49 protein-coding genes, 1 pseudogene and 1 riboswitch (1 of these 51 cut by a window edge) are annotated in these 57,671 nt (G+C 71.0%); of the genes and pseudogenes, 34 read left to right on the forward strand and 16 right to left on the reverse strand.

From position 1 onward, the window contains the following. The first annotated feature begins 82 nt into the window (after positions 1–82). Both AQI94_RS16990 and AQI94_RS16995 read left to right on the forward strand, forming a co-directional pair. Entirely contained in the window at positions 83–307 is a 225-nt protein-coding gene (locus AQI94_RS16990) for a hypothetical protein (RefSeq protein ID WP_031040323.1), read from the forward strand. Next, positions 304–678: a hypothetical protein gene (locus tag AQI94_RS16995; RefSeq protein WP_031040326.1), complete on the forward strand. Its 375-nt coding sequence runs from the start codon at positions 304–306 to the stop codon at positions 676–678. Before AQI94_RS16990 ends, AQI94_RS16995 begins: the two co-directional genes overlap by 4 nt. Here AQI94_RS16995 and AQI94_RS17000 read toward each other — a convergent pair whose 3' ends face one another. Next, on the reverse strand, positions 679–1,365 hold the full coding sequence (locus tag AQI94_RS17000) for a class I SAM-dependent methyltransferase (protein ID WP_031040329.1): 687 nt from the start codon (positions 1,363–1,365) through the stop codon (positions 679–681). Positions 1,366–1,442: 77 nt separating this feature from the next. Next, positions 1,443–2,129 carry an esterase/lipase family protein gene (locus tag AQI94_RS17005; protein ID WP_031040332.1) on the reverse strand — a complete coding sequence of 229 codons (687 nt, stop codon included), beginning with the start codon at positions 2,127–2,129 and terminating at the stop codon, positions 1,443–1,445. Positions 2,130–2,247: 118 nt separating this feature from the next. Here AQI94_RS17005 and AQI94_RS17010 point away from each other — a divergent pair, with 118 nt between their 5' ends. After that, positions 2,248–4,458: a helix-turn-helix domain-containing protein gene (locus AQI94_RS17010; RefSeq protein ID WP_225890218.1), complete on the forward strand. Its 2,211-nt coding sequence runs from the start codon at positions 2,248–2,250 to the stop codon at positions 4,456–4,458. A gap of 7 nt (positions 4,459–4,465) precedes the next feature. Here AQI94_RS17010 and bioD read toward each other — a convergent pair whose 3' ends face one another. Genes bioD through bioB form a run of 3 tightly spaced genes read right to left on the reverse strand, consistent with a single transcriptional unit; the run spans position 4,466 to position 7,632 of the window. Next, a complete protein-coding gene (bioD, locus tag AQI94_RS17015; protein ID WP_062229794.1) occupies positions 4,466–5,182 on the reverse strand; it encodes a dethiobiotin synthase in 717 nt (238 codons plus the stop codon). A 1-nt stretch (position 5,183) separates the two neighbouring features. Beyond that, complete coding sequence (locus tag AQI94_RS17020) at positions 5,184–6,467, reverse strand: adenosylmethionine--8-amino-7-oxononanoate transaminase (RefSeq protein WP_031039792.1); 1,284 nt, start codon at positions 6,465–6,467, stop codon at positions 5,184–5,186. Beyond that, the gene (bioB, locus tag AQI94_RS17025; protein WP_031039793.1) at positions 6,460–7,632 is read right to left on the reverse strand and encodes a biotin synthase BioB; all 1,173 of its coding nucleotides are present in this window, start codon (positions 7,630–7,632) and stop codon (positions 6,460–6,462) included. The genes AQI94_RS17020 and bioB overlap by 8 nt, the downstream gene beginning before the upstream one ends. 149 nt (positions 7,633–7,781) lie before the next feature. Here bioB and AQI94_RS17030 point away from each other — a divergent pair, with 149 nt between their 5' ends. Next, a complete protein-coding gene (locus AQI94_RS17030) occupies positions 7,782–8,909 on the forward strand; it encodes an 8-amino-7-oxononanoate synthase (protein WP_031039794.1) in 1,128 nt (375 codons plus the stop codon). Between the two features lie 40 nt (positions 8,910–8,949). Here the strand turns inward: AQI94_RS17030 and AQI94_RS17035 are convergent, their stop codons facing one another. Next, positions 8,950–9,171 (reverse strand): DUF397 domain-containing protein, encoded by a 222-nt coding sequence (locus AQI94_RS17035; RefSeq protein ID WP_031039795.1) that lies wholly within the window; start codon positions 9,169–9,171, stop codon positions 8,950–8,952. 9 nt (positions 9,172–9,180) lie between these two features. Next, positions 9,181–10,041 carry a helix-turn-helix domain-containing protein gene (locus AQI94_RS17040; protein ID WP_031039796.1) on the reverse strand — a complete coding sequence of 287 codons (861 nt, stop codon included), beginning with the start codon at positions 10,039–10,041 and terminating at the stop codon, positions 9,181–9,183. A 213-nt stretch (positions 10,042–10,254) separates the two neighbouring features. Here AQI94_RS17040 and AQI94_RS17045 point away from each other — a divergent pair, with 213 nt between their 5' ends. After that, a complete protein-coding gene (locus tag AQI94_RS17045) occupies positions 10,255–10,713 on the forward strand; it encodes an ATP-binding protein (RefSeq protein ID WP_031039797.1) in 459 nt (152 codons plus the stop codon). Between the two features lie 397 nt (positions 10,714–11,110). On the opposite strand, the gene AQI94_RS17050 is transcribed toward AQI94_RS17045, so the two are convergent. The 4 genes and pseudogenes from AQI94_RS17050 to AQI94_RS42820 form a co-directional block, all read right to left on the reverse strand. Further along, positions 11,111–11,584, reverse strand: a complete 474-nt coding sequence (locus AQI94_RS17050; RefSeq protein WP_031039799.1) for a C40 family peptidase — start codon at positions 11,582–11,584, stop codon at positions 11,111–11,113. A 3-nt stretch (positions 11,585–11,587) separates the two neighbouring features. Next, a riboswitch (cyclic di-AMP (ydaO/yuaA leader) is annotated at positions 11,588–11,784 on the reverse strand. A gap of 352 nt (positions 11,785–12,136) precedes the next feature. Beyond that, the gene (locus AQI94_RS17055; protein WP_031039801.1) at positions 12,137–12,442 is read right to left on the reverse strand and encodes a hypothetical protein; all 306 of its coding nucleotides are present in this window, start codon (positions 12,440–12,442) and stop codon (positions 12,137–12,139) included. Positions 12,443–12,449: 7 nt separating this feature from the next. Next, on the reverse strand, positions 12,450–13,085 hold the full coding sequence (locus AQI94_RS17060; RefSeq protein WP_031039803.1) for an ATP-dependent Clp protease proteolytic subunit: 636 nt from the start codon (positions 13,083–13,085) through the stop codon (positions 12,450–12,452). 270 nt (positions 13,086–13,355) lie between these two features. Next, positions 13,356–13,641, reverse strand: a pseudogene (locus AQI94_RS42820) (transposase); the annotation flags it as partial. Between the two features lie 670 nt (positions 13,642–14,311). Between AQI94_RS42820 and argJ the strand changes: the two are divergent. From argJ to AQI94_RS17105, 9 genes are all read left to right on the forward strand, one after another. Then, positions 14,312–15,466, forward strand: a complete 1,155-nt coding sequence (gene argJ, locus AQI94_RS17065) for a bifunctional glutamate N-acetyltransferase/amino-acid acetyltransferase ArgJ (RefSeq protein WP_031039805.1) — start codon at positions 14,312–14,314, stop codon at positions 15,464–15,466. Between the two features lie 344 nt (positions 15,467–15,810). Then, the gene (locus AQI94_RS17070) at positions 15,811–17,430 is read left to right on the forward strand and encodes a helix-turn-helix transcriptional regulator (RefSeq protein ID WP_031039807.1); all 1,620 of its coding nucleotides are present in this window, start codon (positions 15,811–15,813) and stop codon (positions 17,428–17,430) included. A 544-nt stretch (positions 17,431–17,974) separates the two neighbouring features. Continuing rightward, positions 17,975–19,696, forward strand: a complete 1,722-nt coding sequence (locus AQI94_RS17075; protein WP_031039809.1) for a thiamine pyrophosphate-binding protein — start codon at positions 17,975–17,977, stop codon at positions 19,694–19,696. Beyond that, complete coding sequence (locus AQI94_RS17080; protein ID WP_031039811.1) at positions 19,693–21,228, forward strand: asparagine synthase-related protein; 1,536 nt, start codon at positions 19,693–19,695, stop codon at positions 21,226–21,228. Before AQI94_RS17075 ends, AQI94_RS17080 begins: the two co-directional genes overlap by 4 nt. After that, a complete protein-coding gene (gene speB, locus AQI94_RS17085; RefSeq protein WP_199814298.1) occupies positions 21,225–22,232 on the forward strand; it encodes an agmatinase in 1,008 nt (335 codons plus the stop codon). Before AQI94_RS17080 ends, speB begins: the two co-directional genes overlap by 4 nt. Then, on the forward strand, positions 22,232–23,221 hold the full coding sequence (gene cs1 / locus AQI94_RS17090) for a clavaminate synthase Cs1 (RefSeq protein WP_031039815.1): 990 nt from the start codon (positions 22,232–22,234) through the stop codon (positions 23,219–23,221). The genes speB and cs1 overlap by 1 nt, the downstream gene beginning before the upstream one ends. A gap of 142 nt (positions 23,222–23,363) precedes the next feature. Beyond that, positions 23,364–24,485: a GNAT family N-acetyltransferase gene (locus tag AQI94_RS17095; protein ID WP_051831946.1), complete on the forward strand. Its 1,122-nt coding sequence runs from the start codon at positions 23,364–23,366 to the stop codon at positions 24,483–24,485. After that, on the forward strand, positions 24,482–25,753 hold the full coding sequence (locus tag AQI94_RS17100) for an ATP-grasp domain-containing protein (protein ID WP_078902638.1): 1,272 nt from the start codon (positions 24,482–24,484) through the stop codon (positions 25,751–25,753). Before AQI94_RS17095 ends, AQI94_RS17100 begins: the two co-directional genes overlap by 4 nt. Further along, on the forward strand, positions 25,747–27,018 hold the full coding sequence (locus AQI94_RS17105; protein WP_051831948.1) for an MFS transporter: 1,272 nt from the start codon (positions 25,747–25,749) through the stop codon (positions 27,016–27,018). The genes AQI94_RS17100 and AQI94_RS17105 overlap by 7 nt, the downstream gene beginning before the upstream one ends. A 58-nt stretch (positions 27,019–27,076) precedes the next feature. Here the strand turns inward: AQI94_RS17105 and AQI94_RS17110 are convergent, their stop codons facing one another. Both AQI94_RS17110 and AQI94_RS17115 read right to left on the reverse strand, forming a co-directional pair. Further along, positions 27,077–28,027 carry an EamA family transporter gene (locus AQI94_RS17110; protein ID WP_051831949.1) on the reverse strand — a complete coding sequence of 317 codons (951 nt, stop codon included), beginning with the start codon at positions 28,025–28,027 and terminating at the stop codon, positions 27,077–27,079. Continuing rightward, on the reverse strand, positions 28,024–28,779 hold the full coding sequence (locus AQI94_RS17115) for a methyltransferase (protein ID WP_078902639.1): 756 nt from the start codon (positions 28,777–28,779) through the stop codon (positions 28,024–28,026). Before AQI94_RS17115 ends, AQI94_RS17110 begins: the two co-directional genes overlap by 4 nt. Positions 28,780–29,217: 438 nt before the next feature. Here AQI94_RS17115 and AQI94_RS17120 point away from each other — a divergent pair, with 438 nt between their 5' ends. From AQI94_RS17120 to AQI94_RS46235, 17 genes are all read left to right on the forward strand, one after another. Then, positions 29,218–30,714 (forward strand): class I adenylate-forming enzyme family protein, encoded by a 1,497-nt coding sequence (locus tag AQI94_RS17120; RefSeq protein ID WP_158806181.1) that lies wholly within the window; start codon positions 29,218–29,220, stop codon positions 30,712–30,714. Beyond that, positions 30,711–31,880, forward strand: a complete 1,170-nt coding sequence (locus tag AQI94_RS17125) for an acyl-CoA dehydrogenase family protein (RefSeq protein ID WP_051831951.1) — start codon at positions 30,711–30,713, stop codon at positions 31,878–31,880. Before AQI94_RS17120 ends, AQI94_RS17125 begins: the two co-directional genes overlap by 4 nt. Position 31,881: 1 nt before the next feature. Further along, entirely contained in the window at positions 31,882–32,523 is a 642-nt protein-coding gene (locus AQI94_RS17130; RefSeq protein WP_031039835.1) for an FMN-binding negative transcriptional regulator, read from the forward strand. A gap of 5 nt (positions 32,524–32,528) precedes the next feature. Then, positions 32,529–35,642, forward strand: coding sequence for an AMP-binding protein (locus AQI94_RS17135; protein ID WP_031039838.1), 3,114 nt, complete (start codon positions 32,529–32,531; stop codon positions 35,640–35,642). Beyond that, positions 35,635–36,813 (forward strand): alanine racemase, encoded by a 1,179-nt coding sequence (locus tag AQI94_RS17140; protein ID WP_062229795.1) that lies wholly within the window; start codon positions 35,635–35,637, stop codon positions 36,811–36,813. The genes AQI94_RS17135 and AQI94_RS17140 overlap by 8 nt, the downstream gene beginning before the upstream one ends. Before the next feature lies 1 nt (position 36,814). Continuing rightward, positions 36,815–40,717, forward strand: coding sequence for a non-ribosomal peptide synthetase (locus AQI94_RS17145; RefSeq protein WP_062229796.1), 3,903 nt, complete (start codon positions 36,815–36,817; stop codon positions 40,715–40,717). Continuing rightward, positions 40,704–40,961: an acyl carrier protein gene (locus AQI94_RS17150; RefSeq protein ID WP_078902946.1), complete on the forward strand. Its 258-nt coding sequence runs from the start codon at positions 40,704–40,706 to the stop codon at positions 40,959–40,961. Before AQI94_RS17145 ends, AQI94_RS17150 begins: the two co-directional genes overlap by 14 nt. Positions 40,962–41,012: 51 nt before the next feature. Beyond that, complete coding sequence (locus AQI94_RS17155) at positions 41,013–41,837, forward strand: TauD/TfdA family dioxygenase (protein ID WP_037945203.1); 825 nt, start codon at positions 41,013–41,015, stop codon at positions 41,835–41,837. A 274-nt stretch (positions 41,838–42,111) separates the two neighbouring features. Then, positions 42,112–42,624: a peroxiredoxin-like family protein gene (locus AQI94_RS17160; protein WP_031058293.1), complete on the forward strand. Its 513-nt coding sequence runs from the start codon at positions 42,112–42,114 to the stop codon at positions 42,622–42,624. After that, positions 42,621–42,977 carry a rhodanese-like domain-containing protein gene (locus AQI94_RS44610; protein ID WP_031058290.1) on the forward strand — a complete coding sequence of 119 codons (357 nt, stop codon included), beginning with the start codon at positions 42,621–42,623 and terminating at the stop codon, positions 42,975–42,977. Before AQI94_RS17160 ends, AQI94_RS44610 begins: the two co-directional genes overlap by 4 nt. A gap of 75 nt (positions 42,978–43,052) precedes the next feature. After that, positions 43,053–43,832, forward strand: a complete 780-nt coding sequence (locus AQI94_RS17170; protein ID WP_051832878.1) for an enoyl-CoA hydratase/isomerase family protein — start codon at positions 43,053–43,055, stop codon at positions 43,830–43,832. A 2-nt stretch (positions 43,833–43,834) separates the two neighbouring features. Then, positions 43,835–45,271 carry an asparagine synthase C-terminal domain-containing protein gene (locus AQI94_RS17175; RefSeq protein WP_031058282.1) on the forward strand — a complete coding sequence of 479 codons (1,437 nt, stop codon included), beginning with the start codon at positions 43,835–43,837 and terminating at the stop codon, positions 45,269–45,271. A 52-nt stretch (positions 45,272–45,323) separates the two neighbouring features. Further along, complete coding sequence (locus AQI94_RS17180; RefSeq protein WP_158806441.1) at positions 45,324–45,947, forward strand: GNAT family N-acetyltransferase; 624 nt, start codon at positions 45,324–45,326, stop codon at positions 45,945–45,947. A 2-nt stretch (positions 45,948–45,949) separates the two neighbouring features. Beyond that, on the forward strand, positions 45,950–47,350 hold the full coding sequence (gene argH, locus AQI94_RS17185) for an argininosuccinate lyase (RefSeq protein ID WP_051832876.1): 1,401 nt from the start codon (positions 45,950–45,952) through the stop codon (positions 47,348–47,350). 10 nt (positions 47,351–47,360) lie between these two features. Further along, complete coding sequence (locus AQI94_RS17190) at positions 47,361–48,554, forward strand: argininosuccinate synthase (RefSeq protein ID WP_031058274.1); 1,194 nt, start codon at positions 47,361–47,363, stop codon at positions 48,552–48,554. A gap of 4 nt (positions 48,555–48,558) precedes the next feature. After that, the gene (locus tag AQI94_RS17195) at positions 48,559–49,737 is read left to right on the forward strand and encodes an MFS transporter (RefSeq protein WP_158806439.1); all 1,179 of its coding nucleotides are present in this window, start codon (positions 48,559–48,561) and stop codon (positions 49,735–49,737) included. Positions 49,738–49,962: 225 nt separating this feature from the next. After that, positions 49,963–50,088, forward strand: coding sequence for a hypothetical protein (locus AQI94_RS46235; RefSeq protein ID WP_263973303.1), 126 nt, complete (start codon positions 49,963–49,965; stop codon positions 50,086–50,088). A gap of 52 nt (positions 50,089–50,140) precedes the next feature. On the opposite strand, the gene AQI94_RS17200 is transcribed toward AQI94_RS46235, so the two are convergent. From AQI94_RS17200 to AQI94_RS17210, 3 genes are all read right to left on the reverse strand, one after another. Next, a complete protein-coding gene (locus tag AQI94_RS17200) occupies positions 50,141–51,478 on the reverse strand; it encodes a cation:proton antiporter (RefSeq protein WP_051832874.1) in 1,338 nt (445 codons plus the stop codon). A 184-nt stretch (positions 51,479–51,662) separates the two neighbouring features. Then, positions 51,663–53,072, reverse strand: a complete 1,410-nt coding sequence (locus AQI94_RS17205) for an NAD(P)/FAD-dependent oxidoreductase (protein ID WP_063760213.1) — start codon at positions 53,070–53,072, stop codon at positions 51,663–51,665. A 2-nt stretch (positions 53,073–53,074) separates the two neighbouring features. Next, a complete protein-coding gene (locus AQI94_RS17210) occupies positions 53,075–54,379 on the reverse strand; it encodes a beta-ketoacyl-[acyl-carrier-protein] synthase family protein (RefSeq protein ID WP_078902942.1) in 1,305 nt (434 codons plus the stop codon). Positions 54,380–54,841: 462 nt separating this feature from the next. Between AQI94_RS17210 and AQI94_RS17215 the strand changes: the two genes are divergently transcribed. From AQI94_RS17215 to AQI94_RS17225, 3 genes are all read left to right on the forward strand, one after another. Next, entirely contained in the window at positions 54,842–56,257 is a 1,416-nt protein-coding gene (locus tag AQI94_RS17215) for an asparagine synthase-related protein (protein WP_031058261.1), read from the forward strand. A 55-nt stretch (positions 56,258–56,312) separates the two neighbouring features. Continuing rightward, the gene (gene catA / locus AQI94_RS17220; protein ID WP_031058259.1) at positions 56,313–57,176 is read left to right on the forward strand and encodes a catechol 1,2-dioxygenase; all 864 of its coding nucleotides are present in this window, start codon (positions 56,313–56,315) and stop codon (positions 57,174–57,176) included. A gap of 82 nt (positions 57,177–57,258) precedes the next feature. Further along, positions 57,259–57,671, forward strand: the beginning of a protein-coding gene (locus AQI94_RS17225) for an FAD-dependent monooxygenase (RefSeq protein ID WP_225890207.1). The gene runs 787 nt beyond the window's last position; 413 of the gene's 1,200 nt are visible here — the first part of the coding sequence; its start codon is at positions 57,259–57,261; its stop codon lies beyond the right edge, outside the window.

Raw genomic sequence — 57,671 nt, forward strand, 5'->3', positions numbered from 1 at the left:
CCCGATGTCGATGTAAGGGGCACATTTCACCCGCCCCCGGCGCCCCTTGCCGTTGCTAGCACTTCGGCGCTAGCTTCGAGGTATGGCGAAGACTCAGTTGAACGTGCGGGTGGACGAGGGCACCGCCCGCGCCGCCCGTGAACGTGCCCTCGCCCGCGGCGTGAGCGTCAACCGCTACATCGAGGAACTGGTCAGGAAAGACACCGGCGAGGCGGGCCAGGCCTTCGTGGAGGCCGCGGCCGACTTCATGAAGCAGTACGAGTCCGTGTTCGCGGAGGAGTTCGGCAAGGACCACGAGACTCGTTGAGCGATCTGCACATCGACCTCGCCTGGCTCCTGATGCTCGCGGAGCAGAAGACCCCGGGCGATCCCCAGGTCGCCGACTGGGGCGCGCTGGTCGCCGCCGTGGCACGCCACCAGGCGGAGATCTTCGACATCCCGGTCTACGACAGTCCGCACCTGCGCGCCGCCGCGCTTCTGCAACTCCTCATCCATGTGCCGGCGTTGGAGCGCACCAATGTGCTGTTCGCCTGCGCGGTGGGGTACGCCTATCTCGTCGCGAGCGGGCTCAGGGTCGTCACCTCGCCCGAACTCGTCCGGGATCTCGCCAAGGTGGCCAAGAAGGGCGACGCCTCGGTGCACGACATCGCCCGCGAGCTGCGGAGATGGACTCTCTGATCAGCCCTCCCGCGGCGGCCGCCAGGCGGTGCCCAGCACACAGAAGGACGTGGGAAGTGTCGGCCCCTTCTCCGGCATCGACACCCGCCGGTAGGGGCCGAGTTCGAACCCGGCCGCCCGCAGGGCCGCGACCGGGTCACGGCCCAGATGGCAGCCGCCGTTCAGCGGCGGCCACAGCGTGCGGTCCAGGGCGCGCTGGGTGAAACGCATCGCCGGGCCGCCGCCCCTGCCGTGCTCGAAGAACCGCACGACCCCGCCGGGCCGCAGCACCCGCCGCACCTCGCCGAGCGCGCGCGGCACCTCGCGCACGCTGCACAGCACCAGTGAGATCACCACGGCGTCGAAGGCCTCGCTCTTGACGGGCAGCGCCTCCGCCGCTCCGGGGACCACGTCGACCGGCACCTCCGAGCGCAGCGCGGACTCCACCGCCAACTGCCGCAACCGGCGCTCCGGTTCGATCGCCACGACCTCGGAGACCGTGCGGGGATAGTGCGAGAAGTTCAGGCCGTTGCCCGCGCCGATCTCGATCACCCGCCCGGACAGCCCGGCGAGCAGCCGCTCCCGCACACCGGCCATGCCCATCCGGGTCTCGGCGGCGACGCTGAGCCGGGCGTAGTACCGGGCGAACAGCGGATGGTGGACGGGGTCCCGGCACACCTTGCCGGAACCGGCGGACCGCAGCGCCATGGCAGCCTCCCTCACCGGACAGGACTGGCCTCACAGCGATTGTCCCCCGCGGGACCCCGTCGTACCCCTGCGGGGACTCACCCGACGAAGTCGCGCACCTGCTCGTAGACGCCGTGGTCGTTGTTCATGTCGGTGTGCGAGACGCAGCCGACCTCGACGTTCGTGGCCCCGCCGAGGATCGCCGTGGTGTCGGGGGTGAGGGCCTCGTCGCAGTTGGACCAGTAACTGGCGTACGCGACGCCGCCCGGCGTCTCGTCACCGGAGTTGAGGGCCGTGAGGAAGGAGCTGCCGGTGTACATCTCCGCGCACGAGGTGTACAGCCACGAGCACCAGGACGCCGTGGTCGTGCCGTGGTTGACGCCGGCGGCCGAGACGAAGTCGTCCACGTACGCGGTGCCGCCGAGGTTCTTCAGGTAGTAGCGGGCGCTCAGCGCGCCCATCGAGTGGGTGACCAGGTCGACCTTCGAGGCGCCGGTCGCCCTGAGCACCCGCTGGACCTCGCTGGCCAGCTGCTGGGCGGTGGTCACGTTCGACTGCGACCAGCTGTACGACCAGGCGTCGAGCTCGGACGCGCTGTAACCGTCCGCCTTGAAGTCGGCGATCCAGTCGTCCCAGCTGCTCGCGTCACTGCTGAGCCCGTGCACGAAGACGACGGGGTTGTGGGTCGCCGCGTGTGCGGGGACCGCGGCGAGGGGGAGTGCCAGAAGGAGAGAAGTGACCACGGCCGTGCCGGCCGCGGCGATGCGACGCCCGAAGCGCTGCATGATGCCTCCTGAAACGGGTGGGGTTGTCAGGAGTGTCAGCGGGGGTCTACGCGCGCCGCATCGGTGAAGTCGCCGGTCTTTACGGGTCAATTAACTCGCCAGTAACGTGAGTTGTGTGGTGACTCCGGTGAACCCTCCGCATCAGACCCGCACTTCGCCACCGCAGCCCGTGATATCGGCCCTCCCCGAGGGCGTCAGGGTGCGGCTGCTGCATTCCGTTTACGGCGATCGGCGCGCCGCCGCCGAACTCGTGACGCGGCTGACCGGCCGTCAGTCGACCGGCCTGGACCCGCTCCCCACCGACCCCGCCGACCTGGCGCCCGCCCTGCTGCGCGCGCTACGCGCGCAGATCCGGGCCCTGCCCGACGACACCCGTCTCCTCCTGCTCCTCGCGGCGGCCGACCAGTATCCGGTCGCCACCCACGCCTTCCTGCGAGCCGTCACCGCCGCCCGCCTCGACACCCGCCCGCTGGAGACCGCGGAGGCGGCCGGCGTGGCCCACTCGGGGGCGGACGGAGTCGTCTTCCGGGACGCCTGGACGAGGATCGCCGCGTACGAGTCCGGCTCCCCGGCCGACCGCCGTGACGTGCACCGGCTGCTGGCCCGCGTGCTGCACGGCGCCGGCGAGACACCCCGCCGGTCCTGGCACCGCGGCGCGGGTGCCCTCGGTCCCAGCGGACGGCTCGCGGCGGAGCTGCGCGGCTCCGCGGACAAGGCCCGCGCCGGCGGTCGGCCGGATCTGGCGCGCGCCCTCCTGGAGCGGGCCGCCGCCCTCGGCACGGACCCCGCGCAACGCTCGCGCCTGCTGACACGTGCCGCCCTGGACGCCTGGAACGCGGGCGACGGCGACCGGGCGCGCACGCTCGCCGCCGGCGGCACCGCCGACGAGGCCCTCGGCGGCCTGTTCGCGCTGCGCGCGGGGAACGCGACGGAGGCGTTCGACGGTCTGCTGACGGCGCTGATCCACCGGCCGAGACCCGCCCACCCGCCGAGAGGGAACGGTTCTTCAGGCGGTGAGGAGCCGGACGATCCCGCCCGCCACCTCCTCGCCCGTGCCACCGAGGCCGCCATCTACACCGGTGACCTGCGCCGCTGCCGGGAGGCCGCCCGCCTCGCCGACCGGCTCGGGATCGCACCGCCCGGCACGCTCGGCGGACTCGCGGCCGCCTTCGAGGGGCGCTACGAGGACGCCCGCGACCTCCTGCGCGCGGCGGCCGGGCGCTGCGGCCCCGGCGGCGACCCCACCCTCCTGGTCCACGCGGGCATCGCCGCTCTGATGCTCGGCGACCACACCGGCGCCGCCACCGCGACCCTCCGGGCCGCGGCCTCGGCCCGGGCCCGGGGCACGAGGGCCGTCATGGCACAGGCCATGGAGTTCCGTGCCTACGCCGACTTCTGGACCGGCCGCCCGCGGGCCGGACAGGCGGCGGCGACGGAGGCCCTGCACCAGGCGTACGCCACCGGACAGGACAACGGCGCCTGTCACCTCCAGGCCGCCCTCGCCATGTTCGCGGCGATCACCGGAGACGCCGACGTCTGCCGCGAACGCGCCGCCGCCGCCCGCTCCTACGCCCTCGCCCGGGGCCTCGGCCTGCCCGCCGCCCTCGCCCAGTGGGCGCTCGCCTTCCTCGACCTCACCGACGGCCGCTTCGCCGGAGCGGCGGCCCGGCTGCGCGCCCTCGCCGGGTTCGGCCCCGGCCACGGCCACCGGGCCATCCGGCACCTGGCCACCCCGCACTACGTCGAGGCCGCCGCCCGCACCGACGACACCCGGATCGCCCGAGCCGCCCACGCCGACTACCACCGCTGGGCGACGGCCGTACGCAGCCCCGACGACCTCGCCCTGAGCGCCCGCTGCCGTGCCCTGCTGACCCCCGGTGAGGAGGCGGTCGAGCACTACCGCACCGCCCTCGACCACCACGCCCAGGGCACCCGGGACTTCGAACGCGCCCGCACCGAGCTGCTGTTCGGCAGTGCTCTGCGCCGGCTGCGCCGCCGCCCGGAGGCGCGCGACCGGCTCCGCAGCGCCCTGGAGGCCTTCGAGCACTTCGGAGCGCCCCACTGCGCGGCGCGGGCCCGCGCCGAGCTCCGCGCGCTAGGCGCCCCCGCGGCGCCGACGCACGCCGTGAACCCGGCCGCACGTCTCACCGCCCAGCAGTTGCTGGTCGCCCGCATGGTCGCCGAGGGCGCCACCAACCGCGAGATCGCCGCCCGTCTGGCGCTCAGCCCGCGCACCATCGACCACCATCTGCGGGGCGTCTTCACCCGGTTGGGCATCCGCTCCCGCATCGAACTGGTGCGTCTCATCGCGGAGAGCGAGGTCCCCTGAAGACGTCTCAGGGCGCCTCGCGCACCCCGAACGCCTCCGCGTCCCACGTCCCGTCCAGCCGTGGTGCCAGCCAAGCCGGCGCCGCGGCCCGGAAGTCGGCGGGGTCCAGCCGACCGGCACCGGCCGGGAGGGCGCCGAGCAGCGGGGCTCCGGACACCTCCGGCAGATCCCCGAGATTGCAACGCGAGGCGAGATCCGGGGAGTCGGGCCAGCTGCCGATCACCACACCCGCCAACTCCAGTTCACGGCGCCGGAGTTCACGGGCCGTCAGCTCCGTGGTGTTGAGCGTGCCCAGGCCCGCCGCCGCCACGACCAGGACCGGCGCCCGCAGCAGCAGTGCCGCGTCGGCCAGGGTCCCGCCCTCGTCGTCGAAGCGGACGAGCAGCCCGCCCGCCCCCTCCACCAGCACCAGATCGTGCTCGACGGCCAGCTTGGCGGCGGCCTCGGCGACCTCCGCCGGGTGCACCGGCCGGAGAGCCGCCCGCCGCGCGGCCGTCGCCGGGGCCAACGGCTCGGGAAAGCGGGCGAGTTCGGCCTTCGTCACGGCGCCCGCGAGCCGCGCCACCTCGTCGGCGTCCCCGGGCTCGTCCGGCCGTACGCCGGTCTGCGCGGCCTTCAGGACGGCGACCGTCCGTCCGGCGGCGAGCGCGGCGGCGGCGACGGCGGCCGTGGTGACGGTCTTGCCGACCTCCGTGCCCGTCCCCGTGATCACCAGTACCGGCATGTCATCCCTCCCGGGCGGCGGCGCACACCGCGCGCGCGATCCGTGCCACGTCCCCGTCACCCGTGACGTAGGGCGGCATCGTGTAGACGAGGTCGCGGAACGGCCGCAGCCACACGCCCTCGCGCACTGCGGCCTCCGTCGCCGCCTTCATGTCGACGTCGTGGTCCAGCTGCACGACCCCGATGGCGCCGAGGACCCGTACGTCCTTCACACCCGGCAGCTCACGGGCCGGCGCCAGCCCCTCCCGCAGCCCCGCCTCGATGCGCTTGACCTCGGCGAGCCAGTCCTGCCCGAGCAGCAGCCCGATCGACGCACAGGCCACCGACGCGGCCAGCGGGTTGCCCATGAAGGTGGGGCCGTGGGCCAGCACCGGGACCTCGCCCCGCGAGATGCCGTCGGCCACACGCGGCGTGCACAAGGTCGCCGCCATCGTCAGGTAGCCGCCGGTCAGCGCCTTGCCGACGCACATCACGTCCGGCGTCACCGCCGCGTGCTCGGCGGCGAACAGGGCGCCCGTGCGGCCGAACCCGGTCGCGATCTCGTCGAACACCAGCAGCACGTCATGCGCGTCGCAGGCCTCGCGCAGCACCCGCAGATACGCGGGGGAGTGGAACCGCATCCCGCCCGCACCCTGCACCACCGGCTCCACGATCACCGCGGCCAGTTCGTCCGCATGCTGCTCGACCGCCGCGCGCAGCTGTTCGGCGTACGACTCCTCGTACCCGGCCGGGGGCGCGTCCACGAAGACCTGGCGGGGCAGGACCCCGGACCACAGCCCGTGCATCCCGCCCTCGGGGTCGCACACCGACATCGGCTGCCAGGTGTCACCGTGGTAGCCGCCACGCCAGGTCAGCAGCCGCTGCTTGCCCGGACGGCCCAGCGAGCGCCAGTACTGCAGGCACATCTTCACCGCGACCTCGACCGACACCGACCCCGAGTCGGCCAGGAAGACATGCTCCAGGCCGTCAGGAGACATGTCGACAAGGAGCTTCGCGAGCCGGACCGCGGGCTCGTGGGTGAGCCCGCCGAACATCACATGGCTCATCCGCCCGAGCTGCTCCCGCGCGGCCTCGTTCAGCACCGGGTGGTTGTATCCGTGGATCGCCGACCACCAGGAGGACATGCCGTCCACGAGTTCACCGGAGGGGGTGCGCAGCCGCACCCCGCTCGCCGACTCCACGACGAGCGGGTCGACCCGGCCGGGCATCGGACCGTACGGATGCCACACATGCCGCCGGTCGAGCGCCAGCAGCTCCGGTACGGGCAGGCCGGGCAGATCAGGCATTGGGCGCGAGATCCGTTCCGGCGCCTCGACGGCGTACGGCGACGAGATCGGTCCGCGCCTCGTTGGCGGGGGCGGCCGGGGCCGCCGTACCGCAGACGCCGCCGCCCTCGTGGGACCCGCAGCCAGCGGACTCGTGCGAGCCGCAGCCGCCCCCGGCCGTCGCCCGGTGCTCCGGCAGGGTCACCTCGCCCGCGCCCTCCACCTCGAAGCCGGCGTCGGCGATCATCTCCAGGTCGGCCTTGCCGGCCTGGCCCTCGGTGGTGAGGTAGTCGCCGAGGAAGATCGAGTTGGCGAGGTTCAGGGCGAGGGGCTGCATCGTGCGCAGATGTACCTCGCGGCCGCCGGCGATACGCACCTCGACGTCCGGGCAGACGAAGCGGACCATCGCGAGGATGCGCAGGCAGCGCTGCGGGGTGAGGTTCCACTCCTTGGCCAGCGGGGTGCCCTCGACCGGGATCAGGAAGTTCACCGGAACCGAGTCGGGGTCCAGCTCGCGCAGCGAGTAGACGACGTCGACCAGGTCCTCGTCGCTCTCGCCCATGCCGGCGATCAGACCCGAGCAGGCGGACAGACCGGCCGCGTGCGCCTTGGTCACGGTGTCGACCCGGTCGGCGTAGGTGTGGGTGGTCGTGATGTCGCCGTAGGTCGACTCGGACGTGTTGAGGTTGTGGTTGTAGGCGTCCGCACCCGCCTCGCGCAGCCGCTCGGCCTGGCCGTCGGAGAGCAGACCGAGACAGGCGCACACCTCGACGCCCTCGTTCTGCTCCTTGATCGCCTTGATGGTGCCGGCGACCCGGTCCACGTCACGGTCGGTCGGACCGCGCCCGGACGCCACCAGACAGACCCGCTTGGCGCCGCCCGCGAGGCCGGCCGCCGCGGCCTGGGACGCCTCGTCCGGCTTGAGCCAGGTGTACTTCAGGATGCCGGTCGAGGAGCCCAGCCGCTGGGAGCAGTAGGAGCAGTCCTCGGGGCACAGCCCGGACTTCAGGTTGACGAGATAGTTGAGTTTCACCCGCCGTCCGAACCAGTGCCGGCGCACCTTTCCGGCCGCGGCCACCACGTCGAGCAGGTCGTCGTCGGAGGTGGCCAGCACGGCCAGCGCCTCCTCGCGGGTCGGCAGCTCGCGCCGAAGCCCCTTGTCCACCAGCGTGTTCAGCAGGTCCATGAGAGCCGATCCTGTCCTACGGACCCGCTTCCGGCCAAGGTAGGGATCGAACAACTCACCCGCTTTGACGTGTGGGTATTGCCACACCGTGGGTAGCGTTTGCTGCCGCTAGGGTCTGTCCGTTGTCTACAAAAGCCCCGGAGGACCCCATGGCGTTCGGCTGGATCGACGAGCAGGCGGCGGCGCGCCGGCGGGCCGGACTCGTACGGACCCTGCGGCCACGCCCGGCCGACTCGCCGCTGCTCGATCTCGCGAGCAACGACTACCTGGGCCTGGCCCGTCATCCCGAGGTCGTGGCGGGCGCCGTAGCCGCCGCGCGGACCTGGGGCGGCGGCGCCACCGGGTCCCGGCTCGTCACCGGCACCACCGAGCTGCACAGCGAACTCGAACGCGAACTGGCCGACTTCTGCGGCTTCGAGGCCGCGCTGGTCTTCTCCTCCGGTTACGCGGCCAACCTCGCCGCCGTCACCGCCCTCGCGCCGCACGGCTCGCTGATCGTCTCCGACGCGGGCAACCACGCCTCCCTCATCGACGGCTGCCGGCTGGCCCGCGGCACCACCCAGGTGGTGGCGCACGCCGACCCGGACGCGGTGCGCAAGGCGCTCGGCACCCACGAAGGACCCGCCCTCGCGGTGTCCGACACGGTCTTCTCGGTCGACGGCGACGCGGCTCCCCTGGCCGGCCTAGCCGAGGCATGCCGGGAGCACGGCGCGGGCCTGGTCGTCGACGACGCCCACGGCGTGGGTGTGCTCGGCGCCGGCGGCCGCGGGGCCCCGCACGCGGCGGGACTCGCGGGCGCCGACGACGTGGTCGTCACGGTCACGCTGTCCAAGTCGCTCGGCAGCCAGGGCGGCGCCGTCCTCGGCCCCGCACGGGTCGTCGAACACCTGGTCAACGCGGCACGGACGTTCATCTTCGACACCGGTCTGGCCCCCGCCGCGGCGGGGGCCGCCCTCGCGGCCCTGCGGCTGCTCGGCCGTGAGCCCGAGCGGGCCACGCGTGCGCGCGAGGTGGCGACCGCACTGCACGCACGCCTGACCGCCGCGGGTCTGGAAGCGGTACGTCCGGACGCCGCGGTGGTCTCCGTGCGCGCGCCCTCTCCGGAGGAGGCCGTTCAGTGGGCGGCCGACTGCCGTGCCGCCGGGCTCTTGGTGGGCTGTTTCCGGCCCCCTTCCGTGCCCGACGGCATCTCACGGCTCAGGCTGACCGCCCGCGCGGACCTCTCCGAGGAGCAGATCGAACGCGCTGTACGAGTGATCGGCGGAACACGACCATGAGTCGGCGTGACACGGCCGTGCGCCGAACGGACGGAAACGGTCAGAACGCGCGGACGAAGCCCGCCCAGCTCTCGGGGGAGAAGAGCAGCGCGGGTCCGTCCGGGTCCTTGGAGTCGCGTACGGCGAGCAGCCCGGCACACGGCCCGGCCGACGGCCTCGCTGTCTCGACGCAGTTGTTCGCCCCGGTGCTGTAGCTGCTGCGCAGCCAGCGCACTTCGGGCAATCGGGTACTGGAGATTACGTTCCGAGGCAATGCGGACATGGTGCCTCCTTACGCGCCGTCACCCATCCCGGCGAGGTAATCCAACGAGTCCTCGGGCGAAAGGGCGTGGATCCGAAGGGTGTTGAAGGCCTCGGTGTAGGCCTGGAGGTCTTCTTTCCGTTCGAGGTAGAGGCTACTCGTCAAGTGGTCGAGAACAACCACATCCAGATCAGAAGTGCGCGAAAATGAGAAGATTACGAAAGGCCCAGTGATACCCACATGCGCCCCGGCAGTGAACGGCAGTACCTGCAGCCGCACTTGAGGAAGCCGCGCAGCCTCCAGGAGCCGCTCGCGCTGACGGGCCATCACCTCGGGACCGCCGACCTCCCGCCGCAGCACCGCCTCGTCCAGGACCGCGCTCAACTCCAGGGGCGGCTGCGCCCGAAGGATGTCCTGCCGGGCCAGCCGGACCTCGACCAGCGCGTCGAGACGTTCGTCGTCGAGACCGTCCACCGCGGCCCGGGTCACCGCGCGGGCGTACTCGGGCGTCTGGAGCAGTCCCGGTACGACCGAGGTCTCCAGCGTGCGCATCGCGCTCGCCTGGGACTCCAGACTGATGAAGTCCCGGTACGTCGGCGGCAGGACGCCCCGGTACGCGTGCCACCAATGGTGCCGGCCGCCGCCCTCGTCGGAGCCCGCCAATACCAGCAGCAGCTCCCGCAGATTCGCGTCCCCCACGCGGTAGGCGTCGAGAAGTAACCGCACATCGGCCGGTTTCACCCCGCTGGCACCGGTCTCGATGCGGCTCACCTTCGACTGGTGCCAGCCCACGAGCCGGGCCGCCTCACCGCTGGTGAGCCCCGCACCGGCGCGCAACGCACGCAGTTCGGCGCCCAGTTTCCGCCGGCGCACCGCGGGGCCGTGCTGCATGCGCTCCTCCTTACTCCTTATGAGCCGCCCAAATACGGTCTCGCGTCGCAGAGTTCACCGCTTCGAGCGACAGATATATGCACATCTTGGTGGATCGGCACCCGTCACAGCCTCCGTGATGGCACTCTGGCGATGAACCACCAGTCCGGGACCGTACTCGAACCATCCGCACCGTGTCGGACTCCGGTCCCGTGGGAAAGGGACGACGTCGCCATGGCAGACCACCTGGAAGCATCCGTCACTCTGCCGAGCGAACCCGCCTCGGTCTCCGCGGCCCGCACCTATGTCCTGAGCACACTGGCGGAGTGGGGGCTGCCGTCCACCACGGACGCCGCCGAAACCGTCCGCCTCATCGTCTCCGAACTCGCCACCAACGCCGTACAGCACACCTTCGGGCAGTCACCCACCTTCACGGTGGACATCGAGCTGGACCGTGACGAACAGCTGCGCATCGGGGTCACCGACAGCCACCCCCGCTTCCCCAAGCGGCTGCCCGCCGCGGTCCAGCAGGACAACGGACGGGGAATGGTGATCATCCGCTGGCTCGCCGCAGAGAGTGGCGGCAGGCTGAGAGTCAGGCCCACCCGGGAGGGCGGCAAGACCGTCTCCATCGAACTCCCGTGGACGGTACCGGCGGAGCCGGTCACCGCCGTGGGGCAGCAGGAGCCGTAGAAACGTCAGTTCGACAGTGCGGGAGTCCCAGGGGCAGTGCGGGCGCGGTGACGGCTCCGGGGCGATGCGCCGGGTGCGCAGGCGTCGGGCTCTGCGGTGCTCGGAGAGCCGCGCTCGCCGGAAGCAGCCCCAAGGGCCCGGACACACCGTCAGGACCGTCAGGATCGCCTCGCCCGCGGTCACTCCAGCGGCGCGGGGCCGAGCGGTGCTGGGCGGCGGGTGCGGTCGGCGCGCACCGGCGGGGTCTCGTTGCGGGCGGTGCAAGGGCGGTGCAGGGCCGGTGCACGGGCGATGGTCGGCCATGGGGGCACGGGGGACCGCCTGAGCCCGTGTCACGCGTCCGGGGAGACCCGAGGGGGCGGCGGGAGGTCAGGTCGCCGCCGCCCCCTCGGGGGCGTCACTTGACCCGGCCGTACCAGACGCTCTTCGTCCAGATCCTCTGCAGCCTGACCACGTCCCCGGTCTTGGGGGCGTGCCAGATCTTTCCCTTCCCGGCGTAGATACCGACGTGGTAGACGTTCGAACCCGAGTGGAAGAACACCAGGTCGCCGGCCTTGCGGCTGCCAGCGCCGATGTGGCGGGTCTTGTTGTACTGCTGGGCCGCCGTGCGCGGGAGCTTCTTGCCCGCCTTCTTGAACGAGTACAGCGTGAGCCCTGAGCAGTCGAAGCGGCGGGGCCCGGTGGCGCCGTACTTGTACGGCAAGCCCTTCTTCGATGCCGCTACCTTGAGCGCCTTCGTCGCCGGCGTCGCGGCGGCGGCGTCGGCTGCGACACCCGGGACCACGACGGAGCCGCCCACGGCGGCGATGGCGAAGGCCGAGGCCGTACCGGCCCGGACCATCAGCGACGGGACACGATTGAGCGCAGTCATGCGCAACCCTTCGTCAGCCGCCTGTGAAGGATGACCTGTCGGATTCGGGCTGGCGAAGTTGCCCGGCCGCTGACGCGGCTTCACCCCAAGGGCTGCTCGATGCGGTCATGGCGTGACCGTTCCGGCGACCCGTCGTTGCTTGGGTCCTCCACTCCTGCCGATCCACTCCTGTCGACCGGTCATCCGGGCGGCGGCAGGACTCGGCGTCCGCCCGGATCGCCCCGCCGCTGCGGCGGGGGCTTGTCGTCAGACAGGGATCTTGGCGCACGGATGTCCCAAAAACCCAATGGAACCGGGGGTTTGTGTTGTTACTCACCACTCACCCGTTCGGGTGGACACCTGACCTAACAAAGCGGCGTCGAGGGGTCCACGTGCCGCGCGACCAGCACAGAAACTCCTCATTCCCTCCCTGAACCACGCGCGTTGCGCAACCTCGGCGGTCCCGAAAATGGAGCCGCATCTCCTGCAAATGGCGGTACGTCTTTTGGTCCGTTTCAACCGCGCTCCGGACGCCCCGTCAGACCGTGGGCGTCCGGAAGCGGTGCCGATGCGTCAATTGCCGGACTCGGGCGGCACGGTGACCCTGGCCGTACGCCGCTCGCCGTCCAGGACCCGCAGGGCCCGCGCCAGTGTCGTGGCGTGCAGTTCCCGCTCGCCCCGGCCGTGCATCAGCACCAGCGCGTCGCGCAGCTCGGCCGCCCGGCTCACCAGCGCCTGGGCCGCGCGCAGTCCGCCGTAGGTGTCCTCGCGCCGGGCCGGGTTGATACGGCCCAGCAGGTCGACCACGTCGAGATAACGGTCGATCAGCTCGCCCTCGGCGCGCGTGAGCGCGGGCAGCGGGGGAAGGTCCGGCACCATCGAGGGCTCACCTCGCGTCCGGTGCGGTGCGGGAGGACTTGCGGCTCGGGACGATCGCGTCCGCGAGGCCGTAGTCCAGGGCGCCCTGGGCGTCCAGGATCTTGTCCCGCTCGATGTCCGCGCTCACCTGCTCGGTGCTGCGCCCGGTGTGCCGGACGAGCAACTCCTCCAGGCGGGCCCGCACCCGGAGCAGCTCGTCGGCCTGGATGGCCAGGTCACTGGCCTGCCCCTGCACCGGCTCGCTCAGCGCGGGCTGGTGGATCACCACCCGTGCGCCCGGCAGTACGGACCGCTTGCCCGGGGTGCCCGCCGCCAGCAGCACCGCCGCGGAGGAGCCGGCCTGGCCGAGGCAGGTCGTCTCCACGTCGCAGCTGACGTACCGCATCGTGTCGTAGATCGCCGACATCGCGCTGAACGAGCCGCCGGGGGAGTTGATGTACAGCGCGATGTCCCGGTCCGGGTCCTGGTACTCGAGGTACATGAACTGCGCCATCAGATCGTTCGCCGAGATGTCGTCGATCTGCGTCCCGAGGAAGACGATCCGCTCCTCCAGCAGCTTCGAGTACGGATCCATCGACTTCTGCCCGAAGCTCGTGCGCTCATGGAACTCGGGCAGGACGTAACGGGCGGTCGGTCGGGCCATGGGTGCCCCTCCTTTGACGTCTGTAAGAAATGTACAGGATGTACGTGACGTTGGGGCAGGGGGTTCCTCGATGTCGCCGGCCGGCCCTGATCTGCGAGATTGTCGCGGCTCGCCGCGGTATGAGCGTCCGTCAATGGGTGCGGGAGGCGTGCGGCGGCTTGTGTCCGCTTCATGACCGTCTTCACCGACACTTGCCGCCAGGCCGGCGTCCGCCGGTCCGTGAGCATGATCGGCTCCAGCGCTGACAACGCGCTTGCCGAGTCCTTCCATCAACAGGCCCGCCTCCCGCGGCCGGTCCAGGATCAGGTCCAGCACGCGCCGCAGCGCCCGGTCGCCACCAGGCGGTCCCGGAAGTCGCTCAGCACGGAACAGTCGAACCCGGGACCGGTCAACTCCAGCCCCAGGAGAACTTCCAGTCGATGCGCCCGCGCAGGGCAGTGGTCGCCTGGCGGTCCGACAGGCGGCCCTCCACGAACTGCAGCACCGACGCGAGCGCCAACTGGTGGGGCGGCCGGGCAGGTTGGCAACGCTGCGGAAACAGATCCATGAAGTCCTGGACGCAGCGACACCTCGATCACCTCACACTCGTGCCGCCACGCCGTTGCGGCCATCATCCCGCCGCCGCAAGGTCACTTGGCGACCACAGCCGAATGCGCCAACGGTGTCCTCCGGCGGGATGGTGCCGCTCGTAGGGACGGCAGAAGGAGGTCCCGTCGCTTTCGGTGGGCCTCACCTTTGCGGCGGGGGTGACTTCACGCTCGTCGGCCATGGCCAAGCCGTGCATCGTTCCCCTTGTTGTCTGTGGGGAGGCGACAGGCTCGCGGTGCGAAGTCGCGGGCGTCCCTGCGTCAGGGGCTGCGGGCGCGCTGGGGCTGAGGTGTCCGCGATGGGCGTGCCCTCGGGGGTGCGGGTTCAAGCGGCTCGCCATCGCCGGGCTTGCGCACGTCGTAGGGCTTTTTGGAAGGCCGGAAGAGTGAGCGGGCTGGGGGATGGGGAGGTGAAGGGGGGTCGGGCAGCTGCAAGTCTATGCGTTCGCGGGCGTTGTTGATCAATGTCCTCTACGGAAAGATTGTAAGAATCCCCTCTTGAAATCGGGCATATATGTACACTCCGACCATGATTACTGTCGCTCTGACTGCATGATGTGTACGGTGGTTGGAATCTTCATGCAGCGCGCCCCGGGTCGTTGGTGACTGGGGCTCTCGTCACTCGGGAGGGATGCCGATATGGGGCCTGAGGCACCGCAGGGCTTTCGTAGTCTGGCCATGAACATGGGGCTCAAGGACGTGGACGACGACTTCGCCGTTGTCGTCTCCGAGGTGCCCGCACGGTCGGCTGCCGTTTTCACGCGATCGCGTTTCGCGGGCCCGAGCGTGGTTCTCAGTCGCAAGGACGCACCCCTGCAGCGCAGCCGGGGCATGGTCGTGCTCTCCCGGAACGCCAATGTGGCGACGGGCAGTGCCGGAGCCGCGCACGCCGACGAGGTGCGCACCAGGGTTGCCGCGGCCGTGGGGATCGCTCCCGAAGAGCTGGTCATCGGCTCCACCGGCGTGATCGGTCAGCCCTATCCCATGGAGAGCATCCGCGCGGGACTGTCCACCCTGACGTGGCCGTTCCCCGATGCGGACTACGCCGCCGCCGCCAAGGCGATCATGACGACCGACACCCGACCGAAGTGCAAGACGGTCTCCTGCGGCGATGCGGTACTCACCGGGATCGCCAAGGGCGTCGGCATGATCGAGCCCAACATGGCCACCCTGCTCACGTTCTTCTTCACCGATGCGGACATTCCGGCCGGCGAACTCGACGCCCTGTTCCGGCGGGTGATGGACAAGACGTTCAACGCCCTGAGCATCGACACGGACACCTCGACCAGCGACACCGCGGCCATCTTCGCCAATGGTCTGGCCGGCCCGGTGGATCTGGCCGAGTTCGAGCAGGCGTTGCACGAGTGCGCCCTCCACCTCGTCCGCGACATCGCCTCGGACGGTGAAGGTGCGTCCAAGCTCATCGAGGTCCAGGTCACCGGAGCTCGCGATGACGCCCAGGCCAAGCGCGTCGCCAAGAGCGTGGTCAACTCGCCCTTGGTCAAGGCGGCTGTGCACGGCGCGGACCCGAACTGGGGCCGGGTCGCGATGGCGATCGGCAAGCTCGATGACGAGTCCGACATCGAGCCGGCACGGGTGCGCATCCAGTTCGGTGATCTGGCCATGTACCCGGAGGAGCCGAGTAGCGGCCTCCTGGCGGAAGCCGCCCGCTATCTGAGCGCGGCCGAGGTGGTCATCCGGTGTGATCTCGGCATCGCCGACGGGGCGTTCACCGTCTACGGCTGTGACCTCACCGAGGGCTACGTGAAGATCAATTCCGAGTACACGAGCTGAGCGCGGCGCACAGGCCGTGAGAACTACCGACCTCCGAACGGAGGCGGTGTGGCCCGCGGTTGCGGGTTGACGCATCTGATGGCCGGACCGCTGGTCGTCCGCGGGTGGATCCCGGCGGCAGCGGCAACCGGTACGAGTTCAGGGGGAAGCTTTATGAAGAACCAAGGTCAAGAGCAAGGGTGTTGTCGCCTGCCGTGGGGCAGGGCTGCCATCGCACGGTATGCGAAGCGCGACAGCATAGTGCTCCCTCGCACGGGTCGGACTGCTGCTCCAGTCTCCCGGGCGGGGGACAGGGGCTGTGCGGCCGCACCGGCCCGCGATGCCGGCCGGACGGCAGTTCGGGCATGACGATCAGCGGGGACGAGGAGGGAGTGGCGGACTCGGCGGAAAGCCTGCGGCTGCGAGCCGAGGACCTCTTCAGGGCAGGCCGTGCGGACGAGGCGCAGGTGCTGTTGATCAGGGCTCTCGCCGAGGCTGACAAAGAAGCCGGAACTTCCAGGGCGGCACTCCTGGAGCGCATGGGACGCTATCTCGATGCCGCCAGCACCAGTTGGACCCACGACTACTTCGAGCAGGCGCTGGCCGAACTGCACGAGGACGAGCCGTTCCACAGCAGGATCAAGGTGTTGTGCTCGGCGGGCTTCGCCTATGTGCAGCGGGGGCGCCCGGATGACGGAATGCGTCTGCTCAACGAAGCGATCACCCTGACCCAGGGTGCCGGCGACGTGGAGCTGGAAACCACCGTCTACACGATCGCGGCCGAGACCCTGATGGCGCTCGGCAGTTTGGGCGAGTCGCTCGACTGCACCCGTCGGGCCCGCCGTGCGGGCATGGATTCCGGGCATCACCCCCTGGTGATCCGCTCCTACTTCAACGAGGCGCGGGCCACGTACCTGCGTACCGGTAGCGTCAGTGACGCGATGCGCATCCGCAGAGCCGGTCTCAAGTGTGCCGCTGGGCTCGGGCAGTTGGACACCGAGGAAGGCAACACCCTTCGCCTGGCACTGATCGAGGACCTCATCGAGGCGGCCAACTGGCCCGAGGCCGCCGAACTGCTCGGGCCGGAGATGAACAGCGGTCACGGCTCGCTCAACGAGGTCGAGGAGACGCTCGTACGCTGCTGGTTCTCGACGTGGCGGGGCCAACGACCCGTGAAGGTGCCGCCGTTCACCGAACTCGTCGAGTCCAGCAGTCCGCTGCACCAGGCCTATCTGCTGAGCCTCGCCTTAGCTGGGGCGGCCCGGCTGAAGGACTACCGGAGCGTGGAGGAGCTGACCGGACGGGCGCTGGGTCACGCCGAGGGCTTCCTCGCCCCACCCAGCAGCGGTCTCTACATCATCGACGCGCTGGCCTCGGCGATCGAGGCGCAGAGCGGCCGACGCCACACCGTCATGCATCCCGAGTGCGCTCCGCGGCGGCTGCTCGACGTGGTGGAGCGCGTCTACGAGGAGACCCGTCGTCATGTTTCCGCCCGCTACGAGCTCACCGACGGGGTGGTGTCCCAGGCGCGCGCTCTGGTGGCCGCGCCCGAGGAGGCGGCGCCGCACTGGGACCACGCGATCCTCGTCTTCAGGCGCACCCATGCGTGCGCGCGCCTCGTCCCGGCCCTGCTGGGGCGGGCCGCGCTGTGCGAGCCCGGTGATCCGCACGCCGAGATGCTGCTGGTGGAGGCAGAGCGCATCGCCGAGTGGATGCAGGCCGGGCCGTATCTCGAACGGATCGCCCAACTGCGGGGCACGGCGGAGCGGTCCGAGCCCTCAGCAGCGGTGCTGACGGGGCGACAGCTCGAAGTGGTGGCGCTGCTGGCGGACGGCCAGACCGACCGGGAGATCGCCGTGAGGCTCGGGCTCAGCGTGCGCACGGTGAACGCACATGTCGTGCAGATCCTCACGCGGCTCGGCGTCCGCAACCGAGCCGAGACCGCGGCCTGGTACTACCGGTCCGGCCCGACGCGGCAAGCCTGACCGCCGCGCAACCGATCGCGCCGGAAGGCGGCCTGACGGTGAGCGTTTCTTCACGGAGTCCGGCACGGATGACGCCGGGCGCCGGAAATCGGCGTGCTGCGCGCGGGAATTGAGAAGGGGCCGCAGGGGGCGCGCTATTCGTAGCTCGCCCCCGCTGGTCAGTGGCCGATGATGTTACACCCCTCGCCGAGACAGTAGCACCTTGCCGCATTCCGATACGTGGGATGGGGATAGGTAGAACTACCGATGTGCTTATGACCGTCGGCCGGATAGAACTTGGTGTGTTGCCGTCGACGACGTGCAACACGCCGCTTTTCGTGGAATCGGTGCGAATGGTGAAATCCACGCCACACGAATGGCTATCGCGCCCGGGGTCTCACGGGCACTCCGGGGGCGATCATGTTCGCCCGATATGGCGCGAGGGCGGCACATTTCTCACTGATTCTCCTGGCGTCACCTGTGCTGCAGGCATGCGCCGAGAGGGCGATTCAGTGTGCCCGAACCAGCGTTGCCACGGATTTCCTGAATAAGAACCTGGAGTGTCATGTCCCGCATTTCCACCGCCCCCGGTGACCAGCCGACCGCCGCGCACGCCCTGCTGAAGAGGCTGAGTGAGCACGGGGTGGAGAAGGTGTTCGGGGTCGTCGGCCGTGAGGCCGCGTCGATCCTGTTCGACGAGCAGGACGGGGTGGAGTTCGTGCTGACCCGGCACGAGTTCACAGCGGGTGTCGCGGCCGACGTACTGGCCCGCATCACAGGCCGCCCGCAGGCCTGCTGGGCCACCCTGGGCCCGGGCATGACCAACCTGTCCACCGGCATGGCCACCTCGATGCTGGACCGGTCCCCGGTCATCGCGCTGGCCGCGCAGTCCGAGTCGCACGACATCTTCCCCAACGACACCCACCAGTGCCTCGACCTGGTGGCGATCGCCAAGCCGATGTCGAAGTACGCGGCCGAGCTGGAGCGCCCCGCGGAGATCACCGACTTGGTCGACTCCGCCGTGGCCGCCTCGATGACCGAACCCGTCGGGCCGTCGTTCATCTCGCTCCCCGTCGACCTGCTCGGTTCCTCCGACGGTGTCGACCTGGCCCAGGACCACGGGCCCGCCCGCACCCCGCACAAGCCCATCGGCGCGGTCCAGCCGGGCTGGGAGCAGGACGCCGACCGTGCCGCCGAGCTGCTGGCCGGCGCCGAGCACCCGGTGTTCGTGGTCGGCGCGGCCGCGATCCGCTCCGGTGCGGTCGACGCGATCCGCGTGCTGGCGGAGCGACTTGGCATCCCGGTCATCACGACATACATCGCCAAGGGCGTCCTGCCGCACGACCACGCCCTCAACTACGGTGCGGTCACCGGCTACATGGACGGCATCCTCGGCTTCCCCGCCCTGGAGACCCTGTTCGGCCCCGCCGACGTCATCCTGACCCTGGGCTACGACTATGCCGAGGACCTGCGCCCCTCGATGTGGGAGCGCGGCCAGGACAAGCAGACCGTGCGCGTCTCCCCGACGGCCAACCCCGTACCGCGCGTCTACCGGCCCACGGTCGACGTGGTGACCGACGTGCTGGCCTTCGTCGAGCATCTCGACGCCGCCACCACCGACCTGCCGGCCAAGGTCCGCCACGACATCACGCCGCTGCGCGAGCGCATCGCCGAGTTCCTCGCCGACCCCGAGGAGTACGCGGACGGCATGCGCGTACACCAGGTCATGGACTCCATGAACGCGGTGATGGCCGAGACCGCCGGGCCCGGCGCCGGCACCATCGTCTCCGACATCGGCTTCTTCCGGCACTACGGAGTCCTGTTCGCCCGCGCCGACCAGCCCTACGGCTTCCTGACCTCGGCCGGGTGCTCCAGCTTCGGCTACGGCATCCCGGCCGCCATCGGTGCCCAGCTGGCCCGCCCCGGCGAGCCGACCTTCCTCATCGCGGGCGACGGTGGCTTCCACTCCAACAGCGCGGACCTGGAGACCATCGCGCGCCTGGGCCTGCCGATCGTCACGGTGGTCGTCAACAACGACACCAACGGTCTGATCGAGCTCTACCAGAACATGGGACACCAGCGCAGCCACGACCCGGCCATCAAGTTCACCGGAGTCGACTTCGTCGCCCTGGCCGAGGCCAACGGCGTGGAGGCCACCAAGGCCACCAACCGCGCGGAACTGCTCGGCGCGCTGCGCAAGGGCGCCGAACTGGGACGCCCCTACCTGATCGAGGTGTCCATCAACTACGACTTCACCACGGGCGGTTTCGGCGCCCTGAAGATCTGATGGCCCCCCTCGGCACCCTCCCGCCCGCCCTCGGGTTCCTGGCCTGCGCGCACACGGGCGCCGGCGCGGCACCCCCGGGCCCTGTCGCCACCCGGGCGCTGCACGCCGAGGCCGGCGGGGCGCTGTCCGCCCAGATCCTCTCGGCCACCGTGCTGCACGGTCCCGGCACCGACCCGGGACGCGCCTGGACCCGGGCCGGCGATACCGTCGTCGTGGTCGCGGGGGAGTTCTACAACCAGGACGAGCTGCGCTCCGTCCTGCCCGGCAGCCCGGCGTGCGACAGCGACGCCGAACTACTCGCGGCGCTCTTCGACCGCTACGACCTGCATGCCTTCCGGCTGGTCAACGGACGATTCGCGGCCGTGGTGGCGAGCGGTGCCCGGCTGTGCGCGGCCACCGATCACGCGGGCTCCGTCCCGCTGTATCTGCGGCCCGCTCCCGGGGACATCCGCATCGCGACGGAGGCCAAGGCGCTGGCGGCACAGGGCTCGCCCCGGGGCCCCGCACTGCCCGGGACGCGCCGGGTTCCAGGACTGCCCGGCGTGCACCAGGTGCCGGCCGGGACGGTCCTGGAACTGGCGGTGGACTCCGCCGACGGCAGCCTCCATCGCACCTGGGAACCTCCCAGCGCGCGCCGGATCCTTTCCGAGGACGCGGCATGCCGGGCGGTCCGCGGCGCTCTGGAACGTGCCGTCGAGCGCCGGCTGGCCGTCGGGACCAAACCGTTGGTGGTGCTGTCCGGGGGCATCGACTCCTCCGCGGTCGCCGCCCTCGCCGCCGCCCACGGCCCGCTCGACACCCTGTCCATGGGGACCGACCTCTCGGACGAGTTCCCGCAGGCCGAGGTGGTGGCCCGGCACCTGGCCACGGACCACAGCGAACTCGTCATCCCCATGGACGCGTTGCTGCGCCGGCTGCCGTACACGGTGTGGGCGGCGGAGACCCTGGACGCCGACATCGTCGAGTACCTGCTGCCGCTGGTCGGCCTGTACCGCGGACTCCCGGACACGCCACGGCGCGTCCTCACCGGCTACGGGGCCGACATCCCCCTCGCCGGCATGCACCGCGAGGACCGGTTGCCGCAGCTGGACACCGCCGTCGCCCACGACATGGCCACCTTCGACGGACTCAACGAGATGTCGCCGGTGCTCGCCGCCGTGCACGGTCACTGGACCAGCCACCCCTACTGGGACCGCGACGTCCTGGATCTGCTGGTCGGCCTGGAGGCCGGGCTGAAACGCCGCCACGGACGCGACAAGTGGGTGCTCAGAGCCGCCATGACGGACCTGCTTCCAGAGGAGACCGTCACCCGCCCCAAGCTAGGTGTGCACGAGGGCTCCGGGGTCTCGGTCGCCTTCACCCGGCTGCTGTCCGACAACGGCGTGCCCGACCGGGACATCGCCACGGCGAAGACCCTCGTGGTCCGCGAACTCTTCGACCGGACCGTGGCCGAGGGCGGCCACCCCGACCAGGTGAGCGGTGAGAGCGCGATCCACGCCGCGCTGCGCCGGCTGCGCCAAGGAGCGGCATGACCGAGCCCACCCCGCGCATCGACCCGCACGTCGCCCAGCGCATCGATTCGCACCTCTCCCCGCGCTACGCGCAGATCCCCACGTTCATGCGGCTGCCGCTCGACCCGGAGCCGCGCGGCAAGGACGTCGCCGTCATCGGAGCGCCGTACGACGGGGGCACCAGCTACCGGCCGGGAGCCCGCTTCGGGCCCCGCGCGATCAGAGCCGAATCGGGTCTCATCCACGGAATCGGCATCGACCGGGGGCCGGGTACCTTCGACCTCATCGACTGCGTCGACGCGGGCGACATCGACCTCACGCCGTTCAACATGCACATCGCCATGGAGACCGCGGCCCTGCACCTCACGCGGCTGCTCGAGCACAACGGCGCATTCCTCATGCTCGGCGGCGACCACTCGCTCACCCTGGCGGCCCTGCGTGCCGTCGCCGGCAAGCAGGGACCGGTGGCGGTGCTGCACCTGGATGCACACTCCGACACCAACCCGGCCTTCTACGGCGGCGAATACCACCACGGCACCCCCTTCCGGCACGGCATCGAGGAGAAACTCATCGACGCCGGGGCGATGGTGCAGATCGGCATCCGCGGCCACAACCCGCGGCCCGACTCGCTCGACTACGCACGCGGCCACGGCGTCCGCGTGGTGACCGTCGACGAGTTCGCCGACACCGGCGTTCGCGGTGTCGCCGAGCTCGTGCGCGAGCACGTGGGACGGCGCCCCGTGTACGTCTCGGTGGACGTCGACGTCCTCGACCCCGCCTTCGCCCCGGGCACCGGAACGCCCGCGCCCGGCGGCCTGACCTCGCGGGAACTGCTCGGGCTCCTGCGCTGCGTCGGAGACCTCAACCCGGTCGGCTTCGACGTGATGGAGGTCGCGCCGGCCTACGACCACGCGGGCATCACGGCCGTGGTCGCCACGGAGATCGGCGCGGAACTCCTCCACCAGTACGCGCGAGCCCATGCCCCCGCTCCCACGACGAACGAGAACGCCCGGGAGACACCCTGATGAACGAACCGAACGCGCCTGTGCTCGACTGCGGCGCCCACCAGGACGCGCTGCGGGAACTCGCCGCGGAACTCCCGCGGACACCCCGCGCGGACCTGCACGCCTTCTTCACCGCGGCCGAACGGCTCACCGACCGACTACCCGCTGAACTCGCCGCCGCAGTAGGCGAGTTCGGTGAACGGGGTCACCGGCGCGGCTACCTGCTGCTGCGCGGCCTGCCGGTCGAGGACGACGCCGACCTGCCCGCCACGCCGACCTCCTCGCCTGCGCCCGAGGACCGTCCGCTGCTCGCCATGGAAGCGATGCTCGCGCTGGTCGGCCGCGCCCTTGGACTGCACACCGGCTATGCGGAGCTGCGCGCCGGCACCGTCTACCACGACGTGTACCCGGCGCCCGGCGCCCACGACCTGTCCTCGGAGTCCTCCGAGACCCTGCTGGACTTCCACACGGAGATGGCGTACCACGCCCTGCAGCCCCACTATGTGCTGCTCGCCTGCTCCCGCGCCGACCACGAGCGCCGGGCCGCCACGCTGGTGGCCTCCGTGCGCAACGCGCTGCCGCTGCTCAGCGACGAGGTGAAGGCCGGGTTGTACGACGTCAAGATGCCGTGCCGCGTCGACCTGGCGTTTCGGGGCGGCGCCGAGGACCCCGGAGCCATCGCGCACGTCACCCCGCTGTACGGCGACGAGGGCGATCCGTTGCTCGGTTACGACCGTGAGCTGCTCGCGCCGGTCGAGCCCGCGCATCACGAGGCCCTCGCCGCCCTGTCCAAGGCACTGGACGAGGTGACCGAGGCCGTGTATCTGGAGCCGGGCGACCTGCTGGTCGTGGACAACTTCCGCGCCACGCACGCACGGACGCCCTTCACCCCGCGCTGGGACGGCAGGGATCGCTGGCTGCACCGGAACTACGTCCGCACCGAACGGTACGGACAACTGGCCGGCGGCGAACGGGCCGGAGACGTGGTGGCGTTCGCCCCACGCCGCTAGCCACCACGCCGCTAGCCACCGCGCCGGAAGCGAACGCACCGGATCCCCCGGCGCCGCTCCGTTTTCCCAGCCCTGCTCCGCGGGGGCCCGACCCCCCCTTTTCCCCCCGCCCGAAGGCGGGGCCGTTCACGAAAGTAGGCCGATGAGTACCGAGCGGTCCACCCTGCACACCTACGCGCATGCGGCGGACATCCCCGAGGACGCGTGGACGGGGCTCCTGCGGCCACAGGACCTCTACCTCGACGAGCGCTGGCTGCGCGTCGCCGAACGGACCGCCGGCTGTCCGATGCGCTACGCGCTGCTCCACCGCGGCGGGACAGTGGTCGCCGGGCTCGCCACCGCCCTCGCCGACAAGACGGCGTCCTGGGTGCTGGCCCGCCCCGACACCCTGCTGGAGTTCAGCGCGCAGGACGGGCGCCCCGGAGCCGGGGACATTCTCCGGGAACTGCCCGGCAGCCCTGCCGACACGATGCTGCCCACGCTGGTGTGCGGCGGGCGGCACATGGGGCGCAGCCGGGTCGCCGCCCGGGGCGGGGTGACGCACACGGAGGTGGCAGCCCTGGTCGGCTGGGCGGAAGAGCTGGCCGCCGAGCAGGGCGCCGCGTCGGTGGCGTACCCCTTCGTCGAGGAGAGCGACACCGTGCTGCGGCAGGTGCTGAGCGAACGCGGCTACCTGTCCCACGAGTCGGGGCGCTACAGCACCCTGGCCGTGCCTCCGGGCGGCTTCGACGACTACCTGCGCCGGATGACCGCGCACCGCCGCAATCGCGTCCTCAGCGAGCGCCGCCGCATCGGCGAGGCCGGCGTCCGCATGCGGATCGAGCCGCTGCGCGCCGAACTCTTCCCCCGCCTGGGCGAGTTGGAGCACCAGCTCATGCGGAAGTACGGCGTTGCCTGGTCACCCGAGCAGACCGCAGAGGTGCTCGGTGAGATGCTCGTCGAGTTCGGTGAGGGCATACGGGTGGTCCAGGCCGAGGCGGACGGGGAGCTGCGCGGCTTCGCGACGATCCTGCAGTTCCGCGGTCACTGGTACGCGCGGCAGAGCGGCTTCGACTACGCCTACCAGGACCAGCTCGGCAAGCTCCCGCTCTACTTCGAGACGGTCTACTACTTCCCGGTCGAGGAAGCGGCACGGCTGGGCGTCTCCACCATCCACTACGGGCTGGGCAGCGAGAGCGCCAAGCTGTCCCGCGGCTGCACGGCCGAGCCCCAGCACTCCTATCTGCTGCCCGTCGGCCCGCTGGGCAAGACCTTTCGAGGATGACCATGCCAGACGCTCCCGCATTCGCCTTCGTCGAGACCGGCAGGGGGGCCGTGGGTCTGCAACCTCTGCTGCGAGCCGCCGAGCTGGGCCTGCGTCCCCTGCTCGTCACCGCCGACGTCGGCCGCTACACCACCTCGGACGAGGCCCGCACGCTCATCGACCGCACCGTGCACGCGACGGTGCCCGCCGACACCGCCGACAGCACCTCGGTGACCGAGGCGCTGCGCCCGTATGCCGAACGCGGCGGACTCGCCGGTGTGATGGCGATCATCGACTATCACGTCCCCGTCGTCGCCGAGACGGCGCGGGCGCTGGGCCTGCCCGGCCTGTCTCCCGCGGCGGCGCACATCGCCCGCAACAAGCTGCGCACCCGCCGGACCTGCGCCGAACACGGCCTGACCACACCGGAGTTCAGGCATGCTCGTTCGGCCGGCGAGGCAGTGCGGGCCGCGGAGCCGATCGGCTTCCCCTGCGTCGTCAAGCCGCTCACCGAGTCCGCCAGCATCGGCGTACGGCTGTGCCGCACGGCCGAGGAGGTGGCGGAGCACTACGCCGCTCTCACCGCGGATCCCCGCGATGCACGCGGCGGCGTCAAGCCGGACGGCGTACTCGTGGAGGAGTACCTCATCGGCTACGAGGTGAGCGTCGAGGTCCTCGTCACGGCCGAGGGCCCGCAGCTCATCGGCGTGACCGACAAGTCCCTCGACGCGCACCCGTACTTCGCGGAGATCGGGGAGACCTTCCCCACCCAACTCCCCGACACGGTCAGGGACGAGGCCGCCCAGGCCGCGCTGGACGCCCTCAAGGCCATCGGCCACGACTTCGGCGCCGCACACGTCGAGATCAAGATGACTGCCGACGGGCCGCGGCTGGTCGAGATCAACGCCCGCCTGGGTGGCGCGCAGATCGGGCGGATCATCCACGAGGCCTCCGGAATCGACGTGGTGCGGGAGGCGATACGGCTGCATGCGGGCGGGCGGCCCGACCTGACCGTGCGCCGCCGCGCCGCCGCGGCCTCCCGCTATCTGACGGCCCCGGCCGACGGCGTACTGCGCGGCTTCGCGGGCCGGGAGCTGCTGGAGCGGCTGCCGGGCGTGTGCGCCGTGGACCTGTACGCCGCCGCAGGCAGCGTGGTGCGCCGGGTGCGGAACAACGCCGAGGTGCTCGGGCACCTCGTCGTGCGCGCCGACACCCCGGCCGAGGCGGCCCGCTGGGCCGACACCGCCGCCCTCATGCTGCGGGCACAGGTCGAACCGACGCCATGCTGACATCACTGCGCGCGGCCCTGCCGAAGGGCCGTTCGGTGGCCTGGTTCGCGGGGGCCACGTTCGCCAACTCCCTGGGCATGGGCATCTACTACCCGTTCTCGCTGCTCTTCTTCCAGTCGGTCCTCGGCACCTCACTCACCCGCATCGGCCTCGCCCTCACCCTGGCCGCGCTGCTCGCCCTGCCGCTGCTGCCCTGCGTGGGGCGGCTGATCGACCGGTTCGGGCCGCGTCGTGTGCTGTTGGTCAGCACGGCGGTCCGAGCGGCCGCCTTCGCGGGTTACCTGTGGGTGGACTCCTTCGCGCCGTTCTCCGTGTTGAGCGTGCTGGTCGCGCTGAGCATGCGGGCCGAGCAGAGTGCCACTCCCGTCCTCGCCACCCTGCTCGCGGGCGATGAACCCCCGGGACGCTGGTTGGCCCTGTCACGCGCCCTGTTCAACGCGGGGTTCGGGCTCGGCGCGCTGGTCGCCGGGCTGAGCGCGTCGGCATCGCCGGAGATCCTGCACCGGGTAGGTCTGGCCAACGCCCTGTGCATCGGGTTCGCCTGCCTGCTCTATCTTCGGCTGCCGCGCTCCGGGGTGCCCGCTGCGCAGGGCCGGACGGTGCTGGGCAAGGCCCGGCCATGGCGCAGCCACCCGTTCTGCCTGGTCGTCGTGGCCGGCGCCGGGCTGTGGGTCGTCGCGGTGAGCGTGGAGACGGCGCTGCCCGTGCATCTGCTGCGCGATGTGAGCGCCCCGCCGTGGACGGCCAGTGTGCTGTTCACGCTCAACACGGTGCTCCTGGCCGTCCTCCAGGTTCCCGTGGCCCACCGCACGGAGCGGGTACGGCCGCGGATGCTGGTCGCGGTGGGCGCCGTGCTGCACATCACTCTGCTCGCCGCACTGGCCGTCGCGGACCAGCTGGCCTCCGGTGCCCTCACCGCAGTCCTGATCACGGCGATGGCGCTGTACTCGCTGGGTGAACTTCTGACGTCACAGGCCTTGCTGACGCTGTTGACGGCCCTCGCGCCCGAGGGACAGCGGGGGGCCTATCTGGCGTTCAACCAGATGTTCATCGGCCTTGCCAACGCGCTGACGCCCTTGCTGGTCACCTCCGTCCTGGACCGCGCCCCCGGGATGCTGTGGTGGGTGCTGGCCGCCTGCGCCCTGCTGGTTGCCGGCCTGATGGCGGGGACGCTGCGGACGGGGACGCGGGGGCGAAGCGGGCAGGGCGGCGAAGAGGCCGGGCCCGGAGCGGTCGGCAGTGACTCGGACGCCGCCGCGGCCTGAACCCCTGGCGCCGCGGCGGAGGCCGCGGGCGCTGGGCCGCGCGGTGAGCCCCGTGCGGCTACGGCGCCGAACCGGCCCGGGAGACCTGCGCGGTCGGCGCTGTGTGCACCGGGGCGGGCGCTTGCACCTGGCGGGCACCTCGGCGGCAGGCCGCGATTCCCGCCACGCAGACCAGGGCCACCCCGAACAGCTGCTGGGGACCGGGTATCTGGGCCAGGGCGACCGCTCCGACACCGGTTCCGATGGCGGGTTCCAGGCTCATCAGGGTTCCGAAAGCCGCCGTGGTGAGCCGGCGCAGGGCCAGGGTCTCCAGGATGTGCGGAATGATCGGCAGCAGCACCGCGGCCGCGGCCGAGATCAGCAGGGCCCGGGGGCTCCACCAGCTGCCCTCGGCACCCCAGCCGACGGCCAGGCCGGTGAACAGGGCGGCACCGGTGGTGGACAGGGCGATGCCCTGCTGCCCCGTGAAGCGGTCGGCGACCTTCTGCGTCAAGACGATGTATCCGCCCAGCCCGATCGCCGCTCCCAGCGCGAAACCGATGCCGACCCAGTTGGGATCGGCGGCCCAGGGCCGTGTCAGCAGGAGGACACCGGCCAGTGCGACGACCGGCCACAGCAGGTCGAGGGGACGCCGGGAGCCGAACAGGGCGACGGTCAGCGGCCCGAGGAACTCCACCGCGCTGACCGTGCCGAGCGGCAGTGAGTCGATGGCCTGGAAGGAACACAGGGTCATGGCGGCGCTGGTGGCGCCGAGCGCGGCGGCGGCCCCCAGGTCCCGCGCGGGCAGGGAGCGGATCCGGGGCCGGGTCCACAGCAGCAGGAGCAGTGCGCCGAAGCTCAGCCGCAGCCACGCCGTCCCCGCGGGCGGCACCTGGTCGAAGAGCAGGACCGCGATGGCGGCGCCGGTCTGGACGCTGATCATCGCGCAGAGCGTCGCCGCGGCCGCGGGCAGCACGGATGAGGTGTCCGGCCCGCCGACCGGCGCCCTGCCCGACACGCGGTCCGTCACTGATCCGCGGCCGTCGCCCGCACCAGGAAGGCGGTCTCGGCATAGAGGAACTCGCCCGTCCGGGCGGACTCCTGGAGGGAGGCGACCCAGCGGTCGATGTCCGCGGCGGAGAGGGGCCCGGTGCCGTTCTCGGCACGTGTGCGCAGGGCGCCGGATATCTGATCGATGCGGTGCCGGGCGAACCCGGTCAGTTCGGTCGCCGTCGTCACATGGGTGTCCATGCCGACCACCGTCAGCGGGCTGTGCCGCACGAGGGATGCCACCTTCCGGCCCATCCACGCGTCGCTGAAATCCATCCACTCCTCCGGGAATTCGGCCCAGCCGTGGCAGACGGCGCGGGTGAGTTCCCGGTCCGCGCCATGGATGATCAGCGCGTCGTAGTCGGTGTGCGAGAACACCGCGGTGCCGCCCGGTCGCAGCAGCCGCGCGGCCTCACTGATCAGGGCTGCGGGGGTCTCCAGGAACTCCAGGACGTCATGGCAGACGACCGCGTCCAGCTCGCCGGGCTTGTGCCCGGTCGGCTTGTTCAGGTCGTGCACCGTCAGGTCGGCGGTTTGCCCGAGCAGTTCTCGTGCGGCGGCCACGGCCTGCGGGTCGGCGTCGCAGCCCAGCAGCCGGGCAGTGGGCTCACGTTCGGCGATGGCCTGCAGAGTCCCGCCCGTGCCACAGCCCAGGTCCAGAACGCATTGTCCGGGCCGCGGCGCAAGACTCGAAGCCAGCGCTCGATGAATTGAGTGGCCAGGCAAAGGCATACCGAAGGACTCCGCTCATCAGGTTCGGAAAGGAGGACCAGCTCCGTTCTACCGGCCGACTTCCTGTTGCGCATCGGTAGTTCTACCTAGGCATGCGAGTATCTCGACATGTGGAACAATCTTGCGTGACCATGGGTGTTGTGATTCGGTCACAACGCTGGTCGGACCGCGAACGGGACTCGCACGGCGGGCACTTATCCAGAGTTCTTCCACTATTCAGCCGCGTGACAATTCACAAGGCCGGCGCATGCGCAATCTCTTGATTGTCGCCGGTAAACAGATCTGGTAAATAACCGTCTCTGAATTGATGGCGGGTTCGGTCGGCTCCGGCAGAATCCTGTCGCTGCGTGCCTTGTCGCACGCCCTAATTGCCAAACGGTTCTTCAGGAGCTGACCGCTGTCCATCGGGGGATGCGGCGGAGGGAGGGGGGAATGGTCATGGACAGCCTTGCGGAAGGCCGGTACGCAGCCGCGGAGCAGGTGCGCGCACCCATGGTCCACGGTGTGATGTACGCCGGATTCCAGGCCGTCGCACGGGAATGGCCCGACGCGACGGCGGTGATCGGGCCCGACGGCACTGCGGCGACCTACGCGAAACTGCTGGAGGCGGTCGAGGACGCGGCCGGGAAGCTCACCGCGGAACTCGCCCCCGGTGAGGTGCTGGGTCTCGCGGTCGCCGACCCGTTCGCCTTCGTCGCCGTCTATCTGGCCGCCGCCAAGCTGAACGTGGTGACGGTGCTGCTCGACAGCAAGCTCTCCGCCGAGGAACTGGCGTACAGCACCGGCAAGTTCGACCTGACCAAGCTGGCCCTGGACGGCACCGGCCCCGGCCTGTTCGCACTCGCTCCCGCAGGTTCGGATGCAGTGCGCCCCGAGAGCGACTACGCGGACGACGACTTCGTGGTGCACTGCACCTCCGGCTCGACCGGCCGGCCCAAGGGCATAGTGATGAGCCAGGCGGCCATCGAGGCGAGAGTCCGGCTGTGGGCCGGCGAAATGGAACTGACCCCGGCCGACCGGGTGTTGTGCGCCCTGCCGCTGTGGCACTGCCACGGCATCGACGTGCTGACCCTGCCGGCTCTGCTGACCGGCGCCACGGTCGTGTTCGCGGACGGCAGCAGGCTGACCGGCCGAGGCCTGGGCCGGTGCGTCGAGAGCCACGAGGTCACCGTGATGAGCGGACTGCCCGTCATGTACCAGATGCTCACCGAGGCGCGCGGGATACCGGCCTCGGCGCTGCGCTCGCTGCGGCTCGCCATCTCCGGCAGCGCCCCGTTGGCCCCGTACACCCAGAAGAGCTTCAAGCAGCGGTACGGGCTGCCGCTACGGCAGGTGTACGGCCTGTCGGAGATCGCCGTCATCTGCTTCGACCGGCAGTACGTGGGCAACGGCTCCATCGGCAAGCCCGTCACCGGGGTGGAGTACTTGCTCGACCCGGTGCCCACTGAGGACGCGGCCGAGACCGTGTACGAACTCTCCGTACGGGGTCCCGCCCTCGCCCGGGGCTACTACCGCGATGCCGACGCCACCGCGGAGATGTTCGACGAGGGCTGGCTGCGCACCCGCGACCTGATCCGGGCCGATCCGGACGGCTGGTACGTGCTCGGCCGCCACTCGGCCTTCATCAACGTGGCCGGGAACAAGGTCGGCCCGCTCGAAGTCGAGGCCGCCCTGCGCGAATGCCCCGGCGTGCGGGAGAGCGCCGTGGTCGGCGTTCCCGACGCCCGGACCACCGAGCACATCGCCGCAGTGCTGGTCACCGACGAGCGCTTCGACCTGGACGCGGTGCGGCGACGCCTCGGCGAGCGACTGCGCTCCTACCAGCTGCCCCAACGCTACCTGCGCGCCCCCGCGCTGCCGCGGACGCCGCTCGGCAAGACCGACTACGCCGCGGTACGGCGGCTCGTCGACAGCGAAGAGAGGGATGCCAAGTGACCGCCGACGCAACGCGGATGACCGCGCCCGACAGTGCGCGGCACGGGGTGCTGGAAGACCTGCCCGCACGGCTGGACGCGATGGCGGACGGACTGCACGCCGCGCTGGCAGCCAAGCCGGCGGTGGAGTACGAGCAGGACGCGAGCCCCGTGTTCGCACTGCTCAAGCAGGCCCGCGCCACCACGATGCTGATCCCGTCGGCCTGCGGGGGACAGGGCGCGAAGGCCGTGGACGCGGTGCGCTTCCAGGCCGCGCTCGGTGTGCTCGCGCCCTCCGCGGCCATCGCGACGACCATGCACCACTACAAGATCGCTGCCCTCGGTCAGGTGGCCGCCGCCGGGGACGAGCGGGCCGGTGCCATCCTCACCGAACTCGCCGGCGACGCCCAGATCATCGCCTCGGGCGGTGCGGAGTCGATGCCCGGCCGGGATCTGCGCAGCCTGGGCAGCCAGGCCGTGCGAGGCGCCGGCGGATACCGCGTCACCGGTCTGAAGCGGCCGTGCTCCCTGTCCACCAGCATGGACATGATGTCGCTGATGGTCGAACTCCGGGCCCCCGACGGCACACCCGAGGGCTACGCGCAGGCCTTTGTCGACGCCCGCGCCGAGGGAGTGGCACGCGAGCCGTTCTGGCACAGCCCCGTCTTCCGGGCGGCAGAGAGCCACGCCGTACAGCTCACCGACGTCCGGGTGCCGCGGGAGCGGGTGTTTCCGCTGATCGGTGAGGTCGGCCGCCGTTTCGCCACCGACTGCTACACCTGGTTCCAGCTGCTGATCAGCGCCTCGTACCTGGGCGTCGCCGGCTGCCTGGCCGAAGCCACACCGGGCGAACGACGGGCCGGCTCTCGCGCCTGGACCGAAGCCGGCGCCGGGATCCGCCGCCTTGAGGCCGAACTGCTCGACGCGGCCCGCGCCGTCGACGAGGGCGCCCCGGCGGCCAAGCAGCTCAACCTCGCGATGCGGGCGCGCGACCGGATCGAGGACGACCTGGCCGGACTCGGCAACCTCCTGCTGCGCGCGGCCGGCGGCGGAATGTTCGCCCGCACCTGCTTCTTCACCATGCTCGCCGGCGCACTCAACGCGATCGCCTTCCACCCGCCGCAACGCGGTGCCCGCGAGGGCATCGGCCTGGAACTGCTGACCCCGGATGTGAAAGGCCGCGACTGAAATGTACACCCGAGACCATTTCAGCCTTCCGCTGCCGGCCATGTGCGACTTCGTCAAGGCCAAGTCCTTCGGCGTGCTGGCCACTTACCACGCGGGCGAGGTGCACACCTCCCCGCTGCCCGTCGACCTGCGCGCCACCGACGACGGTGAACTGTTCGTCGCCGGACACGTCGCCCGGGCCAACGACATGGCCGCGGCCTTCGAGGCCGGCGCGCCCGCCACCATCACCGTCCTGGGACCGGACACCTACGTCCCCGCCGAGTGGTTCGGCACCCGCAGCCGCATTCCCACCTGGCTGTACTGCGCCGTGGAGATCAGCGGCCGGTTCGAGCTCAGCGACGGGGCGCGGACCCGCGCCGACGTGGAACTGCTGATCAACCGGCTCCAAGCGCGTGCCGTCGAGGGCTCGACCTGGACGCTGGACGAGATCCCCGCCAACCTCAGCGAGGGATACCTGAAGAACATCGTCGGCTTCCGGCTGCGTGATCTGCGGCTCAAGTCCTGCTTCCGCCTCAACCAGCGCAAGGACGGCATGGACAGCCTGGCCCGGGCACTGCGGGCCGACAGCGACGGCACCGTCCGGTCGCTGGCCCAGCTGGTCCTCCAGCCGCCCACCGCCGACGGCGGGTGTCCGGTCTCATGACGGCGATGGAACAGGACGCTCTGGGGCGATTTCTCGCCCTCGACCCCAGCGGCCGCGTCGCCGTCGAATGGTGTGGACAGCGGCTGACGTACGCTGAACTCGCCGCGGCCGTCGACGAACTCGCGCAGGCCCTCGTGGAGCGTGGCGCGGCACGGACCCATGTGCTGGTCGTCGGCCCACTGAGTCCCGCCTATGTCGTCGGGCTGCTCGCCGCCCTGCGGTGCGGCGCGGTGCCCGTGCCGGTCGACGCCGGCCTGACGCCCGACCAGTACGCGTGGACCGAGCGAGTGGCGCAGCCGTCGGTCGTCGTCAGCAGCGACGTCTCCACCCCCGCCCACTACCAAGGGGTGGTCGAGGCCGACGAGTTACTGCTCGACGCGGCGACCGGCCGGGTCGTCCTGGACATCGCCGCCCGGCGCCGGCCGCCCGTAGCCCGGCGCCATGCGGGTTCCGACGCCGGCTACCTCATCCCGACGTCCGGATCGACGGGCGCACCCAAGGCGATCGTGGGCAGCCGCACCGGCCTGCACACCTTTCTCTCGTGGTTCACGACGGAGTTCGCACTCGGCGACGCGGACGTCTGCGCCGCACTGACCCGGGTGAACTTCGACCCGTCCCTGCGTGAACTCCTCGCGGTGCTCAGCGTCGGCGGCCGACTGTGCCTGCCCACCCCCGACGCCCAGTTGGATCTGCGCGAACTCGCCCGGCACCTGGTGTCGGCCGAGGCCACGACGGCGTTCCTCGTCCCGTCGCTCGCGCGGCGCGTCGGCGATGTCCTGTCTGCCGCATCCCTGCGTCTGGACCGGCTGCGCCTCGGCTTCTTCGCCGGTGAGGTGCTGCCGTCCCGGGTGGTGGCCCAGTGGGCCGAACTGGCCCCGCACGCCGAGTTCGTGAACCTGTACGGCCTGACCGAGGGGACCTTGGCCCAGTTGTTCCGGCGTGACATCAGGGCCACCGGCGAGGGCCCCGTGTCGGGTGTTGCCGTCGGGCGTCCGCGGCCGGGGATCTCGGTGACCATCGACCGGCCCGACGCGGACGGACACGGCGAGGTGCTCATCACCTCTTCGGCGCCGGCGCTGGGGACCCTCGGCGAAGGCAGCGGACCCGAACCCGGCACGTTCCAGGTGGTGCCCATGGGGACGGTGTTGCGCACCGGAGACAGCGGAGTCCTCACCCACGAGGGTGAGTTGATGATCGCGGGCAGGCTTGGAAACGACCTGAAGGTGTCCGGTCGGCGCGTCTCCTTCCACTGTTTCGTGGACGAGGTCGAGGCCCTGCCCGGTGTACGCCAGTGCGTGGTCGTCGACCGTGACGGGCCGCAGGCCTTCGTCTCCGTCACCGAACCGGCCGCCGGGCCGGCGGCATCGCTGACCGCGGCGGTGCACGAGATCGCCCGGCGCCTGGGGCTGCCCCGGCCTGGTGTCCATCGGTGCGGCGAACTCCCGCTGTCGCGCAGCGGCAAGGTCGACCGGGTCGCCCTGGCCGCCTTGTCGGCCGATGCGGCGGCCACCGCGCAGGACATCGCGCCCGGGGGCGCACCGGTCCGGCAGCGGGCCGAGGTCGCCGAGATCCTGCGTGACCTGCTCCGCCTCGACGCGGGCGTCCCCACGACGACGTCCTTCGTCGACGCCGGCCTCACCTCGCTGGACCTGATGGATTTCGTGGTGGACGTCAACCAGCGGCTCGGGGTGGACCTTTCGGTGCGGGAGTGCTTCCGCCATGGCGACATCGCCTCGCTGGCCCGAGTGCTTGAGCAGCGGCGCGACCCCGGCCCGGCCATGACCGCGAGCCCGCCGCCCGGCTCCGCCGTGACCCCCGACCCCGATACCGGCACCCGCACCGACCCCGCCGAGGACACCGGCAGCCTTCCGCTGTCCACGCGACAGCAGGCGTACCGGTCCCTGTGCATGGCGGACGGCAACGCCAACTGGTGCAACATCTCACGGGAGATACGGTTCGACCGGTCGGTGACACCGGCCGAGGTGCGGGCCGCCACCGATGTGCTGCTGGCCCGGCACGATGTGCTGCGCCTCGCGCTCACCGGGGACTGGACCCGGCAGACGCACACCCCCGCGGCCGCGCTGAGCTGCCCGGTCACGCTGTACCGCGACGCCCCACCAAACGCGCCGACCGGGGCGGATCACCGGGCGCGGGTGCAGCAGGCGCGGGTCGAGGCAGTGGCGGAACTGCTGGACCCCACCGCGGCACCGCCGCTGCGTGCCGTCGTCGTCCAGGGCGCCGAAGGCACCTCCGTCCTGGTAGTGGCCCACCACCTCTTCATCGACGGCCTGAGTCTGGACCTGCTCACCGACGAACTGCGCTCGCTCCTGTGCGGCCGGCCCGTCGGTGACGCGCCACCGCCGCGCGGGTACCGCGACTACTGCCGGGCGACCGAGCGGGTCGAGGAGGCGTACCCGGCCGGGGCCGGCTACTGGAACGAGCTCCTCAAGGGCGCCGCCCAGGTCGAACTGCCCGCGGCCCGCGGCACCGAAGCACGCGTCGGAACGCTGGTCTCCCGCCCGTTCGGACTCACCGGGAGCCGCCACGCCCACCGGCTGGCGGCGACGAGCGGTGTCTCGGTCTTCGCCGTGGTGCTGGCCGCCTTCGGGACTGCCGTCGCCCGCACCTTCGCGCTCGACGCGCCCACGGTGATCGTGCCCGTTCAGGTGCGCCAGAAAGCTCGCGCCGGCAGCGCCGGCATGTTCACCAGCCAGCTCGTCGTCCGCGCTCCGGCCGCGGGCGAACTCCCCGAGCGGGCACGGGAGGTCGCCCACCAGCTGGATGCCGGTACGGCCGCGAGCTCCTGGGAGTTCGACCAGCGAGCCGCCGGGGCGGGACTCGACGGCGCGGACTGCTTCCCGTTCTCAACCGTGCTCTTCAACCAGCACCCCAAACAGCGCGGCCTGCGCGTGCGCGACCTGGGCGACTGGCAACCGCGCTCGCTCGGGCGGGAGTTGCGCTACCAGCTCCAGGGCGAACTGCAGATGTCGGCCGCCGAGATGGCGCTGTCCTACTACTACCGGCAGGAAATAGCCATGGACCGACCCGATGCGATCGACCGGGTGCACGCGAACCTCCTCGCCGTGCTGCGCGAAGCGGAGGGGACCACGGATGCGTAAGGACACCGTCACACCTACCGACCGGGAGGCCCGGCTGCTCACCCGGCGGGCCGGCCGGACGCCGGTGTACGTCTACAGCCGCGAGGCCCTGCGCGCCAGCGTCGAGCGCGTCCGCGCCGCCTCGGTTCCGGGCGCGGATCTGTACTACTCGCTGAAGGCCAACCCGCATCCGGGCGTGGTGCAGACGCTGGCCACGCTGGTGGACGGCTTCGACGTCTGCTCGCTCGCGGAGCTGGAGACAGCCCTGAACGCCGGCATGACCGCGCGGAAGGTGCTGTTCACCGGACCCGCGAAGTCCGCCGAGGAAGCCGCCGCGGCCCTTGCGGCGGGTGTCATGGTGACGGTCGAATCACCGTGCCAGGCAACGCTGTTCGCCGCGGCGGCGGACGAACTCGGGGTCACCGGGCGGGCCGTCATCCGGCTGAACACGCCCTATCCGGGGCGTGCGCCGGGGGCCGATCCGTCGCAGAACCAGTTCGGGGTGGCCAAGGAGGACCTGGCCGAGGTCGTGGACATCCTGCGTGCCTCGTCGCTGTCCGTCGCCGGGTTGCAGCTGTTCTGGGGCTCGCAGTACGCCGACGCCGACATCATCCTCGCCGCGCGCAAGGCCATGGAGGAGCAGGCGAGAGCGTGCGTGGAACGGTTCGCTCTGCAGGTCGAGTTCGTGTCCCTCGGCGGTGGCATCGCGATGCCGTGGTGCGACGCCGACCCGGAGGTGGACTGGGCGGGGCTGGCGGCGGCCGGGGGCGCCGCGACCGAGGGGGACGCGGCGGACCGGCTGCCCCTCGTCTGCGAGTACGGGCGGTCCATCGTCGGGCCCGCCGGGAGCCTGCTGACCACGGTGCTCGACACCAAGACCGTCGGCGGCCGTCGTTACGTGTTCGTCGACGCCGGGATCAACCATGTGTTCATCGCGAGCCGGCTGATCGCCGGGGCCGGCCGGGGCGAACCGCGGGTGCGGCTGGTGGACGCGCGGCCCGACGCGCGGCCCGGCCCGGCCTGGGTCGTCGGCCCGCTGTGCTCGCAGCTCGACGTGCTGGCCGAGGGCATCGCGCTGCCCGAGGTGGAGGTCGGTGACCTGCTGCTGATCGAGGGCGTCGGCGCCTACGGCCCGACGTTCAGCCCCAGTGGATTCCTAAGCCGCGACAAGGTGAGAGAGATCGTCTTCTGACATGCGCGACACCATGACGCAGACGTCCCCGGCGCAGCCCGCGCAGCCGGCACTGAGTCCCATCCAGCGCGCCTACCTGGTGGGCGCTCAGGACGGCCTGGAACTGAGCGGGCCGGCCCGTTACTACCTGAGCTGTGACCTGCGCACGGATCGGGTCGCCCGGATCGGCGCCCGGCTGCGCCGGCTGGTGCGGGACAACGACATCCTGCGCATCGGCGAGTCGGGCGGCCTCTCCCCGCAGACCCTGCCGCAGGACATCGCGCGGCATGTCGACGCGGACGTCCGCTGGGTCGGACCCGCCGACTTCGAGAGCGCGAACGACGCGGTCCGGCGGACCTGTACGGCGGTGGACTTCGCCTTCGGCGACTGGCCGCAGTTCGAGGTCACGGTGGTGCGCACCGCGGACCGGGCGCGGCTGCACCTGGTCTACTCGCTGTGGCTGATGGACGCGGCGTCGCTGGCCGTGTTCCTTACCGAACTGGTCGCCGACGACGCGCATGACCATGCCCAGGCCCCCGCCGATGCCGATGTCTCCGCCCAGGGCGGAGCCGCACCGGGCGGGCGGGCGGCCAGGCGACCGGGGCGTGACCGCTCGCCCCGCGACGAACGCTTCTGGCGCCGGCGGGCGGCCTCTCTCGCTGACCCCGCGGAACTGCCGCTGCGGCCCGAGTGGCGTCGGGCCGGGCCGCGGGTGACACACCGTATGGTCACGGTGGACGCCGCCGCGGCGCGGCGCGTCTGCGACCGGGCGAGCGCCCACGGCCTGACCCCCGCGATGGTCTACCTCGCGGTGTACGGCGTCGTCCTCGGGCGGCTCGGCGGCGGATGCCCCCACACGATCACGGTGCTGCGCAGCTCGCGGACCGCCTCGCCGACCGCCGCGACGCTGGGCAACCAGGGCACCACCATGCCGCTGGAGATCCCGGCGACGAGCGGCCGCAGCTTCGTGGAGGTCGCGCGCGCCGTCCAGAGCGGCTACCTCACACAGGCGATGCACGGATCGCTCAGCGGCGCGGAGATCGCCCGCCTCGCCGGCCCCGCGGCCGATCTGCGCCGCCTCACCCACCCCTTCGCCTTTACCGCCCTCGACGCCGACGGCGCGGGCGAGGCCGCCCTCGGGCTGCGCCGCCGCTGGCACGAGGTGCAGCTCCGGGTGCCGCAGGTACTCATCGACCACCAGGTGATCAGCGAGTCCGACGGCACCGTCCGGCTCGGCTTCGACTGGCGCACGGACGCCTTCGACCCCGGCTTCGTCGACGACCTCGTCACGCGGTGCGCGGAACTCGTGGGCGAGCTGGCCGCGTCGGACGAGAGCTGGACACGCGCCCCGGCACGCGTTCCGCTGCCCGCAACGGCCCGAACGGACGCCCCCGCAGCGGGTGTTGGTGCCCCGGTGGCCGAGGGGGAGACCCTGCACGGCTGCTTTTTGCGGTGTGCCGCCGAGAACCCCGACGCGCCCGCGGTCCACGACGCGCTGGGCAGCCTGAGCTACGCCGCACTGGCCGACCGGGCCGCGGCGGTCGCGGACCTGCTGAGCGCCGCGGGTGCGGGGAGCGGGGACCGGGTCGCCGTCCACCTGCCCCGCGGCCGCGGTCAGGTGATTGCCGTCCTGGGCAGCCTGCTCGCCGGATGTGTCTACATTCCGCTGGACCACGCCACCCCGCCCGGCCGCCTCGACAGCATCGCGCGCCGCGGCGACGTCCGGTTCGCCCTCACCGAAGGCGACCCGGCCACCGACGAGCGCTGGAGCGCGCGAGGGGTGAGCCCCCTGCCGCTGCCTTCCGGCCCGGCCGCGCCGGGGGACCGTACGGGACACGCGGCCCCTTGCCCCACCGCGTACGTCATCTTCACCTCGGGTTCGACCGGCGAACCCAAGGGCGTGGTCGTTTCGCACGCGGCGGTCCTCACCACCATCAACGCGGTGAACGAGGAATTCGGCGTCGGGCGGACCGACCGGGTGCTCTCCGTGTCCTCGATCGGCTTCGACCTGTCCGTGTACGACATCTTCGGCCCGCTCCTGCGCGGCGGCTCGGTGGTCATGCTCTCGGAGGACAGTGCCAAGAGCCCCGCACAGTGGGCCGACCTGATCGAACGGCACGGGGTGACCCTGTGGAACTCGGCACCGGCGCTGGCCTCGCTCCTGGCGGAGGAGGGGCGCGCCGTACCGTCGGTGCGGGCCTTCCTGCTGAGCGGCGACTGGATCCCGTTGACCCTGCCGGAGGCGCTCGGGCGCCTCGCGCCCGGTTCGGCGGTGGTCAGTCTGGGCGGGGCGACGGAGGGGGCGATCTGGTCGATCTCCCACCGGGTGACCGAGGCGGACCGCGCCGGGCGCTCCATCCCCTACGGCAGGCCCCTGCCGGGCCAGGACATCCTGGTCCTCGACGCCGAGCGGAACGTCTGTCCGCCCTGGCAGATCGGCGAGATCCACATCGCCGGGGCCGCGGTCGCCGACGGCTACGCCAACGACCCGCAGAAGACCGCGGCCGCCTTCCTCACCGACCCGGTGTTCGGCAGGATCTACCGGACGGGCGACCGCGGCCGACGCCATCCCGACGGGGTCGTCGAATTCCTGGGACGTACGGACAACCAGGTCAAGCTGAACGGCCACCGGGTGGAACTCGGGGAGATCGAGCACTGTCTGGAGGGCGCTCCCGGCATTCAACGCTGTGCCGTCTGCGTCCGGGCCGACGGGCGCCGCAAGAAGCTCGTCGCCTACGTCACCCTCACCACCGGCGCCCCGGACAACTGGCGCGACGAGGCGACCGCGACGATCAAGGACACGCTGGCGCACTACATGCTGCCCGACGCACTGGTCCCCCTCGACGCGCTCCCGCTGAACAGCAACGGCAAGCTGGACCGCCGCAAACTGGCCGCGTTGCCGCTGGAGGACACCGCGGTGGACGGTTGCCCTCCCGGGACGCCGACCGCCGACGCGCAGGACGTGCTCGGCCGGGACCTGTACCGCCACGAGGTCGCTCGCTGCTGGCACGAGGTCCTTGGCGAGGCCCCCGGTCAAGGGTCCTTCTTCGAGGCTGGCGGCGGCTCCTACGACGCGATCCGGCTGCTCTCGCTGCTGCGCGGCAGATTCGGGCACACGGTGGCGTTCGGGGACTTCATGGCCCACCCCACGGTGGCGGGCCTGGCTGATCTGTGCCGGGGCATCCGGGCCGCGGGAACGCCGGGCATCTGGACGCACCAGCCCCGGGCCGGCGTTGCACCCCGGCTGCGGCTGGTCCTCTTCCCGCCGGTGGGCGGCGGTGTCTCCTGCTACGCCGGCGTGATCGGGGAACTCGCGGGCGACATCGACGTCCATGTCGTGGGGCTGGACGCGCCGTTGCCCACCGGCGCCGAGGACGGCGACTCGCTCGCCGGGCTCGCCCGGCGCTGTCTGCGGGAACTGCCCGGCCCGGCCCTGACCGACGGCGTGCCGCTGGTCCTCGCCGGCTGGTCCTTCGGCGGTGCCCTGGCCTTCGAGGCCGCGCGCGCCCGCGGCAAGGACGTGGCACGCGTCGTGGTGGTGGACACCCCGGCCTCCGGGACGGCTCACCGCCGGGCCGCCGGGCCGACGATCAAGGGGTTTCTGAGGGACGTACAGCAGACCACCGGAGTGCACATCGACCCCGCGCAGGCGGCCGACGACCCGGAACTCGGTGCCAGGTTCGCGGTCTACCGGCAGAACCTGACGCTGCTGCGCGCGTGGGAGCCTCCCGCCGTCGACGTGCCGCTCGTCGAGTTCCGGGCCGCGCAGGCGCCCGCCGAACCGGACGACGCCGCCTGGGCGCGGCTCGCACACCGCGCGGACGTCACGGTCCTGGCCGGCGGGCACTTCGACGTGTTCCACGGCGACCACATCCGCCGGATCACCGAGGCGATCGAAGGGGCGAAGAGCAATGACCGCATCTGAGGTACGCGCTGTCATCCACGAGGAGTTGGCGGCACACGGCTTCCCGTCCCTGACCGACCGACCCGAGCTGGACCTGATCAGCGCGGGCGTCAACTCGGCGGCGCTCATCCAGATCCTGTCCGCCCTGGAGGACAGGTTCGACCTCGACCTGGAGATGGAGCCCCTGTTCGCCGAGCCGGTGACGGTCGCCCGCCTGGAGGCCGAGATCACCCGCATCGCCCGGCTCACCGGCCCGTCCGGCTGACACCGGACCGACCGGCCGGCCCGCACCCACTCACCCAGGAGGAACAACGCAATGTCCGAAGGCCTCGCGTACCAGCAGCTGACCCCGTCCGGAATGGGCGCGCTGCTCCCCTGGAACCCGGGAACCTCCGTCCAGGACCTGGCCCGGCAGGCGAGGGCGGCCGCGCTCGACAGCGGCTGCGCGCTGGTCAGGGGGATCGACCTGAGGGAAGACGACTTCAAGCTGCTCGTACGCTCGCTCGGCGACCGTGCCGACCACAAGTTCGGCGAAGGGCAGGCCGATCTCCTCAAGCTCGACGCCTCCCGGGACAAGGGGAAGGTGGTCACGGGCCGCGGACCGCTGCCTCTGCACACGGACGGTCTCCTGGTCGGCTCGCGCGTCGACCTGATCATTCTGTACGCGGCCGACTTCGCCGACACCCCGGGCTCCGGCGAGACCTACGTCAGCGACCAGCTGACCGCCTGGGACGAAATGCCCGAGGACCTGCGTCGGGTCCTCGACGAGCACGAACTCGAATACCTGGTGACGGAGCGCGGCTACTTCCCCACCGTGCCCGAGGACTGGTACACGATCCCGGCGACCCGCGACTACGGCCGCGTGAAGTCCCTGAACCTCGCGACGGCGTTCCCCCCGGACGTCGAGCAGCGCTCGTGGGAGGTCCGGGTCAAGGGCATGGCACAGGAGCGCTCCGACGGGTTCTTCGCCCAACTCGACGCCTTCCTGCGCTCGGAGCGCTACGCCTACAAGCACCGCTGGCAGGTGGGGGATCTGCTGATCATCGACAACCAGCGGACGCTGCACGGCCGGACCGCCATCGGAGAGGGCGGTACCCGCGTCCTGTTCCGCGGGCAGCTGACCCTGTCCGACGCGGCCTAGGCCCGGGCGCGTGCGACAGGCCGTGAAGGTCGCGTCGACGTCGACGCGTATGTCCTCGAACCCCCGCCCCGGACCGGTGAGCGGAGGGTGCCGACCTGCTGCCCACCGCGGTCTCGGTGCCGGCGGCCGGCCGGCCGCTCGCTGCGGCGAACCTCGCCCGAACCGACCGGCGCTGCCCGTCAGAACCATCCGCCCTGGCTCGCCACACGCCGGGACCTACGCCGTACCCGGCACCCCGCCGGGCCCACCGTTGTCCTTCCTGGAGGAGTCGTCCGTGCTCAAGCCCCGACAGCCCGTGCCCGCGCTGGATGTACCGCTGGTGGGAGGAGGCCGGTGGGTCCTCGCCGACCAGCAGCCGGACAAGTTCAGCATGGTGGTCTTCTACCGTGGGGTGCACTGCCCCATGTGCCGGGCCCACATCACGGAACTCGACGGTCTCGTCGACCAGTTCGCCGAGGTCGGGGTGGACCGGGTCCTGGCGGTGAGCGGTGACGACGTGGGCCGTGCCCAGCGGGCCGTCGAGGAGTGGGACATCACCCGGGTACCGGTCGGCTACGGGCTCGGCAGCGAGTCGATGCAGGCGTGGGGCCTGCACCGCTCGAAGGCCATCAAGGAGGGCCAGCCCAACGAGTTCAACGAGCCCGGGCTGTTCCTCGTGCGTCCGGACGGCACCTTGTACGCGGCGGTGCAGACCACCATGCCCTTCCTGCGTCCGCACCTCGACGAGGTCGTCGAGACGGTCCGCTGGATCAGCGAGAACGACTATCCGGCCCGGGGGGAGCTGTGAGCCGCGCCGGACAGCCACCGCCCGCCGCGACCCCCGCGATCGGCCCGGCCGAACTCAAGGACCTGCTCGACCGGGACGCCCCGATCGACCTCATCGACATCCGGGAGCCCCATGAATGGGAGATCGTGCGGATCCCCGGCGCCCGCCTGATGCCCATGGCCGCCTGGCTGGACGGGTCCGCAGTGGCCTCCTTGAGCGCGGGCCGCAGGCCCGTCTTCTACTGCCGGACCGGGGTACGCACCCGCCCGGTGCTGGCCGCGGTGCGCGCGGCCGGCTTCACCGATGCCGTCCATCTGGAGGGCGGCGTCATCGCCTGGGTGCGGGAGGTCGAGCCCGACCTGCCCGAGTACTGAGCCCCGAGGCTGCGACGCGCGCGGCCGCGTTGCGACGAGTCCCCCTATTTTCCCTCAGTTGCGCAAGGAGAAGACGTGACGACGAACGAGGTTGTGGCGCGGAGCATCGCCTGCGAGGTGCTCCCCGGGGCGGTGGCCCTGGTGGAGTTCTCGCAGGCGCACGAGCAGAACCCGTTCAGCCGGGCCAGGATGCGGGAGTTGACCCAGCTGTTGCTGGACCTCGACGGGGATGACGACGTCCGCTGTGTCGTCCTGTTCGGCGGAGCGGGCCGGTCATTCGGCGCCGGCGGCGACTTCAACGAGGTGTCGGAGTTTTCTGGCGGCGACGAGGTCGACGCGTGGATCGACGACATCACCACCCTGTACAGCACCATCGCCGGGATATCGAAGCCCGTGGTGGCCGCCATCGACGGTTTCGCCATCGGCGTCGGCCTGCAGATCGCGCTCTGCTGCGACCTGCGGATCGGCAGCAGCACGTCGAAGCTCGTGATGCCCGAGTTCAAGGTGGGCATCGCCTGCAACTTCGGCGGCTACATGCTGGAGACGGTGGTCGGCCGCAGCGTGATGCAGGAGATGCTCTACACCTGCGCCGAATGGCCGGCCGAGCGGGCCCTGGCCGACCGTCTGCTGCACGAAGTGACGCCGCCCGAAGAACTCCTGGAGCGCGCCCTCGACCGCGCTCGGCGCATCGCCCAGTACACGGCGGCCGCGGTCCAGTCGACCCGTGCCCGGGTCAACGGCCCCTACGTCCAGGGTCTTCGGCGCGTGCGCGAAGAAGGCAAGCGATCCCACCGCACCGCCTTCTCGGCGGGCGAAGCCCAGCAGCGCATGCGCCGCGTCATAGGAAAGGCCTGACCGTGGCTCCGCTCAGCAAGTGGTGCGTCGTCACCAACACCACCGCACCCGACCTGGCCGGGTCGGCGGTCCACGGCGAACTCGGCGCCCTGCACGTGTATCACCGGGGCCCCGCCGGGACGGCGCTGCCTGCCGACCCGCCGTTCGTCCTGGACGTCGCCACCCTCGCACCGGAGTCCGGCAGCCGGGACCCTGTGATGTCCACCACGGTGCGCATCGACCCGGACGCCGTCACCGTACGGGTCTCCGCGCTCAACGAGAACCCGGTGTACTACGCGGCCAACCGCATGCGGGGCCTGTTCGCGTACTTCACCGACCTGCTGCTCGCCCCGCTGGTCCTGCCCGCGCTGGGCCTGCCGGTCGCGCTGACCGACACGGCCATCGGCCATGAGCGCGGCACGCTGCTGCGCGGTGTGAGCCGACTGCCCGACGGCATCGTGGCCCGGACCTGCTACAACGCCGGCCGGTGGCTGACGGACGTCGCCGACAGCCACGACCCGCTCGGTGACTTCAGCGACCCGCACCGTGACGACCCGTTGGACGCGGGCGAGGCCCAACTCGACGCCCTGGCCGCGGAGATCCGGCGCATTGACGCCACCACCCCGGAGGGCACCGGCTATGCCACTCTGCTGTCGGGTGGCATCGACTCCGGCACCGTGACCCATCTCGCGGCCACTGCCGGACTGCCCGTCACCCCGTACAGCGTGGCCACCCCGTGGGGCGACGAACTCGCCGACGCGGCAGAGCTCTGCGCGGAGCTCGGCATCGGGCTCGAAGCGGTCCGGCTGACCGAGGACGACATCATCGCCTCCATCCCGGAGGCCGTCCGCTGGCTGGGCGTCTGCGAACCCGAGGTGGTGGAGGTCGCGTTGACGGCCACCTCCGTGCAGCGCCTCGGCGCCGTCCCGGCCGACCGGGTGCTGCTGACCGGCTATGGCAGCGACCTGATCAACGCGGGGCTCTACCGCCCCTTCGACCACCGCGACGACCTGATCGACCAGGTCCTGTCGGCGGTCGACCGCACCCGCCGCAGCAACGAGCTGTCCAACCGGATGCCGCTCGCCTACGGCACCCGCGTCCATCACCCCTTCTGGGCCTGGCCGGTGATGCGAGTGGCCCTGGAGACCACGCCCGAGTGCAAGGTGCGGGAGGGCCGGGAGAAGTACCACCTGCGCACCGCGATGAGCCGCCGCGTGCCCGAACCGATCGCCTGGCGCAAGAAGATCGCCGTCCACCACGGCGGCGGTCTCCAGGACGGCGTGACGCGCCGTCTCGAGAAGGAAACCGGCAGCACGGACCGACAGGCCGTGTACCGGGCCTGTTTCACCGAACTCCTCGACCGGGCGGCACAGGGAGAACTGGAGCCCCGTGACCCCTGGGCGATTTTCGAAGGAGCCGTACGTCGTGTCCGTGACGTATCTCCGCCCGCACGCGGCTGAGTGAATTCTCGGCCGAGGGGCCATGTCGTGACCATTCAAGGAGGAGATTGTTTTGCCGTATTCAGTAAGGGAAGCCGAGAGCCCGTCGGCCCCGCCTCGGCCGGACGGGCTCGCGCCCGCAGCCCTCGACGAGTTCGAGTTGCAGCGCCGCCCGCTCACCCGGGCCGAGGCCGCCGCGATCATGCGCGCGATCAGGGACTCGCCCGACATCACCGGCTACAGCGCCGCCGAGTGGACCGGGCGCAGAGACACCTTCGTCCTGTACAACCCCCGGAGCGGTGAGCTGGCCGGCGCCCTGCTCGTCCACCATCTCGTAGGGCGCTGGAGCGAGATCGCCGTGGTCTTCCTGTTCGAGGAATACCGCGGCCGCGGCCTCGGCCGCCGGCTGCTTCAGGGGACCCTGCGCACCCTGAAGTCGGCGGACCGCGAACTCCTGCTGTTCTTCTGCTCGCCGGGCATGGGGCGGCTCTCCGCGGAATCCGGATTCGACGTTCTCGCGGACGAGGCTGAGTTCACCCGTGGTTCGCTGCGGCGCAGGATCTTCCTTTCCGTCCTTTACAAGGCGCAATGGCTGGCCAGCTCCTACCGGCTGCGGGAAATCCGCCGGAAGCGTCGTGAGTTCGCCTGCTCCTTCACATTCAAGGTGGCCGTAATGACACGACAGGGAGCCCGGTGAAGATGGCCGACAACACGCGCGAGGACCAGGTCTGGGACGGATGGCTCACCGGGGGCAGCTCGCTCCTGGAGGAGATCAACGCCTCGGTCCGCTTCGACCACCGGCTGGCCCAGCAGGATATCGACGGCTCGATCGCCCACGCCCGCATGCTCGCCAAGTGCGAGGTGATCACCTCGACGGAGGCGGAGCAGATCGTCGTGGCCCTGGAGCAGATCAGGGGGGAGATCAAGGCGGGCGACTTCACCTTCGACCCCGCTCTCGAAGACGTCCACATGAACGTGGAAGCCCGGCTGCGTGAGCTCATCGGGCCGACGGCGGGCCGACTGCACACCGCCCGGTCCCGCAACGACCAGGTCGCGGTCGACGCCAGGCTGTGGGTCCGGGACGCGATCGACCGTCTTGACGCACTGCTGGTCAGGGTGATCGACGTAATCGCGGAGCGCGCCGAAGTGCACCACGCCGATGTCATGCCCGGCTTCACCCACCTCCAGTGCGCGCAACCGGTGACCATCGGGCACCATCTCCTCGCCTACGGGGAGATGTTCCTCCGGGACCGCGACCGCTTCCGCTCGGCCCGCCGCCGCCTCGACGAGTCGCCGCTGGGGGCGGCTGCCCTGGCCGGCACGGGCTATCCGATCGACCCGTACGACACCGCACGCCGGCTCGGCTTCAGGGGCGTGACCCGCAACTCGCTCGACGCCGTCTCGGACCGGGACTTCATCCTCGACTACCTGTCCGCGGGAGCCGCTCTCGCCGTGCACATCTCGCGGCTCGGCGAAGAGCTGGTCATCTGGAGCACTCCGCAGTTCGGCTTCATCAAACTTCCCGAAGACCTCTGCGCCGGATCATCGATCATGCCGCAGAAGCGCAACCCGGATCTGCCCGAGCTGATGCGGGCGAAGTCCGGCCGGATCTTCGGTGATCTGATGACGCTGCTCACCGTCATGAAGGGCCTGCCGCTCGCGTACAGCCGTGACATGCAGGAGGACAAGGAAGCGCTCTTCGACGCGGCCGACAACCTCGAACTGAGCGTGCGGGCGACCGAGGCGATGCTGCGCGGCATCACCTTCCGGCCGGAGAAGACCCGCAGCGACGCGGCCCTCGGCAACACCGTGGCCACCGATGTCGCCGACTGGCTGGTGGCGGAGCAGGGTCTGCCGTTCCGCGAAGCGCACAGCGTCGTCGGTGGCCTCGTGAAGTGGCTGGGCGTTCAGAACCGCGAACTCAAGGACTCCTCACCGGCCCAACTCGCGGAGTTCAACGCCCGGTTCGAGACCCTGCCCGCCGAGGTGCTCACCGTCGAGTACGCCGTAGCGCGCCGCAACTCCCCGGGTGGCACGTCCCCCGCCCTCGTCCGCGAAGCAGCTGTGGAGCTGCGTCGGCGCAACGCCGAGATCGACTGAAGGAGCTTTCATGTCCAAGCGTGTTGTGCTGGCCTACTCCGGCGGCGTGGACACCACCGCCTGCATTCCCTACCTGCGCCACGAGATGGGCGTCGACTTCATCGTGGCGATGGCCGCGGACCTCGGGCAGGGCGACGAACTGGCGCCGATCCGGGAGAAGGCCCTGGTGGCGGGCGCCGACGTCTCGATCGTCGTCGACGCCAAGGAGCGTTTCGTCAGCGAGTTCGGCTTCCCCGCGATCCGGGCGAACGCCCTGTACGACGGGCAGTACCCGCTCTCTTCGGCGCTCGGCCGCCCGCTGATCGGTGAACTCCTCGTGGAGACGGCCCACGAGTACGGCTGCGACGCCGTCGCGCACGGCTGCACCGGCAAGGGCAACGACCAGGTCAGGCTCGACCTGACGGTGGGTCTCCTGGACTCCGGGCTGGAGATCCTCGCACCGGCCCGGGTATGGCCCTTCAGCCGTGCGGACACCATCGCTTACTCGGAGAAGCACGGCATCAAGCCGCACGTCTCCAAGGAGAAGCCCTGGGCCATCGACCTGAACATCCTCGGCCGCAATGTCGAGGCTGGCCTGATCGAGGACCTGACCTGGGAGCCGACCGAGGAGGTCTGGTCCCTGACGACGGCTCCCGAGGCGGCCCCCGACACCGCGGGCTACGTCACCATCGGCTTCGAGTGCGGCATCCCCGTCGCGCTCGACGGTGAACACCTCGCACCGCTGGAGGTCCTCGGCCGGCTCAACGGATTCGGCGGCCGGCACGCCGTGGGGCGGATCGACATGCTGGAGAACCGCGTGGTGGGCGTGAAGTCACGGGAACTGTACGAGGCCCCGGGCATGCTGCTGCTCATCCGGGCCCACCAGGAGCTGGAGAACCTCACCCTGCCGGTGGACGTGCTCAACCAGAAGCGCCAGCTGGAGGCGGTGTACAGCAAGACCGTCTACGACGGCCTGTGGCACGGCCCGCTGCGCGCCGCCCTGGACGCCTTCGTCGGCTCGACCCAGCAGACCGTCACCGGCGAGATCACCCTGAAGCTCTACAAGGGGGGCGTGTCCGTCGCCGCGCGATCGGCCGAACGCTCCATGTACCGGCACGAGTTGGTCACGTACGGCAATGACTGCACGTTCGACCAGAGCAGCGCGGAAGGGTTCATCGACATCTTCAGCCTGCCCAGCCGGGTGTGGAACAAAGTGAACGGCTGACATCGTGGCTTCACTCTCTATGCTGCCCCAGGACCGGAAGAGCGGCGCGTTCCGAGCCGCGGTGGGGCCCATCGTCATCATCGGTGTTTTCGGAATGACGCTGGGCATCACCTACCCCCTGCTGTCCCGCATGCTGGAAGAGCGGGGCACGTCGGGCACCGTGATCGGGCTGAACGGCGCTATGACCCCGCTGGGCATGGTCCTGACCGCCGCGTTGATCCCCGTGCTGGTACGCCGGCTGGGGGCCTGGTGGCTGATGGTGGCCGCGGCGGTGGGCAGCTCGCTGATCCTGGGCCTGTTCGCCGTGACGGACAACCTGGCGCTGTGGTTCATCCTCCGTGCGGTACTGGGCAGTTGCGCGGTGGCCATGTTCATCCTGAGCGAGACATGGATCAGCGAGAACGCCGATGTCACCCATCGGGGCCGGCTGCTCACCGTGTACACCTCGGTGCTCGCCCTGGGGTTCTGCGTCGGCCCGGCGATCCTCAGCATCTCGGACAACTCCGAGGTGCTGGCCCTCACCGTGGCGGTGGTCGCCCCGCTGCTCGCACTGTGGCCGCTGTGGTCGGAGAAGGCCCGGGTGCCGGAGATGGGCGCCTCGGGCCGGGTGCCGGTGGGATCGTTGACGCGGCAGCTGTCGGTACTGCTGGTGGCGGTGTTGGCGATCTCCGTCTTCGACGCCGTCACGCTCCAGTTCCTGCCCTTGTACGCGGACGCGGCCGGCCTCGCGGGCGGACAGGGGGAGCTGGCCCTCACGGTGCTGCTCGTCGGCCAGATGACCCTGCAGTTCCCGCTGGGCTGGCTGGCCGACCGCCTTGGCGGGCGCACCGCGCTGCTGCTCTCCCTCACGGTGGGCACGGCGGGCGCGCTGCTGCTGCCCGCGGCCATGGGCTGGGGGGTCTGGCTGTGGCCGATGGTGGCCGTGTGGGGCGGTATCGCCTTCTCGGGCTACCCCCTGGTGCTGAGCATTCTGGGCGCCAACCTCGACGGGGAGAGTCTGCTGCTCGGCAACACGGCGTTCGCCATCGTCTGGGGCATCGGCGGCATCCTCGGCCCCCCGTACGCGGGTGCGGCCATGGACGTGTGGGGCGCCGACGGCATGCCCTGGTCGTTGGCGGCGCTGTGGGTCCTCGCCGTGATCACCACGGTGGCCGCCTTCCTGCGGCGGTCCGGGATGCGCTGAGCGCCGGGTGGGTGAGGGCGCGTCCTCGGGGGCGGCCGCTCGGCGTGTCGCCGGCGCTCAGCGGCCGGTCGCAGGCCTGCGCGAAGTTCCGGACGTGACCTCGGGCGAAGGGCACCCGAGAGGCCGGCTGCGCGAGCGAGGCCCCCGCTGCCGACGTCGGGCCCCAACAGCTCTCCGAACGCCGCCGGAGCACCTGCGGCCGGTCTGCACCACCACCATCGCCCCGTGGCTCTGGACGTCCACGGGATGTCGGTTCGGGCACCCGTCGGTGACGGGGGCGCCGTCGCGCTGATCCTGCCGGAGCTGTCGCGACCGGAGTCGGCCCTGCTCATCGCCATGGGGTCATGGTGATGAGCAGGGCCAGACACATTGTCGAGAAACCTCCGACCGGGATGTCGTGCCGTCAACTGTGCTGCTCGTCACGGCATTTACGCGGACGAGGCATCGTCTCGGGCGGCACCGGGAGCCGATTCGACGACGGGCCGAGGGGCGCCCCGGACACATCCGTTTTCGGGGTCATGCCCAGCAGACGCAGCACCGGGCCTGCCGCGGCCGTCGTCACCAGCGCCATGACCACCATCAGGCTGAAGAGATCGGTGTCGATCACGCCCAGGTCACGTCCGATGGTGAGAACGACGATCTCGGTGAGCCCGCGCGTGTTCATGAGCGTGCCGAACGCGCCCGCCTCGCGCCAACTCATCCCCCACATGCGGGCAGGCAGCACCGTGCCCGCCAACTTGCCGACCGTGGCCACGACGATGATGGCGAGCAGCAGGGGGACGCCCGCCCTCCCCACAGTCCCCACGTCGACGGAGAGGCCGGTCACGACGAAGTAGACCGGCAGCAACAGAGCCACGATCTTCTCCAGCGGCTCCGTCACGTCCTGCCGCAGCTCGGTGCGCCCATGCCTGGGCAGGGCGAGGCCGAACGCGAACGCGCCGAAGATGGCGTGGATGCCGATCCAGGAGGTCACCCATGAGGAGACCAGGGCCCCGGCCACGACCACCGGCAGCAGCAGGCGGCTTCCCGACCGGCTCCCGGGCAGCGAGAGCACGTGGAGCAGGACAGGGCGCGCCACCGCGTACATGACCAGGCCGTAGGCCGCGGTGAGGGCGAGCACGGTGGCGAATCCGCCGGCCCCCTGGGCCGCGGTCATCGCCGCTACCAGGACCAGCACGCACCAGGCCGCGACGTCGCCGACCGCGGCGCAGGCCATGGCCAGGATGCCGACCTGGGTGTCGGTCAGGCCGCTGTCACGCAGGACGCGAGCCAAGACGGGGAACGCGGTGATCGCGAGCGCGGTGGCGAGGAACATCGCGAACTCGCCCTCACCCACTCCTTTCGGCGCGTGTCGGCCGTACAGCGCCGTCGCCGCGAGCAGGCCGAGAGCGAAGGGAACGGCGATGTTCAGCGCGGCGATCCCGCCCACCCCCCGGCCGCGACCCCGCAGCCGCCTGAGATCCAGCTCCCAGCCCGCCAGGAACATGAAGACGACGAGGCCGATCTGGGCGAGCGCGGAGAGCGCGGGCCGGGCCTCGGCGGGCATGATCCGCTGGGGCAGGTCGCCGGGGAACAGGCCGAGCAGGCTCGGCCCCAGCATCAGGCCGATCGCCATCTCCAGGACGACGGCGGGCTGGCGCAGTCGGGTCGCCAGGCGGGCGCCCAACGCCCCGGCGAGCAGGACGATGGCGACGTCGCCGAGGACGACGGCGTCCAGCGGCGGCGCGGTGACTGAGGGCATGGTCGGTCTCATCTCTTCTTCGCCGGGCGGGAGGGGCGCTGCGCGTCCGCGTTCCCGCCCATCGCCGCGACGCGGACGCCCCGTACCGTGACGGCTGTCCGATGGGCGAGGCCACGCCGGGGCGGCGAGCGCGACGGACCGGAGCCGGGCGCGCAGGCCGCCTCCTCGCGGAGCTGATCATGCGTCAGGCGGAGCCAGTCACCCGAGACAGTCCGAGCCGGGGCTCCGTGACCACTTGCAGACCGAGCAACGGGTCGTCGCCCTGCGGCCCTTGGCGCAGCGTGCCGAACGCCGGCTCGCTGCTGCCCACGGCCGCCTCGACCCGTCGGGCCTCCCGCGTAAGGCGCCCCGACGCCACCCGGGTGGTCGTCTCGGTCACCTCGCGGATGTCGGAGAGCCCGGCGATGATTTCGCCGAACGCGGCCGTGTCGCGCTCGCCCCGCTCGGTGCCCGCTTCGTCCTTGACCAGCCGGTCGGCGGTCCAGAAGAAGTCGTCCTTGCCGTTGTAGTTCTCGTACATGCTGCTGACGAGGGCGAGCGCCCGGGTGTACGCGCGGCGGTAGGCGTGCTCGAAGAAGCGCAGGCCGTCCGCCTCTGATACCTGCCCGTCGCGCATCGCGACGAGCGACGCGGCTCCCACCAGCCCGCCGTACAGGGCGAGATGGACTCCCGTGGACAACAGGGGGTCCAGAAAGCAGGCAGCGTCGCCGATCATCATGTAGCCCGGTCCGGCGAAGCGGTCGGCGACGTACGAGTAGTCGGTTTCCACCCGTGCCGGCGCCACGCACGTCGCGTCGGCGACGAGATCGCTGACGATCGGAGAGTCTGCGATCAGCTCGCGGTAGAGCGTGTTGAGGTCCGTGTGGGCGCGCCGGTCCCGGGCGAAGGTGTCCTTGTGGGTGACGAGGCCGATGCTCGTGCGCCCGCCGTCCAGCGGGATCACCCAGTACCAGCCCTTGGGCGAGGAGATGACGTTGACTCCGCCCTCGGGGCTGTCGGGCAGCAGCCGCGCGTCGTTCCAGTAGCTCCAGATCGCCACGTTGCGGAAGAACTGATGCTGTTGGCGGTTGCGGAAGTGCTGGGTGCTGAGCAGGCCCGCCCGTCCGGAGGCGTCGATGAGGTAGTCGAAGCCCTCGACGGTGAGAGTGGTGCCCTCCTCGTTCACGCAGTGCACCGCGGTGGGCCGGCCGTCGGTGTCGAAGGTGACCGACTTCGCCGCGATGCCGTGCTGGACCTCGACGCCCTTCTTACGGGCGTTGTCGAGCAGCAGCGCGTCGAAGGCGGCCCGGTCCACCTGCCAGGTGCGCATCTCGTCACCGAACTGCTCGCTCCAGTCGATGACCCAGCTGTCATCACCCCAGCGGAACGCGCCGCCGCGTTTGACCTGGAATCCGCCGGCGTCCAACTGGTCGGCAACTCCTACGAGTTGTAGTACCCGCCGGGTGGAGGGGGTGAGGGATTCGCCGATGTGGTAACGGGGGAAGTGCCGGCTCTCCAGGAGCCGTACGTCGAAGCCCTCCTGGGCGAGGAGCGTCGCCGTGACGGACCCGGCCGGTCCGCCGCCGACCACGAGTACACGGTGAGGCGCAGTCACGGTCACGCTCCCCGGAAGACGAGGGCCGAGTTGTTGCCGCCCATGCCCACGCTGGTGGAGATGGCCACGTCGACGGGCGCGCTGATGCCCGTACCGATGACGTGGTTGAGCTCGCAGTCGGCGCTCGGCACGCGCAGACCCCAGGTGGGCGGCACCTCGTCGCGGTGCGAGGCGAGCAGGGCGACCATGGCCTCCAAGGCGCCCGACGCGCCGAGCATGTGGCCGGTGGCTCCCTTGATGCCGCTGACCCGCAGCTGGCCGGCGTGCTCGCCGAACACCTTGCGGATGGCGGTGACTTCGGCCGGGTCGTTGGACTTCGTCGCCGTGCCGTGCACGTTCACATAGCCGACCTCCTGTGCTGCCACACCGGCGTCGGTGAGGGCCTCGGTCAGGCACGCGGTCATGCCGGGGGCGTCGCTCGGCGGGATGTCGCTCATGTCGAAAGCGTCGCCGCGCAGCCCGTAGCCGAGCAACTCGCCGTAGATGCGGGCGCCTCGGGACAGGGCGTGCTCACGCTCCTCAAGGACCAGGATGGCGGCGCCCTCACCGAGGACCGTGCCGTCGCGCTCCTCGTCGAAGGGCCGGCAGGCGCCCGCCTGTGAGCCGGTGTGGTTCTGCGCGAACCCGGAGACGATGATGTCGGTGACCGGCGACTCGGCGCCGCCCGCGAGCATCACCTCGGCGCGTCCGTGCCGGATCTTGTCGTAGGCGGCGATGATCGAGTCGGAGCCGGAGGCGGAGGCACCGGAGACGGTGACCAGAGGGCCGCACAGGCCATGGCGCACCGAGAGCAGGGATGTGCCGGCGTTGGGCAGACACATGTTGAACAGGCGGGGCGAGACGCCTCGCGTGCCCTTTTCCGCGAGGCGGACGAACTGGTCCTGGAGCGGCTCGGTGCTGGAGAACGCCATGCCGATGGCAGCGCCTATACGCTCGAAGCGCTGCTCGGACTTCTTCCGCGACACGATCTCATTGCGCGGCAGGTCGATTCCGGAATCGATCAGAGCCGCATCGGACGCGGCGAGCGCGTACTGCTGAAAACGATCCAAAACGCGCAGATCGCGCGGGGATATCCCGTGCTCCGAAGGGTCGAAGCCGGTGACTTCGCCCGAGGTCTTGACCGGGTTGCGCGAGGTGTCGAAGCGCGTGGTTTCCTTGACGCCGCTGTGCCCTGCCATGAGATTTGCAAAGATTTCGTCGACCTGTTTGCCGACCGGAGTCACCGCACCGAGACCGGTCACTACTACGCGTCTGTCCATGATGGATCCCCTCTTGTCGCAACCCCACGTCAGGGGGGTTGCCGCCATGTCGATGGCTGCGAAAAGACTGGATTTCTCCGGTGTTTCCCATGGTGGAGGATTTCTTTACGGCGCGCACCGGGATACCTGATCGTCACCGGCGGGGTTCAGGAGAAGGGCCGTAATGGGTAGGGCAATCCAAAATATGCAGCCACCCTGTGCCGCCTTCCTGGGCGGCGAGGTGACGAAATCACAGTCATCGGCTCCGTGCAAGGGTCATCCAGAATTCGAGATGTCAACTCCGCTAGGTATTCATACCTACGTCAAATTACCTAGGTAGAATTACCGATGCGACCGCGTTCCGTCACCGACTAGAACTTCGTCGAAGCCCGTCGATGATGTCTCATGAGCGGAGTAGATGCGAATGCCTATGCCTGGCCATCCGAACGACCGGGCGCTTGCCGCAGCGGTCGCGCCGGCCTTCGGGCGGGGCGTTCCGGATGCGGTCCGCGGCGCGTGATCATGACGTCTGTGAGCAAGTGGTGTGTGATCACCAACGCCGCCGTTCCTGCCCTGTCCTCCGCGGCCCACCACGCCGACCTCGGCGAGCTGCAGGTGTTCTGGCGCGGTCCGAGAGGCGCCCGGCTTCCGGACGAGGCGCCGTTCACCGTCGATGTGCGCACGCTCGTCGCGGTAGGCGGCACACCGGAGGACTCAGTGGACCGTTCCGTCCTCCAGGTCGCTGCCGACCGCGTCACGGTCCGCGTCTCGGCCCTCAACGAGGATCCGGTCTACTACGCGGCCGACCGGCTGCGCGGCACTTTTGCCTACTTCACGGACCTCTTTCTCGCCCCGCTCGTGCTGCCCGCGCTCGGCATGCCCGTCGAGCTGACCGGGGGAGGCCCCGGCCACGAACGCGGCACGCTCGTGCGCGGCGTCAACCGGCTGCGCCATGGCATCGTCGCCCGGACCCGGCGCAGCGCGGGCCACTGGCTGATGGACGCACGGGACGAGTACGACCGTCTCGGCGCGTTCCGGTCCCCGCACCGCGACGATCCGATGGCCGCGGGCGAGGCACAATGCACCGCGCTCGCAGGGGAGATCGCTCGCATTGCGGCGGCAACCGCACCGTCGACCCGGTACGGCACGGTGCTCTCCGATGACATCGACTCCGGCATGGTGACGTACTTGGCGGCAACGAGTGGCCTCGACGTCACCCCGTACAGTGTCGCCACTCCATGGGGCGACGAGCTCTCCGCCGCGGGTGACCTCTGCGCGGAGTTGGGCCTCGACCTCACCCCGGTGCATCTGACCGAGGACGAGATCGTCGCGTCCATCCCGGATGCCGTCCGATGGCTCGGCTTGACCGACCCGGACGTCGTCGAGGTCGCGCTGGCGAGGACGGCGGTGCAGCGTCTGGGTGCCGTCCCCGCCGAGCAGGTGCTGCTCACGGGCTTGGGCAGCGATCTGGTCAACGCCGGTCCGTACGAGTCCTCCAGTGGCCGCGATGAGCTGATCGACCAGGTCATCGGCGCCGTCGACCGCAGCCGGCGCAGCAACGAACTCTCCCACCGGATGCCGCTGGCCTACGGGGCAACGGTGCACCATCCCTTCTGGTCGTGGCCGGTCATCGAAGTCGCGCTGGAGACAGCCCCCGAGTGCAAGGTCCGGGACGCCATGGGGAAGTTCCACCTGCGGACGGCGATGGCGACACACGTCCCCGAACGGATCGCCTGGCGCAAGGAGACCGTCGTCCAGCACGGCGACGGACTGCGGGACGGCGTACGGCGCCGCCTGGAGAAGGAGGCCCGTTCCGTGGACCCCGAGCAGGTCTACCTGGCCTGCTTCGCCGAGCTGTTCGACCGTGCCGCCGACGGCGTGTTCGAACCCGGCGACCCGTGGCGCCTGTTGGACAGGGCCCTGTGCCGCGTCCGCACCACCCTCTGACCTCGGCTCCGATGCACTCGGTGCGCCCGGAGCGTTCCTCCACCAAAGGATTCTCATGACCGACCAGTTGGCCCCAGCGCGCCTCCAGGCCACCGCCTCCTCCTCGGGTGCCTCGGCCACGGCGCAGTTCCTTTCCAAGCAGCGCGACCAGGCGCCCACCACCGACCCGGAGCGGGTCAGTGCCTTGGCCGGTGAACTCATCGAGGCCGCACGGCAGATCATCCGCCGCCATCGGGTCACCTACGACGAGTTCGACGCGCTCAAGGCATGGCTGATCCAGATCGGCCTGGACGGCGAGTGGCCGCTGTTCCTGGACGTCTGGCTGGAGCAGACCGTCGAGCAGGTGGCCAACGAGGAGCGCGGCGGCACCAAGGGAAGCCCCGAGGGCCCCTACTTCGTGCCCGACGCCCCGCGACTGCCCGCGGACGCCACGCTGCCCATGCGGGCGGACGAGCCGGGCATCCCTCTGCTGTTCCAGGGCCGTGTCCTGTCGACCGCCGGGCAGCCGCTGCCCGGCGCCACGATCGAGATGTGGCAGGCCGACGACGCCGGCACGTACTCGCAGTTCGCGCCAGGGCTGCCCGAATGGAATCTGCGCGGCACCGTGGTGGTCGGCGATGACGCGCGGTTCAGCATCCGCACCGTCGAGCCGTCCCCCTATGAGATCCCGACCGACGGGTCCTGCGGGCGGCTCATCGCCGCCGCGGGCTGGCACGCCTGGCGCCCCGGTCACCTGCACGTCCGGGTGTCGGCGCCGGGTCACCACACGCTGACCACACAGCTGTACTTCAAGGGCGGCAGCCATGTGGACAGCGACATCGCCGGCGCGGTGAAGCCCGAACTCATCCTCGACCCGACCCCGGTGGCGGACGGGCCGGGCCGGCGGGTCGGCTACGACCTGGTCGTCGACCCGGTCTGACGGCCCGCGTTCACCAACCCACCACTCCGCATGCCCAGTTGACGACACCGGAGAGACAGTGACGGCACACATTCGGACACAGGTGGGCATTGTCGGTGCCGGCCCCGCGGGGCTCGTGACGGCCGCGGTACTGGCCGCCGCCGGCATCGACCACGTGGTGGTGGAGCGGCGGTCCCGCGCACACATCGAGGGACGCGCCCGCGCGGGACTGCTGGAGCACCGCACGGTGGAGTACCTCAAGAGCCAGGGACTTGCCGGACGCCTGCTCACCGAGGGGCGCCGGGCCGGCTGGTCCGACTTCCAGGTGCTGGGCGAGCGGATGCATCTGGACTACGCCGAGATCACCGGCGGCTTCCGGCACTGGGTGTACCCGCAGCACCTGCTGATCAGGGACCTGTGCGACGAACTGACCGCATCGGGCCGGCCCCCCCTCTTCTCCACGCCGGTACGGGAGTTGACAGGCCTCGACGAGTCGACTGCGCGCATCAGGTGTGA

Source organism: Streptomyces pseudovenezuelae, assembly GCF_001513955.1.
Taxonomy (GTDB): Bacteria; Actinomycetota; Actinomycetes; order Streptomycetales; family Streptomycetaceae; genus Streptomyces; species Streptomyces pseudovenezuelae.

Coding starts and splice junctions, on each gene's coding strand:
- AQI94_RS17190 (WP_031058274.1), top strand. CDS start 47,361: ATGTCCAAGCGTGTTGTGCTGGCCTACTCCGGCGGCGTGGACACCACC.
- bioD (WP_062229794.1), bottom strand. CDS start 5,182: ATGCCGGTACTGGTGATCACGGGGACGGGCACGGAGGTCGGCAAGACC.
- AQI94_RS17115 (WP_078902639.1), bottom strand. CDS start 28,779: ATGCCTTTGCCTGGCCACTCAATTCATCGAGCGCTGGCTTCGAGTCTT.
- catA (WP_031058259.1), top strand. CDS start 56,313: ATGACCGACCAGTTGGCCCCAGCGCGCCTCCAGGCCACCGCCTCCTCC.
- AQI94_RS17130 (WP_031039835.1), top strand. CDS start 31,882: ATGTACACCCGAGACCATTTCAGCCTTCCGCTGCCGGCCATGTGCGAC.
- AQI94_RS17030 (WP_031039794.1), top strand. CDS start 7,782: ATGGCGTTCGGCTGGATCGACGAGCAGGCGGCGGCGCGCCGGCGGGCC.
- AQI94_RS17155 (WP_037945203.1), top strand. CDS start 41,013: ATGTCCGAAGGCCTCGCGTACCAGCAGCTGACCCCGTCCGGAATGGGC.
- AQI94_RS17055 (WP_031039801.1), bottom strand. CDS start 12,442: ATGGTGCCGGACCTTCCCCCGCTGCCCGCGCTCACGCGCGCCGAGGGC.
- AQI94_RS16990 (WP_031040323.1), top strand. CDS start 83: ATGGCGAAGACTCAGTTGAACGTGCGGGTGGACGAGGGCACCGCCCGC.
- AQI94_RS17035 (WP_031039795.1), bottom strand. CDS start 9,171: ATGTCCGCATTGCCTCGGAACGTAATCTCCAGTACCCGATTGCCCGAA.
- AQI94_RS17000 (WP_031040329.1), bottom strand. CDS start 1,365: ATGGCGCTGCGGTCCGCCGGTTCCGGCAAGGTGTGCCGGGACCCCGTC.
- bioB (WP_031039793.1), bottom strand. CDS start 7,632: ATGGACCTGCTGAACACGCTGGTGGACAAGGGGCTTCGGCGCGAGCTG.
- AQI94_RS17095 (WP_051831946.1), top strand. CDS start 23,364: ATGAGTACCGAGCGGTCCACCCTGCACACCTACGCGCATGCGGCGGAC.
- AQI94_RS17070 (WP_031039807.1), top strand. CDS start 15,811: ATGACGATCAGCGGGGACGAGGAGGGAGTGGCGGACTCGGCGGAAAGC.
- AQI94_RS17135 (WP_031039838.1), top strand. CDS start 32,529: ATGGAACAGGACGCTCTGGGGCGATTTCTCGCCCTCGACCCCAGCGGC.
- argH (WP_051832876.1), top strand. CDS start 45,950: ATGGCCGACAACACGCGCGAGGACCAGGTCTGGGACGGATGGCTCACC.
- AQI94_RS17040 (WP_031039796.1), bottom strand. CDS start 10,041: ATGCAGCACGGCCCCGCGGTGCGCCGGCGGAAACTGGGCGCCGAACTG.
- AQI94_RS17005 (WP_031040332.1), bottom strand. CDS start 2,129: ATGCAGCGCTTCGGGCGTCGCATCGCCGCGGCCGGCACGGCCGTGGTC.
- argJ (WP_031039805.1), top strand. CDS start 14,312: ATGGGGCCTGAGGCACCGCAGGGCTTTCGTAGTCTGGCCATGAACATG.
- AQI94_RS17200 (WP_051832874.1), bottom strand. CDS start 51,478: ATGCCCTCAGTCACCGCGCCGCCGCTGGACGCCGTCGTCCTCGGCGAC.
- AQI94_RS17060 (WP_031039803.1), bottom strand. CDS start 13,085: ATGGCCCGACCGACCGCCCGTTACGTCCTGCCCGAGTTCCATGAGCGC.
- AQI94_RS17105 (WP_051831948.1), top strand. CDS start 25,747: ATGCTGACATCACTGCGCGCGGCCCTGCCGAAGGGCCGTTCGGTGGCC.
- AQI94_RS17210 (WP_078902942.1), bottom strand. CDS start 54,379: ATGGCGGCAACCCCCCTGACGTGGGGTTGCGACAAGAGGGGATCCATC.
- cs1 (WP_031039815.1), top strand. CDS start 22,232: ATGAACGAACCGAACGCGCCTGTGCTCGACTGCGGCGCCCACCAGGAC.
- AQI94_RS17140 (WP_062229795.1), top strand. CDS start 35,635: ATGCGTAAGGACACCGTCACACCTACCGACCGGGAGGCCCGGCTGCTC.
- AQI94_RS17050 (WP_031039799.1), bottom strand. CDS start 11,584: ATGACTGCGCTCAATCGTGTCCCGTCGCTGATGGTCCGGGCCGGTACG.
- AQI94_RS17075 (WP_031039809.1), top strand. CDS start 17,975: ATGTCCCGCATTTCCACCGCCCCCGGTGACCAGCCGACCGCCGCGCAC.
- AQI94_RS17045 (WP_031039797.1), top strand. CDS start 10,255: ATGGCAGACCACCTGGAAGCATCCGTCACTCTGCCGAGCGAACCCGCC.
- AQI94_RS17145 (WP_062229796.1), top strand. CDS start 36,815: ATGCGCGACACCATGACGCAGACGTCCCCGGCGCAGCCCGCGCAGCCG.
- AQI94_RS17150 (WP_078902946.1), top strand. CDS start 40,704: ATGACCGCATCTGAGGTACGCGCTGTCATCCACGAGGAGTTGGCGGCA.
- speB (WP_199814298.1), top strand. CDS start 21,225: ATGACCGAGCCCACCCCGCGCATCGACCCGCACGTCGCCCAGCGCATC.
- AQI94_RS17020 (WP_031039792.1), bottom strand. CDS start 6,467: ATGCCTGATCTGCCCGGCCTGCCCGTACCGGAGCTGCTGGCGCTCGAC.
- AQI94_RS17100 (WP_078902638.1), top strand. CDS start 24,482: ATGACCATGCCAGACGCTCCCGCATTCGCCTTCGTCGAGACCGGCAGG.
- AQI94_RS17120 (WP_158806181.1), top strand. CDS start 29,218: ATGGACAGCCTTGCGGAAGGCCGGTACGCAGCCGCGGAGCAGGTGCGC.